Consider the following 57,671-nt stretch of genomic DNA (forward strand, 5'->3'; position numbering starts at 1 on the left):
GACTTCTTCGGCATGTCCCCCCGCGAAGCCCTCGCCGCCGACCCCCAGCAACGCCTCCTCCTCGAAACCAGCTGGGAAGCCCTCGAACACGCCGGCCTCCAACCCGCCACCCTCCGCGGCACCCGCACCGGCGTCTACACCGGCCTGATGTATCAGGGCTATGCGGCAGGCGTCCTGCTGGACGTGCCCGAGGAGGTCGAGGGCTACGTCGCCAGCGGCAGCCCAGGGAGTATCGCCTCGGGGCGGATCGCCTACACCTTCGGCTTCGAGGGGCCGGCGGTCGGCATCGACACCGCCTGCTCCTCCTCCCTGGTGGCTCTCCACCTCGCCGCCGCCGCGCTCCGGCGGGGTGAGTGCGACCTGGCTCTGGCCGGTGGGGCGACGGTGATGTCCATCCCGTTGACCTTCAGCGAGTTCTCCCGGCAGCGGGGGCTCGCTCCCGACGGGCGCTGCAAGCCGTTCGCGGCGGCCGGGGACGGCACCGCGTGGGCGGAGGGCGTGGGCCTGCTCCTCGTGGAGCGCCTGTCCGACGCGCTGCGCAACGGCCACCGCGTCCTCGCCGTCGTCCGTGGCTCCGCGGTCAACCAGGACGGCGCCTCCAACGGCCTCACCGCCCCCAACGGCCCCTCGCAGGAACGCGTCATCCGCCAAGCCCTGGCCAACGCCCAGCTCACCCCCGCCGACATCGACGCCGTCGAAGCCCACGGCACCGGCACCCGCCTCGGCGACCCCATCGAAGCCCAAGCCCTCCTCGCCACCTACGGCCAGGACCGCCCGCACGGCCGGCCCCTCTACATCGGGTCGATGAAGTCCAACATCGGCCACACTCAGTCGGCTGCGGGCGCGGCCAGCCTCATCAAGATGATCGAGGCCATGCGGCACGGGGTGTTGCCCAAGACCCTGCACATCGACGCGCCGTCCCCGCACGTCGACTGGGCCTCCGGCCAGGTCGAACTCCTCACCGAGACCCGCCCCTGGCCCGAAACCGGCGCTCCCCGCCGTGCCGGCGTGTCATCGTTCGGCCTCGGCGGCACCAACGCCCACATCATCCTCGAACAGGCCCCCGTCCAGGAACCCACCCCGCCACCTGCTCTATTGGGGTCGTCTGGCTCATCTGGCTCATCTTCTGGGTCGTCTGTGTCTTCTGGGTCGTCGGCGTCGTCGACTGGGTTGTCCGGTTCGTCCGCCCCAACTGGTCCGGTCGCTTGGTTCCTGTCCGCCAAGTCCCCACAGGCCGTCCACGACCAGGCAGCTCGACTGGCCGACCACATCGCGAAATATCCGGATCTGAGCCCTGCCGACGTCGCGCACACCCTGGCCCGCCGCACCGCCCACGAATACCGAGCAGCCGTCACCGGCCAAACCCTCAACGAACTCGCCGCCGCCCTCGCCTCAATCACCGTGATTCAGGCACCACCCCGCCAGCCGATCACCTTCATGTTCTCCGGCCAAGGCAGCCAACGCCCCGGCATGGGCCGCCACCTCTACGCCACCCAGCCCGTCTTCGCCCAAGCTCTCGACGAGGTCCTCGCCGCCTTCGACCTGCCCCTCAAGCCGATCCTGTTCGCCGACGACAGCGACCTACTCGGCCAGACCCGCTACACCCAACCCGCCCTATTCGCCTACCAAACCGCCCTCTACCGCCTCGTCGAGAGCCACGGCCTGAAGCCGGACCGGGTGATCGGGCACTCCCTGGGCGAGCTCACCGCCGCCCACATCGCCGGCGTCCTCACACTCCACGACGCCGCCACCCTCATCACCGCCCGAGCCCACCTCATGGCCCAAGCACCACCCGGCGCCATGATCAGCATCCACGCCACCGAAGCAGAAGTCGCCGAAACCCTGCGAGGCCGCAGCGACGTCACCATCGCCGCCACCAACACCCCCACCCTCACCGTCATCTCCGGCAACGCACAGACCGTCGAAGAGATCGCCGCCCACTGGGCCCAGCAGGGACGACGGGCCAAGCGGCTACCGGGCAACCACGCCTTCCACTCACCCCTGATGGACCCGATCCTCGACGACTTCCACGCCATCGCCTCCACGATCAGCTACCACCCGCCGAAGATCGCCACCGGCCGGGACGCTTACGACGCCGACTACTGGACCCAGCAGATCAGACAACCCGTCCACTTCCACCAAGCCCTAGAACCGGGCAGCGCCTACATCGAGATCGGGCCCGACACCACCCTCACCACCCTGACCCGCCACACCCTCCCCGAAGCCACAGCCATCCCCACACACCAGTTCCCCGAAGCCCTAGCCCAAGCCCACACCCACAACCTCCCCACCACCTGGCCCACAGGAAGACAAGTCGACCTCCCCACCTACCCCTTCCAACACCGACGGTTCTGGCTGAACGCCCACACCCGAAACCATCACCCCAGCACAACCACCCACCCCCTGCTCGGCACCCCCACCCAGGTAGCCGACCGCGAAGAAACCATCTTCACCACCCGCCTGTCCGCAACCACCCACCCCTGGCTGACCGACCACACCATCGCCGGCGCCACCCTCATCCCAGCCACCGCCCTACTGGACCTGGCCCTGGCCGCAGGAGACCACACCGGCCACCCCCACCTGGAGGAACTGACCCTCACCCACCCCCTGACCCTCCCGACACAAGGCCACCTCCACCTCCAAACCCACACCTCCCCAGCCACACCAACCCGCCAGAAGATCGACATCTACTCAAGAACCACCCCGACCCACCCGTGGCAACACCACGCCACCGGCCACCTCACCACCGAGGCACCCCCACCCCCAGAGCACGACAAGACCCCGTGGCCACCCCCGAACGCCACACCACACCCGCTGGACCACCCGTACGAGCACCTGACCCAGCACGGCTACACCTACGGCCCCACCTTCCAAGGCCTGAAAGCCGTCTACACCACCCCCACCCACCTCTACGCCGAAATCACCCTCCCCGACCACGCCAAGCCGGACGCGCCCGCCCACCTGATCCACCCGGCACTCCTGGACGCCGCCCTCCACCCGCTCCTCCCCGGCGTAGTCGAGACCAGCGCCACCGCCCACCTGCCGTTCACCTGGAACGACGTCACCCTCCACACCACCGGAGCCACCACCCTCCACGTCCGCCTGGGCCGCGCCGAGCGGGAGTCCGGGCCGGAGGTCGAGATGGTGCTGACCGACCCCACCGGCAACCTGGTCGCCACCGTGGGCGCACTCGTACTGCGCCCGATGCCGGCCGCCGGACTGCTGAACGGCGAAGCCGTACCGACCGACGGCCTCTTCGACGTGACCTGGACCCGAGTCGAGGCAGAGCCGGCAGACGCCCCGGACTGGACCTACCTCCACGACCTCGAAGCCGATCGGCCCGCCCCACCGGTGATCGTGGTGCCGATCGAGCACGATGGCGACGCAGCCGTGCCCGAAGCGGTCCACGCCACGCTGGCCGAGACGCTGACCGCGCTGCAGTCCTGCCTGACCCGTCCCGAACTGGCCCAGAGCCGGCTGCTCGTCCTGACCCGGCGAGCCATCGCCGCCGGTCCCGGCGATCAGGTGGAGCTGGCGCAGTCGGGTGTGTGGGGCCTGGTCAGAGCGGCCCAGAGCGAGAACCCCGACCGCATCACCCTCATCGACCACGACGAGTCGGCCGACACGCGAACCCTCGCCGCCCTCCTGACCCTCGACGAGCCCCAGCTAGCCGTCCGGGACGGCCTGCCGTACGCACCCAGAATCACCCGGGCCGCCCCCCGGCCGGCGCCCGAGAAGGATCCCGGCCAGACGGTCACCCAGACCCCGGACTGGTCACGCGGCACGACGCTGATCACCGGCGGCACCGGAGCCCTCGGCGCGACGCTGGCCAGGCACCTCGTGACCAAGCACGGAGCCCGCCACCTGCTCCTCGTCAGCCGCCGCGGCCCCGAGGCCCCCGGCGCGGCCGAACTGCGGCAGGAGCTCACGGACCTGGGTGCCGACGTGACGATCGCGGCCTGCGACGCCGCCGACGCCGACGCCCTGTCGCGCACGCTCGCCGGCATCCCCGCCGAGCACCCCCTGACCGCCGTGATCCATTCCGCGGGAACCGTGCACGACAGCACGCTCGTCCAGCTCACCCCCGAGCACCTGCACGCGGTCGTCCGGGCGAAGGCCGACGCCGCCTGGAACCTGCACCAGCAGGCCCTCGGCCACGACCTGCACACCTTCGCCCTGTTCTCCTCTCTCTCCGGGCTCATCGGCACCGCCGGACAAGCCAACTACGCCGCCGCCAACACCTTCCTCGACGCCCTCGCCCACCACCGCCACACCCAAGGACTCCCCGCCACCAGCATCGCCTGGGGCCTGTGGCAGCAGGCGAGCACCATGACCGAGCACCTCAGCGCCGCCGACCTCGGCCGGCTGGCGAAGACGGGCCTGCACCCGCTCACCACCGCGCACGCGCTGAGCCTCTTCGACCAGGCCACGGCGAGCGGCCACCCGCTCCACGCCGCCGCGAACCTCGACGCCTCGCAGCGGGTCGCGTACGTGCCGCCCCTGCTGAGGTCGCTGCTGCGCCCCCTGCGGAAGACCGCCGCGCACGGCGCAGCCGCCGCGGACCTGGCCGCGCTCGACCCGAAGCAGCGGGGCGAGGCGCTCGTCACCCTCATCCGCGGCCAGACCGCCGCGGTCCTGGGTCACACCAGCGCCGACGCGGTCCAGGACGACCAGCCCTTCCAGCAGCTCGGCCTCGACTCCCTCACCGCGATCGAACTGCGCAACCAGGTCAACTCGGCGACCGGCCTGCGGCTGCCGGTGACGGTCGTCTTCGACCACCCCACGCCGGTCGCGCTCGCGGCGCACATCGCGGCGCAGTTCGCCGAGACCGCGGCCCCGGCCGCGCCGGTCGCGCGCACCGCTTCCGCTCCCGGCGCGGGCGAGGACCCGATCGTGATCATCGGCATGGCCTGCCGCTTCCCCGGCGGCGTACGCTCCCCCGAAGACCTGTGGCGGCTGGTCGCCGGCGAGGTGGACGCGATCAGCGAGTTCCCCGCCAACCGCGGCTGGGACCTCGACGCCGTCTACCACCCCGACCCCGAGCACCCCCAGACCTCCTACACCCGGCACGGCGGCTTCCTGCACGACGCCGACCAGTTCGACGCCGAGTTCTTCGGCATGTCGCCGCGCGAGGCCCTGGCCGCCGACCCGCAGCAACGCCTGCTGCTGGAGGCGACCTGGGAGACCCTGGAGCAGGCCGGCCTCGACCCCGCCTCGCTGCGCGGGAGCCGTACCGGCGTCTTCACCGGGCTCATGTATCAGGGACACGCCGCCAGCGTCTGGCAGGACATCCCGGAGGACGTCGAGGGTTACATCGCCGGTGGCAGCTCCGGCAGCATCGCCTCCGGCCGCATCGCCTACACCTTCGGTTTCGAGGGGCCCACGCTGACCCTGGACACGGCGTGCTCGTCCTCGCTCGTCGCCCTGCACCTGGCCGCCGCCGCGTTGCGCAACGGCGAGTGCGACCTGGCGCTGGCGGGCGGGGCGACGGTGATGTCCATCCCCATGCCGTTCAGCGAGTTCTCCCGCCAGCGCGGCCTGGCCCCCGACGGCCGGTGCAAGCCGTTCGCCGCCGGGGCCGACGGCACGTCCTGGTCGGAGGGCGTCGGCCTGCTCCTGGTCGAGCGCCTGTCCGACGCCCGTCGCAACGGCCACCGCGTCCTCGCCGTCGTCCGTGGCTCCGCGGTCAACCAGGACGGCGCCTCCAACGGCCTCACCGCCCCCAACGGCCCCTCCCAGGAACGCGTCATCCGCCAGGCCCTCGCCAACTCCGGCCTCACCCCGGCCGACATCGACGCCGTCGAAGCCCACGGCACCGGCACCCGCCTCGGCGACCCCATCGAGGCGCAGGCCCTCATCACCACGTACGGCTCCGCCCGTCCCCCGGACCGGCCGCTGTGGCTGGGCTCCCTGAAGTCGAACATCGGCCACACCCAGGCCGCCGCCGGCGCGGCCAGCCTCATCAAGATGATCCAGGCCATGCGGTACGGCACGCTGCCCCGCACCCTGCACGTCGACGCCCCCTCCCCCTTCGTCGACTGGGCCGACAGCGGCGTCGCCCTCCTCACCGAATCCCGCCCCTGGCCCACCACCGCCCGCCCCCGCCGCGCCGCGATCTCCTCCTTCGGCATCAGCGGCACCAACGCCCACGTCATCCTCGAACAGCCGCCGACCGCCTTCGAGCCCGCCACCTCCGAGCCGACCCCTTCCAAGCCAGCGACCTCCGAGCCCGCGACCTCCGAGTCCACGACCTTCGAGTCCGCAACCTCCGAGTCCGCGGCCTCCTCCGCGCCCGCAGCCTCCGCCCCCGCCACTTCTGAGCCCGCTTCCTTTGAGCCCTCCGGCCCGACCACGGCTGGTTCGGCCCAGGCTGGCTCGGTCCCGGCCGGTTCGGTGGCTTGGTTCTTGTCCGGCAAGACGCCACAGGCCGTCCACGACCAGGCAGCTCGACTGGCCGACCACATCGCGAAATATCCGGATCTGAGCCCGGTTGACGTCGCCCACACATTGGCCCGGCGGACCGCCCACGAATACCGAGCCGCCGTCACCGGCGAAACCCCCGACGAACTGGCCGCCGCGCTCGCCTCGGTCACCGTGGTTCAGGCACCGGCCCGCCAGCCGGTCACCTTCATGTTCTCCGGCCAGGGCAGCCAGCAGCCCGGGATGGGCCGCCACCTGTACGCCACCCAGCCCGTCTTCGCCCAGGCTCTCGATGAGGTCCTCGCGGCGTTCGACCTGCCGCTCAAGTCGATCCTGTTCGCCGACGACGATGATCTGCTCGGTCAGACCCGCTACACCCAGCCCGCCCTGTTCGCCTACCAAACCGCCCTCTACCGGCTAGTCGAGAGCCACGGGCTGAAGCCGGACCGGGTGATCGGGCACTCCCTGGGCGAGCTCACTGCGGCCCACATCGCCGGCGTCCTCACACTCCACGACGCCGCCACCCTCATCACCGCCCGAGCCCACCTCATGGCCCAAGCCCCACCCGGCGCCATGATCAGCATCCACGCCACCGAAGCAGAAGTCACCGACACCCTGCAAGGGCGGACCAACGTCTCGATCGCCGCCACCAACACGCCCACCCTCACCGTCATCTCCGGCAACGCGCAGACCGTCGAAGAGATCGCTGCCCACTGGGCCGAGCGCGGACGGCGGACCAAGCGGCTACCGGGCAACCACGCCTTCCACTCACCCCTGATGGACCCGATCCTCGGCGAGTTCCGGGCCGTGGCGGCGACCGTCACCTATCACGCGCCCAAGATCGACACGGGCCGAGAGTCCTACGACGCGGACTACTGGACGCAGCAGATCAGACAGCCCGTCCACTTCCACCAAGCCCTCGAAGCCGGGACCGCTTACGTCGAGATCGGGCCGGACACCACGCTCACCACCCTGACGCGCCACACCTTGCCCGAAGCCACAGCCATCCCCACCCACAACCTCCCCGAAGCCCTAGCCCAAGCCCACACCCACAACCTCCCCACCCAGTGGCCGACAGGAAGACAGATCGACCTCCCCACCTACCCCTTCCAGCACAAACGGTTCTGGCTAACCCCCACCTCAAGGCACACGCCCACCAACACCCACCCCCTCCTAGGCCCCCCAACCACCCTGGCCGACACCGACGAAAAGGTCTTCACCAGCCGCCTGACCCTCCCCTGGCTATCCAGCCACCCCACCTTCCCAGCGGCAGCGGTCGTCGAGGCAGTCCTCGCCATAGGCCACCCCACGATCGACGAGCTGACCTTCCACACCACCCCGGTCCTCCCTTCCACCCCCGACCTACATCTCCAGCTCCGCCTCCGTCCCGCCGAAGACGGACGACGGCCGGTGACCGTACACCTCAGAAGTGAGGCAGCCGAAAAGTGGACCCTGCTGGCCACCGGCCACCTGTCCACCGACGATCAGCCGCCCGCCCCCGCCAAGGGTGACCCGATCGAAGCGGCCCTGTCCGCGGACCAACGCCAGGAGGCGGCGGCCTACGGCCTGCACCCTGAGCTCCTCGACCAGGTCGTGTCCCACGTGGACGGCACCCCGGTGACCTGGCGCGGCATCCGGCTGCACGCCCAGGGCGCCCACCAGGTGACCGCGAGGCTGGCCGAGGTCGGCGAGCACACGTACGCGCTCACCCTCCTGGACCCCGCCGGCGACCTGGTCGCGACCGTCGACTCGATCACCTTCGGGCACCTCCCCGAGGAACGGCTCCCCGGAGCCCGGAGCGAGGTGTACCGCTTGGAGTGGACCCCGATCGAACTCCCCGACGCGAACGACTCCGCCGATTCCGCCGGCTGGGCAACGCTCGGCCCAGCGAGTGACGACCTGCCGGGGGTCCCGAGCTACGAGACCCTGGCCGCCGCAGCCGAGCCGAGCGACCCGCCCGGCCACCTGCTGCTGTCCTGGCCCTCCGGCCCGAACGATGACGACGTGCTCACCGCCACCGGCGAGGCCGGGGCGCGGGCGCTGGAGCTGGTCCAGGCCTTCCTCGGCGACCCCCGGCTCGACAAGACCCGCCTGGTGGTGCACTTCAGCGGGCGGAGCCTGGCCGATCACGCGGTGCGCGGCCTGTTCCGCACCGCCCAGGCGGAGTCCTTCGGCCGGGTGCTGCTCGTGGAAACGCCCGCAGGCACGCCGGACCTCGCCGCGCCCGCTACCGCCATCGCATCGGGCGATCCGGACTTCGGGGCTCGCCCGGCCACCCTCGCGTCCAGCGCGCCGGACCTCACAACCCTCCCCGCCGCCCTCGCGTCAGGCGAGTCGGAGCTGCGCCTGGTGGACGGCGGCTGGCAGGCCCCCCGGCTGACCCGCGAGACCCAATCCGCCGGCCCATCCACGTTCCCCGGAACCGGCACGGTCCTAATCACCGACGGCACCGGGCCCGAGGGGGCAGAGCTCGCCCGCCACCTGGTGACCCGGCACGGCGTCCAGCACCTCCTGCTCCTCACCAGGCACGACCCGGACGGCCAGCCGCTGCGCGCGGAACTCACCAGCCTGGGTGCGGCGACGGTGACCCTCGCCGCGTGCGACCCCGCCGACGCCGAGGACCTCGCCCGAACCCTGCAGGCCATCCCGGCCGAGCACCCGCTGACCGCCGTCATCCACACCGCGAGTAGCCGCGACGACCTGACCGCCGGGGCCCACCCTGCGAAGGCCCGCGACAACGTGACCGCCTTGGCTCCCACCGCGAGTGGCCGCGACGGCGGCGCTCAGGAATCCGAGCACGGTCGTCCGGCCCACGCCCGGAGCACGCTCACCCATCTCACCCCCGCCCAACTCCGCACCACCCTCCAGGCGAAAGCAGCCGCGGCATGGAACCTGCACCAGCAGACCCGTGACCTGGCCGCGTTCGTCCTGTACTCCTCCATCGCCGGGACCGTCGGCGGGCCAGGCCAGGCCGCCCGGGCGGCGGCCGACGCCTTCTTCGACGCGCTCGCCCGGCACCGGCACGCCGAGGGTCTGCCTGCGACGGGCATCGCCTGGGGGATGGCCCGCGAGCAGGACCGGCGCGGGGGCATGAGCATCGAGCGCGCACTGACCTCGGAGCAACGCCTGGCCGCCTTCGACGCCGCCCTCACCGCCGGAACCTGGGCTCCACTCGAGGGCGGCGATCGACCGCCGGCAACCGAAGGAGCGCGGGTCGCCGCGGACACGGGCGGGAACCGACTGAAGGCCAGCGCCACAGAACTGCTGCGCGCCACCGAGGACACAGACAGGAGGCGGACGGCCCCCGCAGGAGACCCGGTGCGGGTGGCCGTGGAGGTCGACCTGGCCGCGTTGCGGGCCCTGGGGGCGGTCCCGTCGGTGTTGCGTGGGCTGCTCGCCGGGAGCCGGCATCGCAAGCAGGCCCGGTCCACGGCCCCGCTTACCGAGCGGCTCGCGGGGCTGGCTCCGGCCGAGCGCCGGACCGTCGTCCTGGGGCTCGTACGGACGCAGGTCGCCGCAGCTCTGGGCTACGCACAGCCCGCATCCGTCGACCTGGGTCAGCCCTTCCAAAACCTGGGGCTCGACTCGCTCAGCGCGGTCGACCTGCGGAACCGGCTCCAGGCCGAGACCGGCCTGCAGGTGGAGGCCACCGTGGCGTTCGACCATCCCACCCCGCTGGCCGTGGCGGAGCTACTGCTGTCCAGGCTCTCCCCGGAGGAGGGCGGCGGGGTGGATGCGCTGCTGGCCGAGATGGACCGCCTCGACGCGCTGCTCGCCGCCGTCCCGGACGACCACAAGGACCGCGGGACGCTCTACCGGCGGCTGAGAGCCATCACCACCAAACTCCACCGCCCCGCCGTACCCCAGGAAGAGGCGGCGGACAGCCGCCTGGAGTCGGCCTCGGCCGAGGAGATCTTCGCCTTCATCGACACAGAGCTCGGCCGTACGACAGGAGAGGTGCGCTGATGTCCGAAGAGCAGAAGCTGCTCGACTACCTCAAATGGGTCACCGCCGATCTCAAGGAGACGCGCCGGCGGCTCGCCGACCTGGAGGCGGCCGAACAGGAGCCGATCGCGATCGTCGGCATGGCCTGCCGCTTCCCCGGCGGGGTGTCCTCACCGGAGGAGCTGTGGCGGCTGGTCGACGAGGGAGTCGACGCGATCGCCGAGTTCCCCGCCGACCGCGGCTGGGACATCGACGAGCTGTACGACCCCGAGCCCGGCAAACCCGGCAAGTGCTCCACCCGGGAGGGCGGGTTCCTGCGGGACGCGGCGTTGTTCGATCCCGCCTTCTTCGGCATCTCGCCGCGCGAGGCGCTCGCCATGGACCCGCAGCACCGGGTGTTGCTGGAGGCGTCCTGGGAGCTGTTCGAGCAGGCCTGCATCGACGTCACGACGTTGAAAGGCAGCAGGACCGGCGTCTTCGTCGGCATCGTCGAGGAGAGTTACCTCGGGCTCAACGCGCCGGAGGAGCTCGAGGGCTACCTGATGACCAGCAAGCTCAGCAGCGTCGCCTCGGGCCGCATCGCCTACACCTACGGCTTCGAGGGTCCGGCGGTCTCGCTGGACACGGCGTGCTCGTCCTCGCTGGTCGCCCTGCACCTGGCTGTCCAGTCGCTGCGTTCGGGCGAGTCGGACCTGGCCGTCGCGGGCGGCTCCACGGTGAGCGCCGACCCGGGCGGGCTCATCGACTTCTCCCGCCAGCGCGGCCTGGCCGCCGACGGGCGGTGCAAGTCCTTCGCGGCGGCGGCCGACGGGACGTCCTGGTCGGAGGGGGTCGGACTGCTCCTGGTCGAGCGGCTGTCCGACGCCCGCCGCAACGGTCACCGCGTGCTGGCCGTGGTCCGTGGGTCGGCGGTCAACCAGGACGGTGCGTCCAACGGCCTCACCGCGCCCAACGGGCCCTCCCAGGAGCGGGTCATCCGCCAGGCGCTGGCCAACTCCGGGCTCAGCCCGGCGGACATCGACGTCGTCGAGGCCCACGGCACCGGGACCCGGCTCGGGGACCCCATCGAGGCGCAGGCCCTCCTCGCGACGTACGGCAGGCATCGTCCGCACGGGCGGCCGTTGTGGCTTGGCTCCCTCAAGTCGAACATCGGCCACAGCGTCGCGGCCGCGGGGGCGGGCGGGGTGATCAAGATGATCCAGGCCATGCGGTACGGCACGCTGCCCCGGACCCTGCATGTCGACCAGCCGACTCCTTTTGTGGACTGGTCTTCCGGTCAGGTCGAGCTGCTCACCGAGGCGCGCCCCTGGCCCGACACCGGTGCTCCTCGGCGTGCGGCGGTGTCGTCGTTCGGCGTCAGTGGCACGAACGCCCACGTCATCCTCGAACAACCCCCAGCCATCTCGGAACCCGCCGCCTCCGAGCCCTCTGCCGCGGCACCGTCTGGCCCGGTGGCCTGGTTTCTCTCCGGCAAGACCCCACAGGCGGTCCATGACCAGGCGGCGCGTTTGGCCGACCACATCGCGAGATATCCGGATCTGAGTCCTGCTGACGTCGCCCACACCCTCGCCCGCCGCACCGCCCACGAATACCGAGCCGCCGTCACCGGCGAAACCCTCGACGAACTCGCCGCCGCCCTCGCCTCAATCACCGTCGTCCAGGCCCCACCCCGCCAGCCGATCACCTTCATGTTCAGCGGCCAAGGCAGCCAACGCCCCGGCATGGGCCGCCACCTCTACGCCACCCAGCCCGCCTTCGCCCAAGCCCTCGACGAGGTACTCGCCGCCTTCGACCTGCCGCTCAAGCCGATCCTGTTCGCCGACGACGGTGACCTGCTCGGTCAGACCCGCTACACCCAGCCCGCCCTGTTCGCCTACCAAACCGCCCTCTACCGGCTCGTCGAGAGCCACGGCCTGAAGCCGGACCGGGTGATCGGCCACTCTCTCGGGGAGCTCACCGCCGCCCATGTCGCCGGCGTCCTCACCCTGCAAGACGCCGCCACCCTCATCACCGCCCGAGCCCACCTCATGGCACAAGCCCCACCCGGCGCCATGATCAGCATCCACGCCACCGAAGCAGAAGTCGCCGAAACCCTGCGAGGCCGCAGCGACGTCACCATCGCCGCCACCAACACGCCCACCCTTACCGTCGTCTCCGGCAACGCACACGCCGTCGAGGAGATCGCTGCCTCGTGGGCCGAGCGCGGCCGGCGAACCCGACGGCTACCGGGCAACCACGCCTTCCACTCACCCCACATGGACCCGATCCTCGACGAATTCCGAGCGGTGGCAGCGACCATCACCTACCACCCGCCCAAGATCGCCACCGGCCGGGAATCCTACGACGCCGAGTACTGGACCCAGCAGATCAGACAACCGGTCCACTTCCACCAAGCACTAGAAGCCGGAAGCGCCTACGTCGAGATCGGGCCCGACACGACACTGACCACCCTGACCCGCCACACCCTCCCCGAAGCCACAGCCATACCAACGAGTGAGTTCCCCGAAGCCCTGGCCAAAGCCCACACCCACAACCTCCCCACTCATTGGCCCACAGGCAGACAGATCGACCTCCCCACCTACCCCTTCCAACACCAGCGCTACTGGCTAACCCCCGCCTCCACCACCAGCTCCCACCACCCCCTCCTAGGCACCCCCACCCACGTAGCAGGCACCGACGAGACGGTCTTCACCAGCCGGATCTCCCCCCACACCACCCAGTGGCTGACCAACCGCACCCTCCCCACCGCCGCCCTGGCCGAGCTGCTGATCCGAGCCGCCGACGAGCTCGGCTGCACCACGGTGGACGCCTTCCATCAGCGAACCCCGATAGCCCTCCCACCCAAGGGCGCCCTCCAGATCCAAGTGAAAGCAGGCCCAAAGGACGAAGCAGGCTCCCGAAAGGTCCGCATCTGCGCCCGCCCCGACGACGCGGACGCCCCCTGGACCGAGCACGCCCACGCGACGCTCACCTTCACCGGCCCCGCAGCCCCGTTCGACCTGACCGCCTGGCCACCGCGAGACGCCCACCCCCTCCCGCTGACGGAGAGCAGCGGCGTGACGGCGGCGTGGCAGCGCGGTGACACAGTCTTCGCCGAGGTCGTCCTCCCGGAACAGGCCAGATCGGGCGGCTCCCGCTTCGGGCTGCACCCGGTCCTCCTCGACACGGCCTTCCAAGCGGCCCTGCTGGCGAGTCCAGACACGCAGAAGGAGCCCGTCGGATGGGACGGCCTGCAGTTGCACGCCTCAGGCGCCACGAGCCTGCGCGCCGAGCTGACCCGCCAGGGCGACACCCTCGCCGTACGGCTCGCCGACCAGGTGGGCCAGCCGGTGGCCACCATCCGCGAGGTCCGCCTGGGCCACCTGGCCACCCCCACAGACAGCCACCACCACGACGAACTGTTCCACCTGGGCTGGACGCCGATCACCCTGACGCCTCCGGCGTACCCGCTGCGGTGGGGTGTGCTCGGCCCCCGCGAGGGCGTCGCGGAGACGCTGGCCGCCGAGGCCCTGCCCACGCTCCGCGGCGCGGGCGACGGCTCCCTGGACGCCGTCCTCTACCCCATCCGGCCGACGAGCGACCAGGACCCGGCGGCAACCGCCGACGACGCCACCCGGGCGGCGCTCGCCCTGGTGCAGGAGTTGCTCGCGGACGACTCCCTGGCCGAGACCCCGCTCGTCGTCGTGACCAGCAGCGAGCTCCTGGCCGACCCGGCCGCCGCCGCCGTCTGGGGCCTGCTGCGGTCCGCCCAGTCGGAGGCCCCGGGCCGCATCGTCCTGGCCGACCTGGACGACGACCCGGCCTCGGCCGCCGCGCTGCCGGCCGTACTGCTGTCGGGTGAACCCCAGGTGGCCGTCCGGGAGGGCCGGGTGCTGCTGCCCCGGGCCCGCCGGGCGGCGCCCGCGCCCACGAGGAGCCGGTTCGGCCCGGAGGAGACCGTGCTGATCACCGGCGGCACCGGCTCGCTGGCCGCCGCGCTGGCCCGTCACCTGGTGACCCGGCACGGCGTCCGGCACCTGCTGCTGGTCAGCCGCCGAGGTCCGGAGGCGCCGGGCGCGGCGGAGCTGCACGAGGAGCTCAGCCTGCTGGGCGCCACGGTGACGATCGCCGCCTGCGACACCACCGACGCCGAAGCCCTGGAGCGCACCCTGGAGGCGATCCCGGCCGGCCATCCGCTGGGCACGGTGGTGCACACCGCCGGGCTCGTCGACGACGCCACCATCCCGACCATGAGCCCGGCCCAGCTCCGCACCGTCCTGGCGCCGAAGACCCATGCGGCGTGGAACCTGCATCGGCAGACCCTGGCCCATCACCCGCACACCTTCGTCCTGTACTCCTCCATCGCGGGCGTGATCGGCGGCCCGGGCCAGGGCAACTACGCCGCGGCCAACTCCTTCCTCGACGCCCTGGCCCGCATGCGCCGGGCCGAGGGCCTGCCGGCGACCAGCATCTGCTGGGGCCTGTGGGAGCAGGCGACCGGCATCACCGGCCACCTGGCCGAGGCCGACCGGCGCCGGATCGCCAGAACCGGCCTGAGCCCGCTCACCCAGGAGCAGGGCCTGGCGCTGTTCGACGCGGCGCTGAGCAGCGAGGAGCCGGTGCTCGTGGCCACCCCGCTGAAGCTCTCCACGCTGCGGGAGAACCCGGCGCAGGTGCCGTTCGTCCTGCGCGAGCTGGTGCGCGTCCCGGCCCGCCGTACCGCCCAGAACAGCGACTCCGGCCTGGCCTCGCTGGCCGGGCGGCTGGCGGAGCTGGGCGAGGCCGAGCAGCACCGGCTGATCCTGGAGGTGGTGGCCGGTGAGGTGGCCGCCGTCCTGGGGCTCGACGGCCCGCGCTCGGTCGGCGCCGGCCAGCAGTTCACCGACCTCGGCTTCGACTCGCTGACCTCGGTCGAGCTGCGCAACCGGATCAGCGCCGCGATCGGCCGCCGGCTGCCCGCCACGCTCGTCTTCGACCGGCCGACGCCGGGCGAGCTGGCCGCCTACCTGCGCGCCGAGCTGCTGGCCGCCGGGACGCAGGCCCGCCAGGAGGTGGACTTCGCCGCCGAGATCCGGCTGGCCGACGACGTACGGCCGGCCCGCGAGGTGGTCCGGGTGGCGGGCGATCCGGGCGAGGTGCTGCTGACCGGGGCGACCGGGTTCCTGGGCGCGTTCCTGCTGCGCGACCTGCTGCGTTCGACGCGGGCGACCGTACACTGCCTGGTCAGGGCGAGCGACGAGGCGAGCGCGCGGGAGCGGCTGCGCGCCAACCTGGAGTGGTACCGGGTCTGGGACGAGGTGGATCCCGACCGGATCCGGCTGGTCGTCGGCGATCTGGCCGCGCCCCGGCTGGGGCTGTCCGAGGCGGACTTCGACGACCTGGCCAAGACCGTCGACGCGGTCTACCACGCGGGCGCCTCGGTCAACTGGCTGCACCCCTACGACCGGCTCAGGGACGCCAACGTGGGCGGGACCGAGGAGGTGCTCCGGCTGGCCGCGCGCCACCGGACCGTCCCGGTCCACTACGTGTCCAGCACCGGCGTGTTCGCCCGCGCGGCCGAGGACGGCCGCCCGCTGCGGGTGGACGACCCGACCGGGCCCGGGCAGGCGCTGCCGACCGGGTACGTGCAGAGCAAGTGGGTGGCCGAGCAGGTCATCGGCCTGGCCAGGGAGCGCGGGCTGCCGGTTTCGGTGTTCCGGGTGGACGTCATCTGCGGCGACCAGGTCCGGGGCGCCTGCCAGACGCGCGACTTCGTCTGGCTCAGCCTGAAGGGCCTGCTGCAGGCCGGGACCTTCCCCGAGGGCCTCGGCGGCCGGCTGCACCTGGTGCCGGTGGACTACGTCAGCGCGGCGATCGTCCACCTGGCGGGCCGGGCCGGCAGCGCCGGCGGCACCTTCCACCTGTACAACCGGGAGGGGGCCGGGTTCGGCGACTTCGTCGCCCACCTGCGCGCGCTCGGCCATCCGCTGCGCGAGCGCGACTGGGCCGGCTGGCGGGCGCGGGTGGACGCCGACCGGCGCAACGCGATGACCCCGCTGCTGGACGCCTTCGAGCTGATGGCCGCCGGCTCCGGCGACTTCTACCCCGAGATCGACACCACCGAGACCGATGAGGCGCTGCGCGGGACGGGGATCGAGTGTCCCCCCATCACCCGCGAGCTGTTCGCCACGTACGTGAACTTCTTCCGCGAAGTGGGCTATTTCCCGGCCCCGCCCACCGACGAGCACCCGAGGCCGATCAAGGAGGCGATGACCGCGTGACCGTCATACACGAGCGTTCCCAGGAGCCGTCCATCGAGGAGCGGCTGGCCGAGCTGCAGCTCATCCGCGAGGGAGTCCGGCAGGGCCCGGACCCGGCGGCGACCGAGCGCCAGCACGCCAAGGGCAAGCTGACCGCGCGTGAGCGCATCGACCTGCTCCTCGACGCCGGATCCTTCCAGGAGATCGAGCCGCTGCGCCGGCACCGCGCCGCCGGGTTCGGCATGGACGAGCGCCGGCCGCACACCGACGGGGTGATCTGCGGCTGGGGCACCGTCTACGGGCGCACGGTCTTCGTCTACGCCCACGACTTCCGCATCTTCGGCGGGGCGCTCGGCGAGGCCCACGCGCAGAAGATCCACAAGGTGATGGACCTGGCCCTCGAAGCCGGCGCGCCGCTGGTCTCGCTGAACGACGGGGCCGGCGCCCGCATCCAGGAGGGCGTCACCGCGCTGGCCGGCTACGGCGGCATCTTCCGCCGCAACACCGCGGCCTCGGGGGTGATCCCGCAGATCAGCGTCATGCTCGGCCCGTGCGCGGGCGGCGCGGCCTACTCGCCGGCGCTCACCGACTTCGTCTTCATGGTGCGGGACATCGCGCAGATGTTCATCACCGGGCCCGACGTCGTCCAGGCGGTCACCGGTGAGGAGATCACCCATCTCGGGCTCGGCGGCGGGGACGTGCACGCGCGCGTGTCCGGCGTGGCGACCGACGTCTACGACGACGAGGAGACCTGCCTGGAGGACGTGCGGTACCTGCTGTCGCTGCTGCCGGCCAACAACCGCGAGCTGCCGCCTGCCGTACCGGTGGCCGATCCGCCGGACCGGCCCTGCCACGCGCTGCTGGACCTGGTGCCGACCGACCCCAGCCGGCCGTACGACATGCGGCAGGTGATCACCGAGCTGGCCGACGACGGCGAGCTGTTCGAGATCCAGCCGGAGTGGGCGACGAACATCGTCTGCGCGCTGGTCCGGCTCGGCGGGCACGTGGCGGGGGTGGTGGCGAACCAGCCGCTGTCCATGGCGGGCGTGCTCGACATCCACGCCAGCGAGAAGGCGGCCAGGTTCGTGCAGTTCTGCGACGCCTTCAACATCCCGCTCGTCACGCTGGTGGACGTGCCCGGCTTCCTGCCCGGGGTGAGCCAGGAGCACAACGGGATCATCCGGCACGGCGCGAAGCTGCTCTACGCCTACTGCAACGCCACCGTCCCGCGCGTCTCCCTCGTGCTCCGCAAGGCGTACGGCGGGGCCTACATCGTGATGGACTCGCGCTCGATCGGCGCGGACCTGTCGTTCGCCTGGCCGGCCAACGAGATCGCGGTCATGGGCGCCGAGGCCGCGGCCAACGTGATCTTCCGCAAGCAGATCTCGGCCGCCGCCGACCCGGCCGCCACCCGCGAGCGCCTGGTGAAGGAGTACCGGGCGGAGCTGATGCATCCGTACTACGCCGCCGAGCGCGGGCTGGTCGACGACATCATCGACCCGGCCGAGACGCGGGCCGTGCTGATCCGCTCGCTGGCCATGCTGCGCACCAAGCACGCCGGCCTGCCCAGCCGCAAGCACGGGAACCAGCCGCAATGAGCGCGCCCGTGCTGCGGGTCCTGCGGGGCCGTCCGGGCGACGCCGACCTGGCCGCGCTCGCGGCGGTCCTGATCCTGGCCCGCCCCGGCGGCGAGTCCGGCCCGCCGGCCGCCCGGGCGGCGAGCTGGCTCCGGTCCGGCGCCGGCTACCTCGCCCCCGGCGCGTGGACCGCCGGATCACCGACCACGCTGGAAGGAGACCGCCGATGACCGGCTTCGTGGAGACCGCGCGCAGCTTCGCCGCCGAGGAGTTGCTGGGCCGGAGCGCCGCCCTCGACACCTTCGACGAGCCGCCGCACGAGCTGTTCGAGCGCTTCCGCCGGACCGGGCTGGCGAACTGGTGGCTCCCCGAGGAGCACGGCGGCCTCGGTCTGGGCCTGGCCGACGGGGTGCGGATCGTCAACGAGCTGGCCTACGGCGACGCCGGCGTGGCCTTCACCCTGTTCATCTCGGTGCTCGGCACCTCGATGGTCTCCCTGTACGGCTCGCCCGAGCTGCGCGAGCGCCACCTGACGCCGATGGCCAAGGAGGGGACCTTCTGCGCCACCCTCGGCAGCGAGCGGGAGGCGGGCAGCGAGCTGACCAAGATCCGCACCACGGTGGCGCGGGACGGCGAGGAACTCGTGGTGAGCGGGGAGAAGTACTTCTCCACCAACTCCGGTTTCGCCGGGTTCCTGGTCGTGGTCGCCCGCTCGGCCGACGAGCCCGACACCTACTCGGCGGTGCTCGTGCCCGCCGGTACGCCGGGGCTGCGCATCGTCAAGCGCTGGGACCTCAACGGCCTGCGTTCCTCGGCCACCTACCAGGTCAGCCTCGACGGCTGCCGCGTCCCGGCGGGCAACCGGCTGGACGGGTCGGGGCTGCGGCTGCTGGAGATCGGGCTGAACGCCAGCCGCATCCTCATCGCCACCACCGCGGTGGGCCTCGCGCGCCGGGTGCGCGACCTGTGCCTGGAGTACGCGGCGGCCAAGCCGTTCAAGGGGGCGACGCTGGCCAGGAGCTCGGTCTTCGGCGCCAAGCTCGGGCAGATGGAGATGTGGATCGACGTGATGAAGAGCCACTGCCTGAGCGCGGCCCGCGAGTACGACGAGCTGATGGCCCGGCCGGACGCCGCCGCCGCCTTCGGCCGGCTGGGCACGCTGAAGTCGGCGCTGACCGCGAAGATGTTCTGCGGCCAGGCCGGGTGGGCGGTGGCCGGCGCCGGATCGGAGATGTTCGGCGGGCTCGGCTACACGCACGACCACCCGATCGGGAAGCTGTTGCGCGACATGCGGTACGTGTCGATCGTGGAGGGCGGCGACGACGTGCTGCGCGAGCTGCTGTACGGCCGCTACGTGCAGAGCGCCGCCCGCCGCTCCTAGGGACTAGAGGTAGGCGGGGCCCTCCGCCGGGCGGCGGAAGCGCCACCAGGTCCAGGCCTGTACGGCGAGCACGAGCGGCAGCACCACCAGGCCGAAGGCGCTGAGGACGGCCAGCGAGGCCTCGTCCGCGGCGCCTTCGGCCACGGTCATCCCGGTCCCGCCCGCGCCCGGCAGCACGTACGGGTGGTTCGCCGCGCCGAGCAGCACGACGGGCAGCGCCGCCGCGACCCCGGTGGCGGCGAACGCCCACCCCGCCCGGCCCCGTCGCGCCGCCCACCAGGCCGCCCCGAGCACCGCCACCATCGCCGCCGCCAGCGCGACGGCCGCACCGGGCTGCGTGGGGCGAGCCGTACCCACGCCCAGGAGCGCGGCGCCCGCCACGGCCACCGCCGCGACGGCGAGCACCGGCCCCGGCCGGGCCGGCGCCCGACCCGGAACCCGGAGCCGGGCGAACATGAGCCCGTGGGCGGCGAACACCGCGGTGAGGGCCAGCCCGCAGGCGAGGACGAACGGACCGGCCACCATCGCCCAGCCGAGGTCGAAGCCGCCGTCGGCCCGCAGCGGCAGCCCGGTCAGCAGCAGGCCGAAGATCATCCCGAAGGCGGTCGCCGGGATCACCCCGCCCGCCACGACGCAGACCGTCCAGAACCGCCGGCCCGCGCCCCCGGCCGCCCGGCCGCGGAGCTGGACGCCCGCCTTGCCCAGGGCCAGCGCGGCCACCAGCGGGACGAACAGTGGCGCGAATCCGGGCAGCAGGCTGCCCTCCAGCCGGGGGAAGGCCCCGATCAGCACGGCGAGCGCGCCGACCAGCCAGACCTCGTTGCCGAAGTAGAACGGCCCGAGGCCGCCGAGCAGCCGCGCCCGTCCGTTCCCGGCCGCGGCCAGCATCTGCACGCCGTAGTCGGCGCCGCCCAGCACGAAGTAGCCCGCCAGCAGGAAGCCGAGCAGCGCGAGCCAGAGGTCGGCCAGGTTCACAACGTCTCCAAGGTCAGCTTGTCGCGCTCGGGTTCGTGCCTGGGTTCGGCCGCGACGGCGCCCAGGTGCGCCTCGGCGGGCTCGCGGCGGGCGAATCTGAGGATCAGGACCCAGTCGGCGACGGCCAGGACGGCCAGGACGCCGATGAAGGTCACCGTCGAGGCGAGCATCGTCCCCCAGGTGACCGGCGAGAGCCCGTCCTCGACCTTCAGGTGGCCGTAGACCAGCCACGGCTGGCGGCCGACCTCGCGCATCACCCAGCCGGCGAGCGCGGCCACGAAGGGCAGCGGCGCCGCGGCGACGAGCGCCGCCGCCAGGGCGCGCTCGCTCCTGGGCCGGTAGAGGAGCAGCGCGGCGGCCAGCACGTTGCAGGCGAGGTAGACCTCCAGCCGGTGCGGTCCTGGCGCGCCGAAGACCAGGCCGCCGGCGAACTCGCCCATGGAGTTGCCGGCCGCGAGCGCCGCGACGACCGCGACGGCGCGGTGGCGCACGAGCAGGTCGCGGAAGACCAGCAGAAACGCACAGAGGCTGAACAGGCCGAGCACGTAGCCGAGGTAGAGCATGGTCTCCTCGCCGAGCTCCGCCCAGTACGGGGGCACGTAGTCGCCGGGCCCGTAGCGGGCGGCCAGTCGCGCCTGCAGCTCGCCGGTGGGCACGTGCGTGAAGAGCAGCACCTTCATCGGCTGCTTGTCGATCATGAGCGGGAACTGCAGGTTGCCGACGACGGCGGTGGGGATGATGGCGACCGCGGCGACGGCGGTGCCGAGCCGGAGCGAGAAACGGAAGCCGGCCGGCTCGGTGGTGGCGCGGCGCAGGCGGTAGGCGCTGACGCCGGCCATGAACAGGCCGCCGGCCAGGAGCGCGGCCGAGCTGACGTGGATCAGCGCGAGGATCGCGTTGGGGCTGCCCAGCAACGCCCCGGCGTCGGCCAGCCGGGCGACGCCGTCGCGCACCTCCAGCCCGGCGGGCATCTGCATGAAGGCGTTGACGACCAGGATCCAGTACGCCGAGGCGTAGGCGGTGAGCGTGACCAGCCAGATGAGGGCGGCGTGCAGGCCCGGCCGCAGCCGCCCCCACCCGAAGATCCACAGGCCGAGGAAGGTCGACTCGGCGAAGAAGGCGACCAGCGCCTCCAGGGCCAGCGGCGCGCCGATCACGTTGCCGGCGAACTTGGTGAACCCGCTCCACGACAGGCCGAGCTGGAACTCCATCACCAGCCCGGTCACCAGCCCGACGGCGTAGTTGATCACGTAGAGCTGGCCCCAGAAGCGGGTCATCCGTAATCGCCGCGCGCGCGTCTCCGGGTCCCGGGACCGTACGGCCAGCGTGTGCAGGACCGCCACCAGCGGCGCCAGCCCCAAACTGAAGATCACGAAGAGCCAGTGCAGGCCGGTGGTGACGGTGAACTGCAGCCGGGCCAGGTCGAGAATGTCCATGCCGTCCTGCCTTCGCGGTCGGACCCGGCTCAGCCGGTGGGGGCCAGCCCGTGCCGGGCGGTGCCGGGGCCGGGCACGTCGATGTCGGAGGCGCCGTCGAGCATCGCCAGGTGCAGCTCGGTGAGCGGAGCCGACGGCTCGATGCCGAGCTCGCGGATGAGCGTGTGCCGCAGCCGCTGGTAGGCCGAGAGCGCCTCGCCGCGCCGGCCGGAGCGGTAGAGCGCGATCATGAACAGCCGGCTGAGGTTCTCGTTGGCCGGGTGCTGGCGGACCAGCACGGTGAGCTCGCTCAGCACCTCCTGGTGGCGGCCCAGGTGCAGGTCGGCCTGGATACGCCGCTCCAGCGCGCACCGCCTGGCCTCCTCCAGCCGCTGGATCTCCAGGTGCAGGATCGGCCCGGGGCTGATGTCGGCCAGCGCCGGTCCCCGCCACAGTTTCAACGCCGCCCGCAGCTTGCGCGAGGCGACCGCGTAGTCGCCCGAGTCCATGGCGCGGTAGCCGGCGAAGGTCTGCCGCGCGAACTCCCGGACGTCGACGGAGCCTCCACCGGTGTCCAGCAAGTACCCACCCGGGCGGGTGACCAGCACGTCCTTGGCCGAGCGGCGAGGAGTCTCGCCCGACTGCAGCAGAGCGGCCCGGACGTGGTTGCGGATGTGCGCGATGTAGGTCTGGAGCGTGGTCTGGAAGCTCTGCGGCGGCGCGTCACCCCACAGTTCCTTCACCAGCGTCCCAACCGGCAGCACGGCGTCCGCGTGGGTGGCGAACATGGCCAGCACCTGGCGGGGCTTGGCGGCCGTGGGCATGAACGACATTCCCGCTTCGCACATGGAGAGCGTGCCGAGCACAGCGATCTTCACTGACGTCCCCGTTTCCCTGGGAGATGTGCACTTCTCACTCTGAACGCAGCGCGACGCCCGCCGCCGGGCGTTCCTGCGCCGCGGGCCCGGCCGGGCCTCCGGCGGGCTTCTTGATGAACAGCGCGGCCAGCGCGCCGAGCAGGACGACCGCCGCGCCCAGCCAGAGCGCGTCGCGCAGCGAGGCCACGAACGCCTCGGCCTGTCCCTCGCCGCGGTGGGCGGCGTACTCGCTGGTGAAGACCATCGTCAGGACGGCCACGCCGAGCGCGCCGCCGAACTCGCGGATGGTGTTGTTGACGCCGGTCGCCTTGCCGTGGTCGCGGTCGGGCACCGAGCCGACCACCACCGCCGGGTTGGCGGCGAAGACCATGCCCATGCCGAAGCCGGCGATGGCGAGCGCGGGGATCATCGAGGTGTAGGAGGCGTCCACCGCGGCGACATAGGCCAGCCACGCCAGGGCGAGCGCCTGCAGGCCGGCGCCGATCGCCTGCAGCAGGCCGCCGCCGACGCGCTTGACCAGCAGGCTGGTCAGCGGGACGGTCACCATCGGGATGGCGGTCCAGGGCAGGGTGCGGATCCCGGCCTCCAGCGGGCTGTAGCCGAGCGGCCCCTGGAGGTACTGCATCAGGAAGAAGACCGCGCCGAAGACGCCGAAGTACATGGTCAGCGAGACGAAGTTGCTGAGCATGAAGGGCCGCACCCGGTACAGGCGGGCCGGGACGAACGGCTCGCTCGCCTTGCGCTCCCACCAGAAGAACAGCACGAAGAACAGCAGCGCGACGGCCGAGGCGGCGAGCATCGCCGGGTCGGTCCAGCCCAGTTCGGCGACGTTGACGATGGTCCAGACGGAGACGACCACCGCTCCGGTGATCAGCAGCGTGCCGGGCAGGTCGATGGTGCGGTCGCCGCCCCTGCTCTCGCGCACGGTCAGCAGCGCGAGCGGGATGGTGAGCAGGCCGACCGGGACGTTGATCCAGAACACCCAGTGCCAGTCGATGCCCTCGGTGACCAGCCCGCCGATCAGCGGCCCTGCGGCGATGCCGAGCCCGTTGATGCCGCCCCAGACGCCGACCGCCAGGTCGCGCTTGGCGGGCGGGACGGCGGCCACGGCGAGGGTGAGCGAGATGGGCAGGACCGCGGCGGCTCCCAGGCCCTGCAGCACGCGGGCGGCGATGAGGAACTCGATGGAGTCGGACATGGCGCAGGCCGCGGAGGCGGCGGTGAACAGCACCACGCCGAGCAGGAAGACCCGGCGGCGGCCGAAGCGGTCGCCGAGGGCGGCGCCGGCCAGCAGCAGGCCGGCGAAGGCCAGCACGTAGGCGTTGACGACCCACTGGAGCTGGGCCTGCGTCGGCTGGAAGGCCTCCACGATCTGGGCGAGCGCGTTGGTCACCACGAGGTGGTCGAGCGCGACCATGAACATGGGCAGCGCCGTGGCCATGATGGCGGGGAAGCCGCCGTATCCGGTTTTCGACATACGCCGGTCGTCCTTTCAGGCGGAGGTGTCTCGCTGCATCCAGGACGGCAGCGGAGGCGCAGGCGGCCAAAGGTGCGGCCATGCGAGCTTCAGGCTCTAACTCTTGCTACACCTTCAAACTAAGATGAGACACCGTCCCTGTCAATGGCTCCCAGGGACCCCGGAGGAATCAGCGCGACGTGAGCAGCCGGACCAGTTCGGCCGGCCAGGCGCCGAGGTAGAAGTGGCCGCCGGGCAGGACCCGAAGGTCGAAGGGCCCGCCGGTGACCGAGCGCCAGGCGCCGGCTTCGGCGAGCGTGGTGACCGGGTCGGCGTCGCCCACGACGGCGGTGACCGGGCAGGCCAGGCGCGGGCCGGGGCGGTGGACGTAGATCTCGATCGCGCGGTAGTCGCCACGCAGCGGCGGGAGCACCATGGCACGGACGTCGGGGTCGGCCAGGAGCCGGGGGTCGGTGCCGTTCAGCGCGGCGGTCTCGGCGACGAGTTCGTCGTCGCTCAGCAGCCGCATCCGGTCGGCGCGCCGGCAGGCGGGCCCGCGCCGCCCCGAGACGATCAGGCGGGCCACGGGGACGCCCGAGGATTCCAGCAGGCGGGCCACCTCGTAGGCGAGCGTGGCGCCCATGCTGTGCCCGAACAGGGTCAGCGGCGGCTCACCGCTTCCCTTGAGCCGGGTGAAGATCTCGGCCGCCAGCTCGTGCAGGTCGTGGCGGCACGGTTCGGTCCTGCGGTCCTGCCGGCCGGGGTACTGCACGGCCAGCACCTCGGCCGCGGGGGCGAGCAGGCCGGCCAGCGGGAAGAAGTAGCTGGCCGAGCCGCCCGCGTGCGGGAAGCAGAGCAGTCGCGGGGCGCCGCCGCCCGCGGGACGGAGGCGGCGGATCCATAAGTCGGCGTCGTCGATCGCGGGCATGCGGAAGCTCCCTTCGGCCCGCCGTACGTGCTTACTCCGCGGCGGGGACCGGCTCGTAGTGGAGGTCGAGCAGTTCGCACAGGTCGCGCAGGCACTCCTCGAAGAAGGCCTCCAGGTCGGCGTAGAACTCGAGCTGGTTGAGCACCTCCATGCACAGCAGCCCGTACAGCCGGATCCAGCAGGACAGGAAGATGTAGGCCGCCTCCGGCGGGAGCTGGCCCTGCATCGCGGTGGAGTAGTCGCGCAGTTGCCCGCGCAGCGAGCCGGACAGCTCGCTCAGGTCGGGGGTCGGGAACGGCCGCGTGCGCCACACCTCGACGATCTGGTCGAAGAACACCCGCTCGAAGGCCTGCTTGGCCTGGTAGCGGACCGAGTCGGCGGACAGGGCCTTGGCCCCGGCCGGCGGGCTGGTGAACATCCACTCGAACTCGGCGCGGTGCGCGATCGCCCACCCGCGCATCGCGCGGCAGGTGGTGAGCAGGCGGCCGGCGAGGTCCTCGGCGGGCCTGCTGTCGCGGGCGGCCTCCATGACGCCGGTCAGCTCGGCGAAGAAGTCGGCGGTCACCGCCTCGACGAGGTCCTCGTGGCTCGGGTAGTAGCGGTAGAGCGCGGGGCCGCTCATGCCCATCTCGCGCGCCACGGCGTTGACCGTGACGCCGGAGGAGCCGCCGGAGACCAGCAGTCTGCGAGCAATCGTGCGGATTTCCTGCAACGTGCCCTGGCGGACCCGGTCGCGGCGAGTGCTCGCGTGAACGGCCATCACTGGCAAACCCCCTTCAGCCTTCATTGACACGATAGACAATGTATGGTTAATTATCATCACTAGCAAGTGTTAGAGCCACAAGCAAATGTGAGAGATTCTTTCGCGACCGGCTCGGAGGACGCTGACGATGAACGACCGGACCGCACCACGCCAGGGCTCCTCGCGCAGCCCGTTCGCCAACGTGTTCGCCAAGTTCTATGCCGCCGGCACCGTGACCGAGGTCGCGATGGCCACGCCCACCATGCGATGGATCCGCATCGTCGCCGACGAGCCCATCGTGCCTCCCTACTCGCCCGGCCAGCACGTGCGCATCCAGATCAACGACCCGTTGTCGCTGTACGGCCTGTTGCGCCCGGTCGAAACGCTGCGAGCGTATTCGATCTGGGACTTCTCCGCCGCTGACCGCGCGCTGGAGCTGTGCGCCCATCTGTACGACCCCGCGGGCGAGGGCATCGGGCTCACCTGGGCACGCGAGACCAAGCCCGGCGACCCGGTGACCTTCTGGGGCCCGCAGGGCGATTTCGTGCTCCAGCCTGCCGCGCCGTACCACCTGTTCGTCGGCGAGGAGACCGCGACCTGCGCCTTCGGGCCCATGATCAGGGCGCTCGGCCCGGACGCGACGGTCTACGGGGTGCTGGAGAGCGAGAGCCCGGCCGACGACCTGCCGCTGCCGGGCCCCCACTCGCTGCACCGCGTGCACCGGCGCGGCGCCTCGCCGGTCTCGTCGCAGACGTTGCTGCGCGGGGTGAGCGAGCTCGACCTGCCCGCCCACCCCGGGATCGCCTACCTGGCCGGCGAGGCCAGGACCATCCAGCTCATCCGCACGCACCTGGTCCGCGAGCGCGGCTGGCCCCGCACGTCGATCAAGATGAAGCCGTTCTGGACGCCGGGCAAGCGCGGCCTGCACTGAACGGCCCGGTCACGGGTACGGCAGGCCGCGCAGCAGCGTGCCGCGCAGCCAGCTCGGCGAGTCGGCCGCCTCGTCGCGCGGGGTGAGGTCGTGCGTGGTGAAGCGGAGGAACTCCTCTCGCTGCGCGGTCGCCGTCTGCGGCGGCGGGTCCATCGTGATGGTGGTGAAGCGCCGTTTGCCGCCGCCCCAGCCCGGCCGCCGGGTGAGCAGGTCCGGCCGGGCGGTGAGGATGACCAGCAGCGCGGCCGGTTTCATCCGGTCGGCCAGGTCGTGCACGAAGTCGAGCACCGCGTCGTCGGCGTGGTGCACGTCCTCGACGATCACCACCAGCGGGCTCTTCCTGGCGATCTCGCCGATGCACTGCAGGATCGCGGCGACGGTGTCGCCGATGCCCGGCGCGGCGCGGGGGCCGCTCTGCCCGGCCAGCGGGGTCAGCAGCGACATCAGGCGGCTGCGCGGGTCGCCCCGGTGGGCGAGCTGCCCGAAGGCCTTGACCACCGCGCCGCCCGCCGCCCTGGCCAGGTCGCCCAGCACGATGCCGCCGACCGATTCCAGCAGGGTCATCATGTTGTCCTTGCCGAACAGCGGCGCGTGCCCGACCAGGAACTGCGTCTTCTCCGGCTGGCCCATCACCCGCCGCTCGAACTCGACGATCAGCCGGCTCTTGCCGATCCCGGGCTCGCCGAGCAGGGTCACCACGTGCGGCGTCCCGCGGTGCCTGACCTGCTCCAGCAGGCCGTGCAGCACGCTCAGCTCCAGCTCGTGCGAGCTGAGCGGCACCACCGGGGCGACCGGCTCCGGGTCGACGTTCTTGACCCGCCAGCAGCGCGGGGACTCCCCCGCCGCGCAGTAGCCGAAGGCGGCGGCGGTCGCCCGGCGGGTGTCGTCGCAGACCCAGATCTCCCCGGCCGGGACCGCCGCCAGCAGCGTCTGGCAGGCGTCGAGCACCGGGCCGTCCGCGGAGAGCAGGCCGCCGGGACCGTGCCCGGCCGGCTCGCCCGTGCTGACCGCCGCCCGGACCGTCACCCGTGCGGCGGGGTGACGAGCCGGGTCGAAGTGGTCCCGGATCTCGACCGCGGCCCGGACCGCGTGCCCGGCGACCGCTTCCTGGTCGCCGCTCGCGTAGCCGGATCCGTCGTGACCTTGGTGGGCGCCGGTGGTGCCGAACAGGGCGAGCGTCACCTGGCCCATGGTGACGACCGTCGTCCCGCCGTGCGCGGCGACGATGTCCTTGATCTTCTCGATGCCGCGCGGACCGTCCGCCTCGGCCGTCTCGGGCTGGGCCCGGACCAGCAGCACGCTCACCAGCCGCCGGCCGGGTTCCTGTCGCGCGGGCTCCTGTCGCGCGGGCTCCGGACGGGCGCGCTCCGGACGGGCCTGGGCGGGGACGACCGGGGTGGGCAGGACCATCGGCTCCGGCGGCTCGCCCGGCTCGGGCAGGTCGAGCACCGCGTCCTGGGCCAGGATCGCCTGCTGCAGGATCTGCAGCTCCCGGCCCGGTTCGAGGCCCAGGTCGGCGACCAGCGCGGCCCGCACCCGGCCGTAGACGTTCAGCGCGTCGGCCTGCCGTCCGCACCGGTAGAGGGCGAGCATGAGCTGCCCGCACAGCCGCTCGCGTAAGGGCTCGGCCTGGACCATCGCCTCCAGCAGGCCCAGCACCGACTGATGACGCCCGCAGGCGAGCTCGGCCTCGAAATAGTCTTCCGTGGCGTCCAGCCGGGCGTTCTGCGCCGAGGTGATCTCCGGCCAGTCGACGCCGGCCTCCACCAGGTCGGCCAGGGCCGACCCCTGCCACAAGGTGAGCGCCTCCCGCAGCCGGGTGGCCGCCGCGTCCGGTGACCCGGTGGCCAGCTCGGCCCGGCCTTCGGCCACCCACCGGCTGAAGCGGTACAGGTCGACGTCGTCGGTGTCCACGCTGAGCATGTAGCCCGGTGGCTGCGTCACCAGGGACACGCCGGGCACCGCGTTGAGCGTGCCCCGCAGGCTCCACACCGCGTTCTGCAAGATCTTGCGAGCCGTGGTCGGCGGGTCGATCGGCCACAGCGCTTCCATCAGATGACTGGTCGGGACCACCCGGTTGGCGTGGAACAGCAGGAAACCCAGGGTCGCGCGCTGTTTGATACCTCCCAGGACGATCCGCCGATCACCGTCCATGGCCTCCAGTGGACCCAGCATTCGAAATCGCATCGCTCTCCCCTAAGACGAAAGGCCACGAGCCCGGTCCCCCGAGTGGATGTCGGCTGTTCGGGACCGGGCACCGTGGTCGGCCCCGTTCTTTCGTCGACGTCAGCGAGGCTGTCGCCTCACCGGTCGCGCGCGCGTTGCTGTGCTTTGCCCTATATTTCCGCATCGCGCTGACGTGGGGCTGACCCAGGGCTGACCCGGCCCTGACTTCGCCTGCCGTACGGCATGCCGAGGGTGGAACGGGCAGCGGGGAGAAGGCGGGGACGAGGAGAGGGCGGGGACGGAGCGGGCGGGCAGGCCGACGGTCCGGCCGTCGGCGGACGGCCGGACCGGGGGGCGCCCGGGTCTCAGACCTGCCAGGCGGGCGCCGCCTCGTCGGCGAACGCGGTGAAGTCCCGCGCTTCGCGGCCCAGGATGCGGCGGACGTCGCCGGTCACGGTGGCGTTCCGGCCGTCCAGCAACTGGGCGAAGATGCCCGCGAGCAGGTCGGCGACGTCTCTCGGCTCGCCGTGCTCGACCAGCAGGTCGGCGTACTGCTCCGGCGTCACCGGCTGGTAGGCGACCTCCCGCCCGGCGACCTTGGAGATCTCCGCGGTGACCTCGGCGAAGGTCATCAGACGCGGGCCGCTGAGCTCGTAGACCTGGCCGACGTGGGCGTCGCCGGTCAGCGCCGCGACCGCGCAGTCGGCCACGTCGGCGGCGTCGACGAACGGCTCGGCGACCTGTCCGCCGGGGAAGGCGACGGTGCCGCCGAGCACCGGCTCCAGGAGCATGCCCTCGCTGAAGTTCTGGTAGAACCAGTCGGCGCGCAGGATGGTCCATTCGAGGCCGGAGTCCTGGACGATCTGCTCGCTGGTGCGGGCCTCCTCCTCCCCGCGCCCGGACAGCAGCACCAGCCGGCGCACGCCCTGGCCGGCCGCGATCGCGCTCAGCCCGGCGATCGACTCGGCGGCCCAGGGGAAGGCCAGGTCGGGGTAGAAGGCGATGTAGGCCGAGCGCACGCCCTCCAGCGCGGGCGCCCAGGTGGCCGGCTCGGTCCAGTCGAAGACCGGCGCGGCCGAGCGCGAGCCGTTGCGCACCGGGACGCCCAGCGCCTGGAGCCTGGACAGCACCCGGCTGCCGGTCTTGCCCGTGCCGCCGATCACCAGCGTCGTGTTGTCAGTCATCAGTCCTCTTCTCAGGCGGTGGGGACGTTGCTTGCCGAGTGCTCCTCCACGCGGGCGACCGCGTCGAGCAGCCCCTGGTCGAACAGGGCGGCGGGCGGGTCGACCAGGCCGAAGACGCGCAGGCACGCGACGGCGATGTCGCCGTCGCGCATCCCGGCCGCCTGCAGCCGCCCGACGTGCTCGTGGATGAAGCGCACGTCGTCGCCGCGCTCGCCCTCGACGCCGGGGAAGACGAGGTCGGTGGTGAGCACGATGTCCCAGACGTCGTTGAGCACCGACACGGCCAGGTCGGTGAAGAAGGTCAGCGGCTCGGGCCGCTCGCGCCCGGCCAGGTGCGCCCGCAGGGTCAGCGCCTCCAGGGCGGCCACCGTCATGCCCTGGCCGTAGCGGGGGTTGAAGCTGCACACCGCGTCGCCGAGCACGAGGAAGCGGTCGGGGAAGGCGGTCAGGCGCTCGTAGCGGCGGCGCAGGTTGGCCGGGAAGCGGTAGCGCACGACGTCGGAGACGGGCTGGGAGACCGCCACGATCTCGGCGATGTCGGGGGTGGCCAGCGACTTGACGAAGGCGTGGAAGCCCTCCGGGTCCACCGGCGGGTGGTCGCCCAGGATGCCGTAGGTGGTGACGATGGTCAGCCCGCCGTCGACGAGTTGCGTGCTGCCGCCGCGCGGGACCTCGGCGGAGGCCAGCGTGTTGATCGACACGTCGTCCTCGAACGCGCCGGGCGGGGTGCGGTAGTAGCGGGTGGCGTAGCCGACGTCGATCCTGTGCTTGTCCTCGGCGACCCGGCCGTAGCCGAGTTCCTCCAGCCAGACCGGGGTGCGGGAGCCGCGGCCGGTGGCGTCCACGACCAGGTCGGCGGTGAGGGTGCGTTCCTGGCCGCCGCGCGCGACGACCACGCCGGTGACCGTACCGCGGTCGGGTGTGGTGGTCAGGCGTTGTACGGCGAGGCCGTCCGCCACGGTGACCCCCGGCAGGGCCTCGACGCGGGCGCGCAGGTGCCGCTCGCGGAAGCCGCGGGTGCAGGCCATGATCGACAGCCCGGAGCGGGTGCGGGCCAGGCGCCGGCCTTCCAGGATCCAGCGCGCGTTGGCCGACATGTCGCCCAGGTGCGCCCCGGCCGCGACCATCTCGGCCGTCATGCCGGGGAAGAGCTCCTCGGCGATGAGCTGCCCGCGCGCCAGCAGCTCGTGCCCCTGGTCACGCTGGGGCACCCCGCGCCGCGCCGCGTGGCCCGCGCTCAGCTCGTCCCGCTCCACGACGGTGACCCGGCCGTAGAACTCGGCGAGGACGCGCGCGGCGAACAGCCCGGCGAAACCCGCGCCCAGCACGACGGCGTGTCCCTCTGCGTAGTCCGCCATCTTCGCGCACTCCCTGATCGATCTGATCGGTCCCGTGGTGAGTCCCGACGATAAATCGGGTGCCGAATCAGGGGGCAACCGGCGGTTAATCACGGTGATTACCGGCCGGTGACCAGGGCGGGGATACGCTCCGAGCGACCCCAGGAAATCAGCCTATTTCCCATATATCCAGCGCATTTTTCCGCGAGGAGGCGGCATGAATTCCCCGGGCGACCAGATCGATCTCGCCGAACCGCACATGCGCGAGAACCTGGCCATGGCCGGGCTCGACGTCGACTACGTCCGAGCCACCGGGAACACGCTCTACTACCTCGGCGAGGACGGCGAGCAGATCCCGGTCACCGACTTCGCCGGCGGCTACGGCGCCCTGCTGCTCGGCCACAACCACAGGCGGATCACCGAGCACGCCATCGCGCTGCTCACCGCGGACACGCCCGTGCTCGCCCAGTTCTCGCGGCACACCGCCGCCATCCGCACCGCCGCCAAGCTGAACGAGATCGTCCAGCGCGAGCTCGGCACCGGCGAGCGGTTCTACGCCGTCTTCGCCAGCACCGGCGCCGAGGCGATCGAGGCCGCGCTCAAGCACGCCGAGCTCGACCGCGCGGCGAGGGTCGCGGCGCTGAGCAGCGGGATCGCCGCCTCGGTCGAGGCCGCGCGCGCCGCGGTCGCCGGCGGCTCGGCGGCGCTCTCCCCCGACGTCGAGCACTTCGACGACCTGGCCCGGCACGTGGCCGAGCACAACGCGCGGGTGAGCGCCCGGCCGCCGAAGTACCTCGCCCTGACCGGCTCCTTCCACGGCAAGCTGGTCGCCAGCGTGCAGCTCACGCACAACGAGGAGGTCCGCTCGGCCTTCGCGCCGCTGGCCGCGCAGGCGGTCTTCGTGCCGTTCAACGAGCCGGGCGCGCTGGCGAAGCTGGTCGAGCAGTCCCGCGAGACGCTGCTCGACCTGGTCGTCCAGGACGGCCGGGTCGAGATCGTGGAACGCGAGTACCCGGTCTTCGGCGCCTTCCTGCTGGAGCCGATCCAGGGCGAGGGCGGCATCCACGAGGTGAGCGCCGAGTTCGCCGCCGAGATCCGCCAGGTCTGCGACGCGATCGGCTGCCCGCTCGTGGTGGACGAGATCCAGAGCGGCATGGGACGCACCGGCTCCTTCCTGGCCTCGGCCGACCTCGGCCTGCACGGCGACTACTACACCCTGGCCAAGAGCCTGGGCGGCGGCCTGGCCAAGGTCTCCGTGCTCCTGGTGCGCGAGTCGCGCTACCGCCAGGAGTTCGAGCTGGTGCACAGCTCCACCTTCGCCAAGGACGGCTTCTCCTCGGCCATCGCGCTGAAGGTCCTGGAACTGCTCGAAGCCGACGACGGCCGGATCTACCGCCAGGCGCGCGAGCGCGGCGAGCGGCTCAAGAGCATGCTCACCGGCCTCGGCGCCGAGTTCCCCACCGTGGTCAAGCAGGTGCGGGGCCGGGGGCTGATGCTGGGACTCGAACTGCACGACCAGTCCGACTCCGAGGCGGCGCTGCTTCGCGACTTCGCCCGCGCGCACATCCTCGGCTACGTCCTGTCCGGCTTCCTGCTGCGCCGCCACCGGCTGCGCACCTTCCCCACCGCCAGCGCGGTCAACACGCTGCGCTTCGCCCCGTCGGCCGAGGTGAGCGACGCCGAGATCGCCCAGCTCGAAACCGGCCTGCGCGAGTTGTGCACGATCCTGCGCGACCAGGACGAGCAGGCCCTGTTCAGCTGAGAGGCGTCGATCATGGCCGTGGCCAGGAGCACTCCCCCGCCCGACGAGGTGGACCCGCGCATCGCCCAGGCCCAGCGGGCCTACCACCGGTTCAGCCTGGCGATCTACGACCGGCTCGTGCTCGGGCTCGGCTGCTCGCTGTTCTGGCGTTGCCCGGCGAGCGAGATGGCCGACCTGTACGACACGTCCGTGGGGCGGCGGCACCTCGACATCGGGCCAGGCACCGGCTACTTCGTCGACCGCTGCCGCTTCCCCGGGCCGCCCGAGCTCACGCTGCTCGACCTCAGCCAGCCGTGCCTGCACGCCTCGGCCCGGCGGCTGGCCCGCTACCGCCCCGACACCTGCCGGGCCGATCTGACCCGCCCGCTGCCGCTGCCCCGGCACTGGTTCGACTCGGCGGCGATGAACCTGGTGTTCCACACCATCCCCGGCGGCTGGGACGGCAAGGGTCCCATCCTCGGCCACGTCGCCGCGACGCTCCGGCCCGGCGGGGTGCTGTTCGGCTCGACGGTGCTGGACGCCGGGGTGGCGATGCCCCGGCGCACTCGCTGGTTCCTGCGCGAGCAGCAGCGCGGCCACTTCCACAACCAGGGCGACGACCCGGCGGGGCTGGACCGGCAGCTCGCCAGGTACTTCGCCGAGCACCGGCTGTGGATCCGCGGCAACGTGGCGCTCTTCCGTGCCGTCACCGCGCCCGGCTGACTCCATGCTGTCACCCCACCCGGCCGACTCCGTGCTCCCGCCGCGCCAGGCGGGCTCCGTGCTCCCGCCGTGTCCGGCCGACTCCGTGCTCCCGCCGCGCACGGTCGAGGTTTGGCGGGCACCCGCCGGCCCGGCCGGTGGGCTCTCATTGCTCGGCGCCGACGAGCTGGCCCGTCAAGGGCGGTTCCGGCGGGCAGAGGATCGCAACCGGTTCGCCCGGTCGTGGACTTTGGTGCGGCTGGTGCTCGGCGAGCTGCTCGGCCGCGACCCGGCCGCGCTCGCCTTCGACCGGACCTGCCGCCTTTGCGGAGGGCCGCACGGCAAACCTCGGCTGACCGGGCCGGACGGGCCGCGGCTGGACTTCTCCCTCAGCCACTCCGGCGGTGAGGTCATCGCCGCCTTCTGCGCCGGCGCCGAGGTCGGAGTGGACATCGAGCAGGTCGGCCGCCGGCTGGACGTCCGGACCGTGGCACCGACGGTCCTGTCCGAGACCGAGCTTTCGGAGCTGACGCGGCTGGGGTGGGGGGCAGGCGACTTCCTCACCTGGTGGACCCGCAAGGAAGCAGTGTTGAAGGCGACTGGCCACGGCCTGGCCGTGGAGCTCGCGGCCGTGGAGGTGAGCGGGCCGTACGAGGAGCCTCGGGTGCGGGGGCTGCCGCCCGAACTGGGTGATCCGGCCGACTACACCCTGCGCGCCCTCGACGTCGGACCGACCGCTCGCGCTGCCCTCGCCGTCCGCGGTCCTCTCAGCACGGTGACCGTCCACGACGGGTCGGCGCTGCTCATCCCCGGGTGAGCGCACGTTCGTCGAGGGCGCGCAGGCGGTGAGGTGCGCATCGACGACACCACCCTGTACCAAGGCGGACGGCAAGGCACTGGGACAGAAGTGCCCAAGCTGTGGCGGACTAGAGCAGCCGGCACGACTCCCGGAGATACCAGATCGAGTTGCCCCACCCTGGAGGGAAAGCGCCGGGAAGTGGGTCGCCACCGAGCTGTTGGCGCAGGTGCGAGACCTGGTGGCGCTGGCCGCCCATCCGCCGAGGTGCTGGTCCGCAACCAGATTGCGGACCTGATCAAGCGAAATGTGGCCGAGACCGCTGCGCTGCCCGCCGTCGAGGTGGTGTACCACCGCCTCCGGACGCGGCAGTACCTGACCCAACATGTGACGATCGCGCAGCGGCTGGAGGAGTTCCGCACGCGCAAGATCGAGGAGTCCACCCAGCGCTCCCTCAAGGGCCACATCCGGGCAACGCTGCGGCATGCGCTGAACATGGCCATCCGCCAGGACCGGCTGATCGACTTCAACCCGGCGGGCCGTGCTGGAGATGCCGGCCAACTCCACCAGTGAGGCCTCCGATCCCCGCACGTGGCTCGCCTCGATGAGCCTGAACGAGTGGCGCGAGAGGTTCGCCACCTCGGCGTCAGAGACGCTCGATCTCCTGGACCGCGCGCGCATCCGCAGCCGAAGCCTGCTCCGGATGCTGCTGGAGACCTCGCACGCCGAGATCGAGGTCGACCTGGCGCCCCATGGACAGATCGACGACGTCACGCGCCTGGAGATGCTGACACTGCCAGATCATCCGGCCCCTGCTCCCCTAGCGACCGTGCAATCCGCCGATCACGCAGACATGGCTATGGTCCTCGACAACGGGTTTGGAACTGGCCCTGACACTCGACGGTGCCACCCTTCAGATCTCAGCACTCGTCGAAGGCCGCTGATTCGGGGCCGGGCCATCCCCTCAGATCAGGCGTCCGTGTGTTCGCCCTCGTGGGAGAGGGCGAAGGTCTTCACCGGGCTCACCTGGCTTCCTGGGACCAGCAGGTGGGCGCGCAGCTGCAGCAGGCCCTCGATGCGGCCATCGACGGCTGCGACCGCGCGCAGCGGGCCGGTGCAGTGCCCAGGGTCCCAGCCGGTGACGATTTTCGGCGGCCTCAGCGAGGTCGTTGCCGAGCACGTAGCCGGCGGCCACCTCCTGGTGCCACCCGCGGCCCGGCTCGCCGAACGGCGGGCCACCCTGGTCAGCGCCCGGGTGACGCATCAGCGGCCGTGATAGTGCGGTAGATCGAGCGGTGGCACCGGGAAGCCGCCTGCGGTCGGCTCTTCGCCGAGCTCCTTGAACTCAGCGTCCACCTGTGCCTTCCTGGCTTCCCTTCGCCGCTGGCCGACGGTGTCGAACCGCATCCAGATGGCCAGCACGCCAACGGCGATGACGACCCCGAGCGCGATGGAGACGGTTCCCGGGCTCTGCGTGATCGTGCGGACGGCGGCGACGAGGAGGATCCAGCCCAGGCTGACCGGGATGAGGATCTTCCAGCCCAAGGACATGAGCTGGTCGTAGCGCACGCGGGGCAGCGAGGCGCGGACCCAGATGATGAAGCAGAACGTCAGCACGAACTTGATGAAGAACCAGAGCATCGGCCACCAGCCCTCGTTCGCGCCCGCCCACAGCGAGATCGGGAACGGCGCCCGCCAGCCCCCCATGAACAGGGTGACCGCGATGCCGGAGGCAGTGAACGTGTGCAGGTACTCGCCCATCATGATCAGAGCGAACTTCAGCGACGAGGAGTACTCCGTCTGGAACCCGCCGACCAGCTCACCCTCACCCTCGGGCAGGTCGAACGGAATCCGCGCCGCCTCGCCGAACATGCAGACCACATACACCAGGAACGACGGCAGCAGCATGATGCCGTACCACAGCGACGTCTGCGCGTTCACGATCTCCGAGGTCGACAGCGTCCCGGCGAAGAGGAAGACGGCCACGAACGACAGGCCCATCGCGATCTCGTAGGAGACCACCTGCGCCACCGAACGCAAACCACCGAGCAGTGCGTACGGCGAGCGCGACGACCACCCGGCCAGCACCAGCCCGTACACCGAGATGGCCCCCATCGCCAGCGTGAACAACACCGCCACCGGCAGATCGACCAGTTGCAACGGAGTCTGGTGCCCGAACATCCACACCTTCGGCCCGAACGGCACGATCGAGAACGCCACGAACGCCGGAACCACCATGATGACCGGAGCCAGCAGGTACAGCATCTTGTCCACGGTGTTGGGGAAGAGATCCTCCTTCAACCCCATCTTGATCGCGTCCGCCACCGACTGCAGGATCCCGAAGGGTCCCGCCCGGTTGGGTCCGATGCGGTTCTGCATCCTGGCGATGAGCTTGCGCTCGAACCAGACGCCGAACACGACCCCCAGCGACAGGAAGAGAAACAGGAACACCGCCTTGACGATGGTGATCCCCAGCGGATCCCTGCCGAAGTCGGCGAGCGTGACTCCCATGACGTGCTGCCCCTTCCCGCTCCCGGGCACGGCGTTCGGCCGGGAGCGGAAGGTCACGCTATTCGGCGAGCCGCCCGGTGTCTTGAACGAATGCGAACAGCTGTGCGGGCGTCAGCCCCGACATCGCCCTGATCTCCCGGCTGAGATGCGGCTGGTCGGCGAAACCGCAGCTCAGGGCCGCGTCCAGGGTGGCTGACGGGCGGCGCCAACTGTCCACGGTCCGCTGGAAGCGGGCGATCCGGGCGACGGTCTTGGGTGACAAACCCACCACTCTGCGGAATCCGAGCTCGACGTACCGCCTGCTGACACCGAGCTCGGCGGCGAGGCCCGCGATCGTGCGCGGACAGTCCGGGGCCTGCAGCCGCCACCAGGCGCGCATGATCAGGTGGTCGCGTCCCGGGCCGGGGCACAGCCACGCCGTCAAGCGCTCCCACAGCAGGGCGAAGCGCTCATCCCAGCTCGCTGACTCGCCCAGCCGCCCCGCCAGCTCCTCCGCCCGGACGCCCAGGAGGTCAGCGAGCGCCACGGTCGCCCCGGCCACCTCCCGGACCGGCGCGCCCGTCAACGCGGACATCCCGGCGGGAGTGAGCCCGACCGCCATTCCGTGACGCCACGGCGTGCGAACCGCGAACGCCGCGGTGGCGCGCGGGCCAGTGACGATCGGGCTCATCCCCGTGAAGTCGACGATCAAGGTGGCCGCGTTGAGCGGCAGCATCCGCGCGTCTTCCGCCATCCACGTCCGGAACCCCGCCGCCCCCAGCGCGTACGGGCGCAGGTGCGGCGGCGACCGCCGCACGATCATCTCGTACGGCTCAGCCTGCCCCAGCGCGGGCACCGAGTGGATCATGCCGCGGCCGGCAGGAACATGGCGCGTGCCTGACCAACCATAGATAGCGCGTCAAACACGTTCTGAATCCTCCATGTGCCTAACATGCCTGACACTCCAACAGCACCGAGGCAACCCGCTCAGGGTCGGCCGGGACCTTCTCGCGTTTCCCCTGCTACTTGCCGCGCAGGTAGGCGTGCACGTCTCCGGCTTCCTTGATCGAGTCCTTGATCGGGTCCTTGCTGGAGCCGGCGTTGGGCAGGCCGTCGAGCGCAGCGAGTCGCCGCGCGACGGCGTCGGCGCTGCGTCCGTCGTCGGTGAGCCACTGTTCGAGCTGCTTGGCCAGGAGGAGGGCGTCGTGCGTCGGCGCGTTCGGCCGCATCGCTCGCGCCTTGCTGTAGGCGAGGCTGCGCGGTTCGTGCGAGGCGAGGGTGGTCCCGCCGTACGGCAGGCCGGCGGCCATGGTGACCTCGGGGGCCTCGACGGCGACTCGCCATGATTCACCTGGCCGGGACTTGTTCCACGCCCATCCCAAGCTGAAACCGGACCGCCATCGCCAGTAAATCCGGCAAGCCATGGGGTCCACTGCAGGCCCATACTCGGCGGACTCGTCAATGAGTACCAGATGGCCAGCTGACGCTACCAAGAATCGGCAGGTCAGACATCGAATCTTATTTTTGAGCCCCACAGCACTTGCTCATCATACGTCTCTGCTCTCCCCTAGCATGCCTGGTGTCAACGAAGATCATTCATGTATGGCGTGACGACTGGCTCGCGTGCGGCCAAGGTGTCCGAATGCCCCGCAGCGCTACGCCTCGGACCTGACCGACGCCCCATGGGTCCTCATCGAGCCCCTGCTTCCGAACCCAACAGCGGCGGGCGGCCGGAGAAACACTCGCGCCGGGAGATCGTCAACGCCATCCTGTACGTAGTCCGGTCCGGCTGCCCGTGGCGGTACCGGCCCCACCGATCTTCTCCCCTGGCAGACCGTGTACGGGCACTTCCAGCAGCGGGAGCAGGTCGGTGTGACCGAGGCCTTGCCGCGCTACCTGCGTATCAGACCCGAGCCGGCGGCGGCCATCATCGACTCCCAAAGCATCCAGGACTCTGGCACCGTCGGGCGTGACAGCCCCGGTTACGCGAGCCGGCAGGGCCGCGACGGCGCCAAGACCTCGCTGCTGTCGGCGTATCTGACGGCGGTCGCGCGGGAAGCCGTCGATGATGAAGCCGTAGTTCCAGTCATGCTGCTCCAGCCGGTCACGGACGACCTTCTCCACGTGGCCGTCACCGATCAGCTCGCCGGCAGCCATGGTACGGCAGGCCAGCGCGCCCAGTGCGTGTGGTCCTGCAGGTGCCAGCGGAAGATGGTCGCCGACGTTGAAGGGGACGAGGCCGGGAGCGCGCTCTGGGCTCCCTCTCCGCCGCCCCTGAACACCGATGACGAAGTGCTTCCGCATGCTCGATGAAAGCGTCCGGTCACCTGCGCTTCGCGCGGCGCGCCATTCGCTCCATGAGGTTGGCGGTGGCCTTCCTGATCCGCGCGTCGGTCAGCAACGCCGGGGTCCAGCCAAGGGTGCCCGCGTTGAACACCCAGGCTCCGCTGGGCGCCCGATACAGGCTCGTGCGCTGGACGGTGCCGCCTTGCGTCGTGGCGACCGGTGACTCCGACAGGAACCAGCCGCGCGCCGCCGGGCGCGGCATGCGGGGAGCCAGGCCGTCGGCCTCGCCGACGACGAGGCCCTTGAGCGCGTCGCCGTCGCGCACACCCGTGCCCTTCCAGAACCAGTGCCGCGACTCGCGGACGATCAACGGCGCCTGGCCGGTGACGATGCCCAGATACTGGGTGCCCAGCAGACGCTGCTCGGCATGCTCGCCCTTGCCGCCCAGCACCCGCCAGGTGCTGGTGCCGAGCCCTCCCCCGGGATCGGGATCGGTCTTGAAGCACGTGAGATCGGGGCGGTCGCCGCCGCCCAGCCGTACCCGCCAGTAGACGTTGTTGGCGGCCATGAACGCCACGCTGACTCCGGACGTGATCGCGCGTTCCACGGCGTGCCGCATGGGGCTCGACCAGTACTCGTCGTGCCCGCTGAAGACGAGCGCCCGGTGACGGGCCGGCCGTACCCGGCCCGCGTGCAGATCGAGGCTGGTGGCGTACGACAGGTCGAGGCCCATGGACTCGGCCCACCGGATGAAGGCCAGATCCAGGTGGAATCCCGACGGCAGCCCGTGCCAGGCGTACGGCCGCTCGAAGGAGACGGTCCTGGCCCTGGCCGGGTAGTGCAGGACGTACTTCTTTCCCGGGATCGGCTTGCCCTGGTACACCACGCCGTCCGGAGCCGGGCGGTCGAGCGCTGCGGTGTCGGTGGCCCGCACGTAGCCGTAGTAGAGGCTGGCCCCGAGCACGCCGTTGGCCGGGAACAGGTTGTACGCCTGGTAGGTGGTGAAGGGCAGCACGACCAGGTACGCGCTTCTGGCCCGGTCGTCGCGCACCACGAAGGGCGTGTGCCCGCGGCGCCCGTGCGCGTCCACGAAGGACGCGACGTAGAGCCCGGAGGTCCACGACCGGGGGACGGTGAACCGCCAGGACGGTTTCCACCCACATCGGATGACATTGTGCGGGCCTTTGCGCGGAATCGGCTGTGCACTCCCCTGCAGCACGGGACTGCGCATCATGAACCGCGCGCCGGCCCCCGCGTAATGGCCGATCCGGTACACCTCGACCCGGAACGGCAGCGCCCGGGAACCGGTCGAGACGTGGAAGGCGATGGACTCGCCCACATCGACGCTGGGAGAGGAGGGATACCCCTGGATGTCCCGGAGATCGTCGAAGGAGCGAAGGCCGTCGTCCCAACCGGGACTTCCGGGCCGCCGGTTCTCCCGCCGGACCGGCGACGGCTTGTTCGGGCCGGGAGCAAGGGGCGGAAAGGCCAGGCCGCCGATCGCCGCGAGCCCGCCGTGCAGCGCGGTTCGGCGGCTGAGACCGTGTATCTCCACTTCCTCATGATCACAGGGAAGTAGGGATTCAGCCGGTCATCGGGGTCGTGGCGGCGGCAAAGCTCGCCTCAAGACTCCACAAGGGCACAGCCGGGTCGCCTCACGTCGTGGTAACGGCTCGGGCCTCGGTCTTCTAGTCGGACCGTCGCGCCCCGGCTGGTGATCGCCAGTACACGCACGACCTGACGCCCTCGTGGCCGTCCGCCCGTTCCGCGGACTTCGCACGCCCGCCAGCTCGTCGAACGTGCTCAGGAGTCAATGCCTTCCCCGCGACGTCGAGTCGTCCTGCGACCGTGGTGGTGGCTTCCAGGTGCAGGTCGAGGCCGTCGTGGAGCCACATTGCGGGGAAGGAGCAAGTCGCCGCACCCCCAGCCAGAGTCGCCCAGGGCGGTGGCGAGCAGCCCCCGTCCCCCGAACCTGATCGTCACGTTCCCCGTACCGGGTAAGCCGGGGTCGCGCAGATGCAGCCAGCGCTCCTGACCAGCCGCCACGGTGAGCGGAAACGTCCCGCTGGTGAGCACGGCGTCCTCGCAGGAGGTACGGAGTTCGCCCGCGGACTGCGCGGCTACCTCCCATCATCGAGGAACTGACCGCGCAGCAGGTCGACGTCCCTGACCTGCTCCTTCAGGCGCGGTACACATCGATGACCAGCTCGTCGCCGCGGCGGAGGTCGCCGAGCCAGAGCACAGGGGTCAGCGGAGTGAGGGCCCCCAGGGCGGTTCCGTTGCGCGTGACGTCCAGCCTGGCCTGGCAGCCGGTGACCCGAAGTGCGGCGGCCCCGGGTGGTCAACGGCGCGCCGGTAGCTGACGGCCTGAGAGAAGCGGGCCGACATCCAGCCGCCGAGTCCGCCACACGGCGGCGGGGCCGAACCGATGGCGGGTGCGCGTCCGAGCCGATCAGCCATCCTCCGGACAGGGCGGTGGTGTCAGTGACGACCAGGACGCCGGCGATGCCGCGCAGCGAGCCGAGCCGGAGCGAGGCCAGGTGGCCGGCGTCGAAGTTGGAGTGACCCCAGACGCGGGCCGTGATGGCTAGCTCCGCATTCCGGACGCCCCGGTGACGAGACCCAGAGATCACCGCCGCCGTTCGCGACCCAGCCGAGCGGGTTCGACCCGACCCGGACATCGATCACGTCAGCCGCCGAACGCAGCACCAGGCCGCGCACGCCGCGCAGGTCCGCCGTGCTGCGATAGCGTGTACCGCTTGATAACTCGTCACATGGTGCTTGATCTGCGGCTTCGGCCTCCAGAGGCTCTACGGGCAAGATCGCAGCTCGTATCGGTTCGTCTGCTGTATCTGACCTTGATCCGTGTGTTCGGCTGGCTGGTGGTGCTGGGCCGTGGCCAGGCCTCCAAGGATGTCGAGATCATGGTGCTCCGACACGAGGTTGCCGTGCTGAAGCGGCAGGTCGTCCAGCCGAGGGCGGACTGGGCCGATCGGACGCTCCTTGGCGGCCCTGGCTCGCTTCTTGCCGACAGTGCTGCGAGCTCATCGGCTGGTCACCCTCTTGGCTTGGCATCGACGTTTGGCCAAACGCTCCTGGACCCACCCACACCGTGCCGGGTGTCCTGGAACAAGCAAAGAGATCCGGGACCTGATTCTCCGCCTGGCGCGGGGGTACCCCAGATGGGGGTATCGGCGGGTCCACGGTGATTTGGTTCGGCTCGGCGTGCAGGTCAGCGAGGCGCCCGTACGACGGATTCTGCGTACACGCCGACAACCGCCGGCGCCACGAAACCTCTTGGCGGACGTTTCTAAGGCTGAAGGCGAAAGGGCTGCTCGCCCGCGACTTCTTCCACGTCGACACGGTCTTCTTGAAACGCCTGTATGCGCTGTTCGTGATGGAGGTAGGAACACGACGCGCGCACATCCTGGTGCCACCGCCCAGCCGACCTGCGCCTGGACCCCCCAGCAGGCCCGCAACCTGCTCATGGACCTCGGGCTCAGAGCCACCTCGTTCCGGTGCCTCATTCGTGACCGGGACGCCAAGTTCACCGCTGCCTTCGGCGAGATCTTCACCAGCCAGGACGTCACAATGATGAAGACGCCGCCGCGGACGCCTCGGGCCAGCTGTTACGCCGAGCGGGGTGCGCAGCACCGTACGAGCCGAAGGCACTGACCGGATGCTGATCTACGACGAACGCCACCTGCCATCAATCCTGGAGGAGTACGCCGAGCACTAGAACGCCCATCGACCGCACCACTCCCGCGAACAACCCCTATCCGATCAAGACGAGCACGTTGTTGTCCCGCTGGAAGGCCGGATTCAGCGCCACAGGACGCTCAGCGGAGCGATCAACAAGTACCACCGAGCAGCCTGACCAACTCGAAGAAACACCAGCTCAAGCCACCTGTACGGCTTTCGAAGCGGTACAGGATCCGGCGATCGCCTGGATCGACCACCAGCTCGCGCCCCGGGCTCACCCGGAACCTGCACATCACCATCTCGCTCGACCGCGCGCCCCTGCACTGACAGCGCGTCGGCACGGCTCGGCTCGGCTCGAACGCGCCCACGCCGTCATGACCCGGCCACACAGCCCCTCTCGGTGACCCAGTCATTGTTTTCTGGGTGGCAAATCTTGGAGATGCCGCCTGTTATCCATTGCCCGAACCCGAGAAGGAACAGCAGTGGAAAAAGCCAGATTATGAAGTCCCGGGGAGCGGGACGCCGGAGGTCAAGGCTCGCCGAGGCCGGGCGGTCAGCGCGTATGGACAGTGCGCAAGAACGAGGTTCCGCACTGTTTCCGGCCTGCGGACCTGGAGGGAAACTGATGATGGCGAAACAAAGTCTTTCCGAGATTCTGGCCGGTCTGAGCGCCGAGGACATCAGCGTGGACGAGGAAGGCCGGGTCACGATCGGTGACCCGGAAACCGCCAGAAGCCTGCGGGACGCGGTCGGCTCGTCCCAGGTGACGGCAGCGGCCCCGAATCAGACCAGTTGCAGTTCGAACGACTCCAACTGTAGTCCCAACCTCTCGCAATGCGGCGGCCTGGCATAACCCCTTCATTCATTCGCCGAGCGCATCCGCGCGGCAGCGGCGCGAACGAGAACACCTGAACTTCGTCTCACCCACGGACTTGGAGGAAGCCGAAATGGCGAAAAAGAGTCTTTCCGAGGCCCTGGCCGATCTGAGCGCCGATGACATCAGCGTGGACGCCGAAGGCCGCGTCACGATCGGCGACCCGGAAACCGCCAGAAAACTACGTGACGCCATCGGCCCGGCCGCCGCCACGGCGGATGCCACGAATGCGAGCGCCTGCAGTTCGAACGGCTCCGGGTGCCGGCCCAACATCTCGCGTTGCAACCCGGCCTGAACCATAGACCCCCGTGCCGAGCACGCCAGCTGGCACGTACGGGGGACGCGCGAGAGCAATTCTGCGCTCCACCTGGAGGAAGCCGATAATGGCGAAGCAAGGTCTTTCCGAGGCTCTGGCCGGTCTGAGCGCCGATGACATCAGCGTGGACGCCGATGGCCGCGTCACGATCGGCGACCCGGAAACCGCCAGAAAACTACGTGACGCCATCGGCGCGGCCGTGGTCACAGCGGACGGCACGAATGCGAGTCGCTGCACCTCCAACGCGTCGAGCTGCAATCCCAACGTCTCACGCTGCAACCCGGCCTGAATCTTCGGCCACTCTAAGAGGACGGACACCAGTGGACGCACAGGACGCGACCGCATCCGGATATTCGGACAATCTCATCGCAGAGCTCGGGGCCTCGGTCCGCAATGACGCTCTTCATCTGATCCTGCTGCCCACCGAGAAGTGCAACTTCCGGTGCACCTACTGTTACGAGGACTTCTCCATCGGCCGCATGAGCGCTTCGACGATCCAGGGGGTCAACCGCCTGATCGACCGGCGTCTGGACGGGCTGCGGTTCCTCAATATCTCGTGGTTCGGCGGGGAGCCTCTGCTGGCCCGTTCGGTGGTCGAAGAAATATCCGCCCACATTCACGATGCGCTGGCGGGACGGCCCGACGTGGAGTACATGGGCGACATGACCACGAACGGTTATCTACTCGACGCGCCGGCCGTGGCCCGGCTGAGTTCCCTGGGCATCCGCCGCTACCAGATCTCGCTCGACGGGCCGCAGCCCATTCACGATCAAACTCGCGTGCAGGCCGGTGGCGCGGGTTCGTTTCACCAGGTGTGGGGCAACCTGCTGGCGATCCGGGACGGCCGGGAACCGGTCGATGTCCTGCTGCGGGTTCACCTCACTCCGGACAACCTGCCCCTGATGCCGGGATTTTTGGCGGAGATTCGAGACACGTTCCTGACGGATGCGCGATTTTCGGTGATACTCAAGCCGGTGGAGCGGCTCGGAGGAACCAACGACGACGCCATGGACATCATCGAGGAGGAGGCCAGGGAGAAGATATTGGCCGAACTGCGGCCGGTGGTTCTCACCGGTGGTGACGCCCGTCGCCTGCAACCTGTTCCAGACGTTTGTTACGCCTCTCGGCCCAATTCTCTGATGATCCGCGCCAATGGCCTCGTCGGGAAATGCACGGTGGCGCTGACCGACCCGGCCAACGCCATCGGGAAACTACTCCCGGACGGCACCCTGGAGATCGACAACGTTCTTCTGCGCCCCTGGTTGCGCGGGTGGGAGTCCCAGGACTGGGCGGCTCTGAGCTGCCCGGCCAATGGGATTCCCCGCGACCGGACCACGCTCCTGCAGCTGAGTCCCACCCGACTCGGACTCGCCGCGAGGACGTGACATGAGCGCCGTCGCCGCCAGGCCGGGCCAATCACTCGCCGGAGATTTCCTGATAGACCACGACCGCCCACCACGGCGTGCCCTGGACAGGTGGGCGACCGAGCTGTCCGGCGAGTTGGCCGCTCCCGGTGCCGCGTCACCACTCTCCACCGAAGGAAGGGGAGCGAAGGCCGCCCGCATGAACCTGGCTGCCCTCGTCGTCGCGTACGCGGGTGACCTGGAGACCGCCGAACGTCTGTGCCGGCTCCAACTCGAATGGCTGGCGCGGCTCGCGTCCGAATCCGGCGATGCCTCTCTTCTCGGCGACGCCCTACAGCCATGGATCAATTTGGGGCGATTGCGCGTTCTGCGGGGTGATGTGGACGGCGCTCGGCCCCACTTCCTCCTTGCCGAGCACCTGCGCGATCTCCGCCCCGTACGACTGGGACCGTGCAACCTTCCCGCCGACGCCTGGCCGCTCGTCGTGGCGGCCGACCCCTCCATTCCTGAGGTGCTGTGGAATGTATACGCGATCGACCAGCTGAAGGCGTACCTGCGAGCCGGAGATCCGGGGGGTGCACCGGGCTTCGTCTCGCGTCTGCGCCGCCTCGCCCCGCCGGATGTCCACCGGTTCATCGACGAAGGCGAGATCCTCGCTCTCTTGCGCGGCGGGTACGCCGAGAGGGCCCTGGAGAAGACGGCCGATGCCGATCCTGCGACGACGGCCGACGAGATGGCGTTTCTGCTCCATCGGGTGGCCGCCCTAGTGGCCCTGGGACAGGACGGGCCCGCGAGGCAGCTCGCCGTGGGGCTCACAGCGATCGTGACGCGGGAGGAACCGCTGTACGCGACGCCTCCCACGTTCCTCCGGCAGCTCAAACGGCTCGCGCTGCTCTTGGAGGCGCTGGACGCGGAAGGCTATGCCCTCGCTGTTCACGCGCGAGGGCTGGACGTGTGCGACAGCTACGAGGACGAGCCCTTGCACCTGGAGTTCATCGAGGGTGCGCTGCGCCTGGCACCCGGTCATCGCGCCTCGGCCGGCTGGCGCTCGGCACGCGCCCGGCTGCTCGGGCGGTCCCTGTACTTCGAGGTACGCCGGAGGTACGGCCTGGCCGCGAACCCCGGCCACGTCTCCATAAGAGAACTGGTCGCCGCCGTCGAATCCGCAGTGCAGGGCCGTCCGGCTCCTGCCACAGGACGGCACGACGCGGGAGGACCAGCCTGAGACGTCCGGCTCTGCACGTGCACGTCCCCAGCGGAGAGGGCGAATAGCGAGGAACACGCCCCCTTGAGGCGGTACGCACCGTCGTGCGCGATGAGTCGCGCGAGCAACACTGACGCCACTCAGTAGGTCGCGCGGACACCACGTCAGGTGGCGAGTTGCGCAAGCAGCAAGACCAGCCGGTGAGCCTCAGCGAAGTCGGGTGCGGAAAACGCGACCCTACGGCTGCCTTCAACGTGTGTGAAACACCAGGCACGAGTGTCACCAAATCAACCGTGACCGGCCGGTGGAGATCTACCTCGACATCAAGCGGCCCAGCAAAGGTCACAGACGAAACCAGTGCCCGCCGGCAACGCCCACCCGATCAAGACGAGGTGACCGTCATGCCGATGGAAGGTCGGAGTCAGCGCCGAAAGGTGCTCAGCGGGGCGTTGAAAGAGTACTACTGAGCCGCCTAGCTCACTTGGAGAAACACCAGCTCAGAACGAGTGCACGAGTTTCGACGCGGTGCACGCGGCACCCCCATCACCACTCTAAATAGCCGGGCGACCGCACACCCCTGGCCGCGGGCCGGCGCGCCATACGGCAGGGCCGCTCGCCGCCGTACTCGTGGCACTCCTCCTGAAACAGCGGGTCGGCCGGAGACGGTCCTCGGCAGTTAGCTGGTTCGCCGTGACAGCGTCGCCGCAACGCTCTCCGCGAAGCGGATATACAGGGTGCCATCCACTTGGGCCTCTACGGTCAGCGTGGTTGCGGTCGGACAGTCGCCATCTCCGGGTGGAATCTCTCTTACGACGATCTCGTTGGGCGTGGCCCGCACAACCGCGAGATCGAAGGAGCACTTCCTAGGCGAGAGCGTCAACGTGCCCCACAAGCGACCCACCCCCACGGCTCTCTTGTAGATGCGTACTTCGATCAAGGAATCCAGCAGTGCGGACACCTCCAGCGGAAGGGGGTCAGCGCCGAGCGAGGGGCTCAACTCAACCTCACCTGTCCAGGTACCGATGAAGTGATGGGGAAGCTGAGTCGTCGCGGCAACGACCTGCGATGGGGCCGCGGTGGGTCTGCTGGGGTGCTCAACGTTGGCTGGGCCTTGGCGCACCTCGCCTTTGGCCCGCTCTCGCTCATCACCGCAGAACGAGACCAAGCCGATGAGAACGCTTGCAACCGCGCAGATGACCCCTGTCGCCTTCGCCCAGGGCCTCTCCCAAAACGGCGGAGTTCCGCTGCCGGAGTCCGAAGGCACCTAGTTGTGATACCCCGGATGAAGGTCGTTTAATTCCGTGAGCATGGGAGCCATGGCCAGGTACTCGAGCGGGCCAGCTGCTCAAGACCGCGGGCAGGATGCCGTTGGGGTCGAGCACACCGGGCAACTGCCGTAGCGGCCGGAAGCCCGCCGCTTTCGGCATCCCCGAGCGCTCACCGTGCCCGAGCATGCCTACGAAGGGCGGAAGGCGATGCCGGAAGACGCTCTGGAGTGGAACGACTCGTCACCGAGACCCGGACCGCGAAAGACGGGGCCCATCCGCAAAGGGAGATCTATGAGATTGAACGGCGGGCTCGCCGCCCTCTTTCCCTCTGCTTCTCCCCGTCCGAACGGTGACGTCTTCGTGCTGCCCGGCCTCATGGCTTACGGCATCCGGATCATGCCCGGCATGCTGCTGCTCGGCACCCTGTTTCGCACTGACGCGCGGTGAGCGCGACCCGGTGCTGCGCATCCTGACGCTCCTCCTCGGCTTCGGGTGAGCAGGGCATCATGACACCGCTTGGCTTCTAACGCTCGGGCGCTCTTTGATGGGGTGATCGTCGGGTCGATCACTACGGCCGGTCACGGGTGGGAGTTGTGCTGCCGAAGGCCGGGGCGGGGTGGCGGGTCGGGGGTGTGCTTGGGAGGCGGTATGGGTGATCGTGCTGGCCGCCCCCAGCGTCGCGCCGGGGGCATCGTCCGAAGGGACATCCGATGGACACCCATACCCCCTACACCCGGCCTTGCCTGACCCGAGCCGTTCCTTCATCCCGCCTGCCGGTCGGCCGCCCGCGGAGCAGTCCCCGATCTGACGCCGGGCCTGGTGATTGATGAGATCCCAGGGCTTGTTCAGGTAGTCCTGGCGAACGTTGCGGTATTGCAGATCGTAGGCGTACCGGCGGGCCGGTCGTCACCCGCGGCGACGACCCGCCTGCCTCCTCGGCGTCACCGCGGTCCACGAGGGGCGGCGTGTATAAGGGGCGGGCGCTATCTATTTCTTGAATGCACAAATGGCGAAAATCCGATATGAGCTCGGATTGGCAGCGGTGGCGAAACCTGCTCCCCAGCCGACGGGCGACGCACTGGGGCCGGAATCGAGGATACGGGAGCCGAAGCCGAAGCTGAGGGTCTGCACCCCGCCGCCGAGCACTACCTTTCCGCGCGGACACGGGACCACATGGCCCGTGAAGGAACTCGGTGGAGCAGTGAATTCCTCGGAGACAACTTCGTAGCCGGAGATTCCGGGGTCTCCCTTGTCGCCCTTGGGTCCGCGAGGCCCTGGCTTGCAATGACGGCAGTGCCTCTTCACCCGCTTGCAGCGCTTCCCATGGCAGCTGGCGACCTCGGCCGATGCGGCCGTTTCGGCGCTCTGGGAGGTTGCGGCGCTCGCCGGGACTTGAAGGGCGACTGCGCCGGCGAAGGCGGTCGCGAGTCCGATCCCGAGGGCGAACGCGCGAAGTCCGGCCGTATTCTTCATGCGAATTCCTTTCGTCGTGATGCCGAGCCGGAGATACCCTTGACGTCGGTCGGCTTACATCTGGCCGCTTTAAGGAAAGAGCAAAAGATCTTGGCGTCGTATTTCACACTATTTGGCGGCTGAATGTGCTTTTATTGCACCATCAGCACATACGTTGCTGCCTGCCGTACCCTCAAAAGCGTAGAAAACGGATCGCCTTCTGTGGGACACCGGGCGAGCGGCGCGTTGTGACGACCTGAAGCGTCAGCGCAGAACACGGGGAGGTTTACTTGTTCATCGCCGGAAATCTGATTGCGGGCCGGCGGGACGCGGAGGTCTACAGGTTCTGCAACGACGGCAGGAACACAACCCTCTGAGCCGGCCCCGACGTCCAGGCTGTCACCGGGCGAGCGCCCGAGGACAAGGCGGTCCTCGACGTGGCGCCGGGGGTGATCCGTGGTGGATCTGACCGCGCTGACCGGCGGCGCCATCGTCGTCTCGAGCCCGCCGGGACGCCGCGGCTCCGAGGCTGACGAGGCCGGCGACGTCGGCGAGGAAGCGGCGTTGGGCGACCTCATCCCGCTGGGCGTGCTCCCGGTCGAACTGCCGCCCAGGGCACCTCTCCCCGGCGCGCACTGCCGCTGCAGGCGAGCGGCTGCTGGCGAGCCTCGCCGAGCCCCGCAGCAGGCCTACATCCAGGACGTGTCTCGGTGGCTGTGGTGGGTGCAGCCCATGGTCTGCTCATCGCCGACGTCGACTTGCTGGAGGCCGACCTGTACGCCGCGGCGATGCGGCGCGCCGACTGAGCCAGTGCCACCCGAGCGCGCCGGTTGTCGGCGGTGCGCAGCTGGTACGGCTACCTGGTGCGCGCCGAGGCGGCGCAGCGCAACCCGTTCGACGGGATGGAGCTGCCCAAGGTCCGCTCGAAGGTCGCCCGGCATCTGACCGGCGGCCAGTTGCAGGCGATGCTCAGCCACGCGCCGGCGTTCGACGACGCCTGCACCGCGATCCGGCGCGGCACCCCGACCGGCGCATGACCGCAGCTCGGGCGAACGCCGACCAGCGCACGACCGCTGACGAGGATGAGCATCTGGCCCGGAGCAGCTGAAAACCAGCAAAGGCCATGCTCGTACGCCAGGAGGTGCTCAACGGCTCACTGCACAACCATGACCGGACAGGGGGCACAGCGCATGAGCGTTTCCGCAGCGCGGCCGAGTTCCGGAGGCCATCCGCCGCATCCGATCAGCACAAGGTCGGCATCATGCTCGGCAGCGGCATGGAGCAGCTCCGTCGCCGCCCGCACGCTCTGAAGTCCGCAGCCGGGCGACCCCCGCGGCCGTCACCCCGGCGCCCGCCAGCAGCAGCGCCCCGCCCGCGGCAACCACGCTCGGCGCGTGGGCGATCCAGTACGAGCCAACCAGGGTGGCGGTGACCTCGACGGGGTCCTGTCGGCCGTCATGGTCGACGAACGAAAGCCGGGTGCGCGGGGTGGGTGCAGGGACCCAGGGCGCACCGCCAGAACGGTGGGCGCGTAGCGCGTCCAGCCGGGCCCGGCGCTCATCCTCTGTGGCCGCCTTGATCTGGGCGCGGGTCATGCCGAAGCAGTGCCGTACGGTGCCGCCCTTGGCCGTACGCGTCTCGTGGCAGGAGACCCGGGTGAAGGTCTGCGTCTCCAGACCCGGCGCCCCGGTTCCGACGGCGGTCACCCCTCCTCCGGCGAGCAGCAGCAGCGCCCCTGCCCCGAGCCACAAGATCCCCGCGACCATCCCGGACCTTCCGGCCCCCTGCGCCCCCTCCATCAGGGTCACTCTGCGTCTCCCTTCAACGTGCCGTCCCCATCGTCGGGCTCGGGGCGACGTCGGGTACAAAGGCAGCCATGGAGAACGTCGTCGAGCACCGCTACGGCCCGGAGGACATGCGGCTGGTGCGAGCGTCCTTCCATACGCATCACTTCGTTCCTCATGCGCACAGCGAGTACGCCATCGCGGCGATCGAGCGTGGGGTGGAGGCCGTCCGCTACCGCGGCGCAACCGAGCACGCACCCGCGGGAAGCCTGCTGCTTCTCGACGCCGACACCATCCACGCCGGCCGTCCCGGCATCGCCGAGGGCTGGGACTACCGGGTCTTCTACCTGCCACCGGCACTGCTGTCGGAACTCGCCGGGCACCGGCCCACCTTTCCCGTACCGACTCCACACGACCCTAACCTGGCCGCTCGCCTGATCCGGCTGCACCGCCGCCCGGACCAGAACAGCCTGGCCGCGCAGGAAGAATTCGAAGCGCTGGCCACCGAGATCCTCACCCGCTACGCACGCCGCGCGATCACGGCGACGCCACCGATGACCGTCAGGAAGGTACAGCGGTACCTGGCCGCAGACCTTCAGCACACCCCGACCCTGGACGAGCTCGCGAATGTGGCGGGTCTCCCCCGGTTCCAGCTGCTGCGCGCCTTCCGCCGCGAAACCGGCGTCACTCCGCACGGCTACCTGCTCCAGCTACGACTGCGCTGCGCCCAGCAGCTCCTGACCGCCGGCTACGCCGTCACCCGCGCCGCCGCCGACAGCGGCTTTTACGACCAGGCGCATCTGCACCGCCACTTCCGCCGCACGTTCGCGGCCACCCCGGGGCGGTTCGCGCGCAACGACGTACAAGACCGGTACGGCTCGCCCCCCTAACGTCTCCGGCGTGAACGAGTACACCAGCCCCGAGTTCTCCAGCAGCGCTCTGCTCACCATCGACCTGCAACGCGACTTCGTCGCCGACATCGCCGGCACCAGCGAGGTGCTGCCCACGGTTCGGCGCTTGACGCACGCGTTTCGCCAGGCGGGGCGGCCCATCGTGCATATCGTGCGCTTGTACCTGCCCGACGGCAGCAACGCGGACCTGTGCCGACGAACCCTGCGAGACAAGGTCAATCCGCACTCGCCAGGCTCCCAGCTCGCCGACGGACTGGCGCCCGAAGGGAAGCTCGATCCTGAGCTGCTTCTGGCGGGACACGCGCAGGAGATCGGCCCGGACGAGCACATCCTGTACAAGCCCCGCTGGAGCGCCTTCTTCCGCACCCGACTGCTGGAACACCTCGCCGAACGGGCGGTGAGCACGGTGGTCGTCGCCGGCTGCAACTACCCGAACTGCCCGCGTTCCACGCTCGTCGACGCCACCGAACGTGATCTACGCACCGTCGCGGTGCGCGACGCGCTGTCCGGCTGGACCGCCGACGCGGATCGCGAGCTGCCCGGCATGGGCATCGCCTGCCTGGACACGAACGAGATCATCCCGGCGCTCCGGTCGCACGCGGCTTCCTCGATCGACGGGCTTGCTGCCGACCACCGGGACAGGTGCGCTTCATAGCGAGGGGGAACGAGGTCAGCCCGCGGCTGCCCCCGCGCCACCTTGTTGGATGAGGTGCTGGGCGAGGTGTCTCTGACTTCATCCCGCATCCCGCCTTCGCGGTCGTCCCGTCCCGGGTGGGGGCAGGATCTGGCGAAGCGGCGCACCCGGCTTGAGATGCCCTGGCGGCCATCTGACCGGGCAAACCGCTGAAAGAGCGCATCGAAGTCGGGCGAGACAACGGATGCTGCTGAAGCATGCCGCCACCCCGGGGATCAAGCCAACCCCCTGGTGGGGCCCGCGCCGATGAGGTTGTTAGCGCCGCCCGGCGGGGCCGCGTCGAGGACGACGGTGGTGCTTGCCCGGTAGGGGCCGGCCGCCGCCGCTGATGACGTACGGCGCACCGGACGTTCTGTTGTCGTGGACCGTGATCACTGGGCTGGCGGCGACGTGGCGGGTGCAGCGCGGTCTGCTGTGGCAGGAACCCTAGGTGCAAGCGCCACCGATCACCGCAAACTGGGTCCACCGCAGCCTCGGCCAACTGAGCAAGTAGGCGGGCGAGGGCGTCGCCATCTCGGCGGGTGATGCGGCACGGGCGCATCGTCAAGCAGGGAACGGTCGCCTCCGTGTTCGCCCGGCCCGCCCGCGACTAACACCAGGACGCTGCTCGCCTCCACGCTCGAGGGCGCGCCGCTCCGCCACCCTTTCGGAGCCGGCCATGAGTGACCAGGTGCTCGCCGTCCAGGACGTCTGCGTCGACTACCCCCAGCGGGGCTTCGGCAAGCCGCCCTTCCGCGCCCTCACCGGCGCGAGCCTGGACATCGCCCCCGGCGAGTGCTTCGGCCTGGTCGGAGAGTCCGGCTCGGGCAAGATCACCCTGGGACGCGCCATCCTCGGGCTGGTCAGGCCGACGTCGGGACGCATCCTCTTCCACGGCCGGGAGATCGGCCACCTGAGCAAGAGCGCCCGGCGCGCGCTGAGCTCGCAGATCCAGGTGGTGTTCCAGGATCCCTACACCTCGCTCAACCCCGCGATGACGGTCGAGAGCACCCTCGGAGAGCCGCTGCTCGCGGCCGGCCGCAAACCGGCGGAGGTACGCGGCCGCATCACCCGGCTCCTCGACGACGTCGGCCTGCCCACCGGCTCCGGCGGCCGGCTGCCGCGTGAGTTCAGCGGCGGCCAGCGGCAGCGGGTCGCCCGCGCCCTGGCCCTGGATCCGGCCCTGATCGTGTGCGACGAACCGGTCAGCGCGCTCGACCTGTCCACCCAGGCGACGATCCTCGACCTCCTCGTCCGGGTCCAGGAGACGAGCGGCGTGGCCTACCTGTTCGTCACCCACGACCTGTCCGTGGTACGCCACGTGAGTCACCGGGTCGCGGTCATGCGCAAGGGAGCGATCATCGGTGCGCCGGATCACGGACAACCCCAGCCATCCCTACACGCGGCAGCTTCTGCTGTCCGCTCCGGTGCCGGATCCGGTACGGCAGGCCCAGCGCCGGTCGGAGCGCGCCAGGCTCCTCAGCGAGGCGCCGTGACGACGACACCCGGCTGCTGCTCCCCCGCCCGCGACACCCCGCCCGTGCCGGTGCCCGCTCCACACCTGCGGCGTTCCGGCGTCCGCCACGAGCTGGTGACTTCAGTTCCCGATGGGCAGCGACGACCAGGAGGGCTCCCCCAGCGACGGCGAAGGCCAGGTGCGTGCGGTACGGCTGAGCGCCTTCCAGATCGACCGGTACGCGGTCAGCAACCGGCAGTTCGCCGAGTTCGTGGCGGACACCGGTTACCTCACCCAGGCCGAGACCTTCGGCTGGTCCTACGTCTTCGCTCCTTTGCTGCGCCCGGAGCTGCGCCGAGGCGTGCCCCGGCCGTCCTCCGCGCCGTGGTGGTGCGGCGTGACAGGCGCCTCCTGGCGGTCACCGGAAGGGCCGGGCAGCGACGTGCGAGACCGCGACGACCACCCCGCCGTCCACGTCTCCTGGCATGACGCCGTCGCCTACTGCACCTGGGCAGGCGGGCGGCTGCCCACCGAGGCGGAGTGGGAGTATGCGGCGCGTGGCGGGCTGGAACGAGCACGCTACCCGTGGGGCGAGCAGCTGACCCTCGGCGGCGAGCACCGGTGCACCATCTGGCAGGGCCGGTTCCCCATCTGGAACACCGGTGAAGACGGATTCTTGAGCACCGCACCCGTGCACGCTTTCCCGCCCAGCGGGTACGGGCTGCACAACATGGCCGGCAACGTGTGGGAATGGTGCAGCGACTGGTGGACCGCCGAGCATGACATCACCTTCGTGCCAACCGACCCCGCAGGTCCGGCCGGCGGTGACGCACGGGTCACCCGCGGCGGGTCCTACCTGTGCCACCGCAGCTACTGCAACCGCTACCGCGTCGCGCACCCGAAACACGCCGGATTCCTCCAGCGGCAACACCGGCTTCCGCTTCGCGCGCACGCCACCGGCGCACGGCCGCTGACAAGGTGGGCGGTGAGCCGCGGTAGCACCTGACGGCTGGCCCACCTCGGCCGCCGGGCCAGAGCCCTCGAGTCAGGCCCTCGACCGTGCGCAGCGCGCTGCACCCCAGTCGTATGCCATCGCCCCGCCTCTGCAGGTACTTCAGTGCGCCTTCCGCGGCTGCTACAGGCATCCCAGTGAGACCGTCTCTCTGGCCTGATGGGGCAAGCTGGCCGTCCGTTACGAGGCCAGCTTGCTCAGTGGGTGTCCTCGGCGACCGGCTATGCCCCGGTCGCCGGGTCGTCCGTCAGCCGTCGCAGGGGGCGGTCCACGGGGAGACCCAGACGGCGGAGATGACCTCGACGGGGCCGCCGCCCGGGACGACGATGTTCTTCTTCTCGCCCTGGTGGATGCACTGGACCCCGCGGTGGACCTCGCCGCCGGCCCTGTAGTCGTAGGTGAGCTTGATGTGGTCCCAGCCGCCCGGCGATCCGTTGTTGAAGATCGAACGGACGCCGCTGTGGCGGCCGAGGTTGCCCTCGGACTCCCTGGCGGGCGATCCTCCGCCGTTGGTGTTGTAGTAGGTGCAGACGTTCTTGTAACCGCAGTCACTCCATGCGGACGCCTTGGCCGCGGCCGGCAGGGAGGTGGAGAGGAGGGCGACGGCCGCTGCGGCGACGGCGACTGAGGTGGAGACCAGCATTCGCTTCATACGACCGCACGCTAGGCCGGGGCGCTTTGGATCCGCTTTTCAAAGCCTTTCGGCCAAGCCGCTTGGCGTCGCCGTACACCGAACGTCCGGTCGTGGCGGTCACCAGCCGGCTGGAGTTCGCGATGAAGGGGCCGGACACTCGGCTCCGCTCCGTGCGCGGAGTGGAGGACGTTTCTCGGGCGGAGTTTCAGGGCCAAGGGGCGGGTGTGCGACCCGCCCCACTACCCCGTTCACTGCTGGATGTGGCGCAGCTCGCGGGCCGCCCGGACGGCAGGCCGCTGCGGCGCGCACCCTCGATGCCGCCCTCCCGCCCCACACCGCCTCGCCCGGGGCCGGCTCGGCCAGCACACGTGATCCTGGCGAACCTATGCTGCCGCACGAAATCACCCGACGAAACGCCATGAACCTGTCGCGCCGCAGCGCCGGATCCCTGATCAGCGTGCGGTGGCAAGCCACCGGCTGACCGCGGCCATCGCCGTCCCCTCACTGTCCGCGTCGATGCGAGCGGCGAGGTCGGCGATCGTGACCTGGCGTAGGGCGTCCGCCCAGGCCTCCTCGGCCGCGGCCATGGCGCGGGCGATCGCGCACGGTCGCTCGCATCGCTCGGCCGGAAGGGCGAGGGGGCCTCGCTGCCGGATCTCGGTGCACCGGTAGGCGGGCTCCTCACCGTCGATGGCCCGCACCACCTCCAGCGCCGAGATCTGGGCGGCGGGCCGGGTCAGCTCATACCCGCCTACCTGTCCGGCCGTGGAGTGCACGATGCCGGCGCGCGAGAGCGCCTGCAGGTGCTTGGCCAGGTACGCGGGAGGGGTGCCGTGCAGTTCGGCGAGCCGGGCCGCAGGAACGGGCTCGCGGCTCTGGCTGAGGGTGACGCAGCTGTGCAGCGCCCACTCCACCCCGTTAGACAGCTTCATGGCCGCCAGCGTACCCAACTCGGACATCTTTTGTCCGAGCTGTGATAGAACTCGGATAGAAACTGTCCGAGATCATTGGAGTGTCATGAGGTTGATCGAGTCGCCACCCGGTAAGCAGGTGCTCGGGCTGGCAGGACTGGCGATGTTCGTGGCGGCGGCCAACCTGCGGCCGGCGATCGCCGCGGTCTCGCCCTTGGTGGACCGCATCCGCGCCGACCTGGACATGACAGCCACCGGGGTGGCTCTGCTGACGACCGTTCCCACGCTGGCCATGGGGTTGTGCGCACCTCTGGCCGCCATGGCGGGCCGCCGGTTCGGGCTCCATCGCGGGGTACTGCTCGGCCTGGTCGTCATCACCGTGGCCACCGCCGCCCGCCTTGTCGGTGGATCCACCTGGCTGCAACTGAGCTGCGCGGCGGTGGTCGGGGCCGGCATCGCCATCGCGCAGACGCTGCTGCCCGCTGTCGTCAAGAGCCGCTTCGCCGACCGGGCGGGCCTGGCCACCGGCGTCTACACGGCAG

Annotated in this window: 42 protein-coding genes and 2 pseudogenes (1 of these 44 running past the window's edge); 25 read left to right on the plus strand and 19 right to left on the minus strand. The window is 70.7% G+C overall.

Annotated elements, in window-relative coordinates:
• The first annotated feature begins 12 nt into the window (after positions 1-12).
• The 5 genes from ACIBG7_RS42500 to ACIBG7_RS42520 are packed head-to-tail and all read left to right on the plus strand — an operon-like array spanning position 13 to position 19,541.
• A complete protein-coding gene (locus ACIBG7_RS42500; RefSeq protein WP_397339971.1) occupies positions 13-10,386 on the plus strand; it encodes an SDR family NAD(P)-dependent oxidoreductase in 10,374 nt (3,457 codons plus the stop codon).
• A complete protein-coding gene (locus ACIBG7_RS42505; RefSeq protein ID WP_397339972.1) occupies positions 10,386-16,604 on the plus strand; it encodes a type I polyketide synthase in 6,219 nt (2,072 codons plus the stop codon). The genes ACIBG7_RS42500 and ACIBG7_RS42505 overlap by 1 nt, the downstream gene beginning before the upstream one ends.
• A gap of 32 nt (positions 16,605-16,636) precedes the next feature.
• A complete protein-coding gene (locus ACIBG7_RS42510) occupies positions 16,637-18,181 on the plus strand; it encodes an acyl-CoA carboxylase subunit beta (RefSeq protein WP_397340041.1) in 1,545 nt (514 codons plus the stop codon).
• Complete coding sequence (locus ACIBG7_RS42515; protein WP_357936000.1) at positions 18,178-18,390, plus strand: acyl-CoA carboxylase epsilon subunit; 213 nt, start codon at positions 18,178-18,180, stop codon at positions 18,388-18,390. The genes ACIBG7_RS42510 and ACIBG7_RS42515 overlap by 4 nt, the downstream gene beginning before the upstream one ends.
• Positions 18,387-19,541 (plus strand): acyl-CoA dehydrogenase family protein, encoded by a 1,155-nt coding sequence (locus ACIBG7_RS42520; protein ID WP_357936002.1) that lies wholly within the window; start codon positions 18,387-18,389, stop codon positions 19,539-19,541. The genes ACIBG7_RS42515 and ACIBG7_RS42520 overlap by 4 nt, the downstream gene beginning before the upstream one ends.
• 3 nt (positions 19,542-19,544) lie before the next feature.
• On the opposite strand, the gene ACIBG7_RS42525 is transcribed toward ACIBG7_RS42520, so the two are convergent.
• The 6 genes from ACIBG7_RS42525 to ACIBG7_RS42550 form a co-directional block, all read right to left on the minus strand.
• Positions 19,545-20,516, minus strand: coding sequence for a cytochrome d ubiquinol oxidase subunit II (locus ACIBG7_RS42525; protein ID WP_397339973.1), 972 nt, complete (start codon positions 20,514-20,516; stop codon positions 19,545-19,547).
• Positions 20,513-21,952 (minus strand): cytochrome ubiquinol oxidase subunit I, encoded by a 1,440-nt coding sequence (locus tag ACIBG7_RS42530; RefSeq protein WP_397339974.1) that lies wholly within the window; start codon positions 21,950-21,952, stop codon positions 20,513-20,515. Before ACIBG7_RS42530 ends, ACIBG7_RS42525 begins: the two co-directional genes overlap by 4 nt.
• A 29-nt stretch (positions 21,953-21,981) precedes the next feature.
• A complete protein-coding gene (locus ACIBG7_RS42535; protein ID WP_357936010.1) occupies positions 21,982-22,809 on the minus strand; it encodes an AfsR/SARP family transcriptional regulator in 828 nt (275 codons plus the stop codon).
• Between the two features lie 34 nt (positions 22,810-22,843).
• Positions 22,844-24,286 carry an MFS transporter gene (locus ACIBG7_RS42540; RefSeq protein ID WP_357936012.1) on the minus strand — a complete coding sequence of 481 codons (1,443 nt, stop codon included), beginning with the start codon at positions 24,284-24,286 and terminating at the stop codon, positions 22,844-22,846.
• 169 nt (positions 24,287-24,455) lie between these two features.
• Positions 24,456-25,193 (minus strand): thioesterase II family protein, encoded by a 738-nt coding sequence (locus ACIBG7_RS42545; protein WP_397339975.1) that lies wholly within the window; start codon positions 25,191-25,193, stop codon positions 24,456-24,458.
• A gap of 31 nt (positions 25,194-25,224) precedes the next feature.
• On the minus strand, positions 25,225-25,953 hold the full coding sequence (locus tag ACIBG7_RS42550; RefSeq protein WP_397339976.1) for a TetR/AcrR family transcriptional regulator: 729 nt from the start codon (positions 25,951-25,953) through the stop codon (positions 25,225-25,227).
• Between the two features lie 130 nt (positions 25,954-26,083).
• On the opposite strand from ACIBG7_RS42550, the gene ACIBG7_RS42555 reads away from it, so the two are divergent.
• Entirely contained in the window at positions 26,084-26,866 is a 783-nt protein-coding gene (locus ACIBG7_RS42555) for a siderophore-interacting protein (RefSeq protein WP_357936020.1), read from the plus strand.
• Between the two features lie 9 nt (positions 26,867-26,875).
• On the opposite strand, the gene ACIBG7_RS42560 is transcribed toward ACIBG7_RS42555, so the two are convergent.
• From ACIBG7_RS42560 to ACIBG7_RS42570, 3 genes are all read right to left on the minus strand, one after another.
• A complete protein-coding gene (locus ACIBG7_RS42560; protein WP_397339977.1) occupies positions 26,876-29,020 on the minus strand; it encodes a BTAD domain-containing putative transcriptional regulator in 2,145 nt (714 codons plus the stop codon).
• A gap of 377 nt (positions 29,021-29,397) precedes the next feature.
• Positions 29,398-30,216, minus strand: coding sequence for an NAD(P)H-binding protein (locus tag ACIBG7_RS42565; RefSeq protein WP_357936025.1), 819 nt, complete (start codon positions 30,214-30,216; stop codon positions 29,398-29,400).
• A gap of 11 nt (positions 30,217-30,227) precedes the next feature.
• The gene (locus ACIBG7_RS42570) at positions 30,228-31,574 is read right to left on the minus strand and encodes an FAD-dependent oxidoreductase (RefSeq protein ID WP_397339978.1); all 1,347 of its coding nucleotides are present in this window, start codon (positions 31,572-31,574) and stop codon (positions 30,228-30,230) included.
• A gap of 196 nt (positions 31,575-31,770) precedes the next feature.
• Between ACIBG7_RS42570 and ACIBG7_RS42575 the strand changes: the two genes are divergently transcribed.
• From ACIBG7_RS42575 to ACIBG7_RS42590, 4 genes are all read left to right on the plus strand, one after another.
• Positions 31,771-33,315 (plus strand): aspartate aminotransferase family protein, encoded by a 1,545-nt coding sequence (locus ACIBG7_RS42575; protein ID WP_397339979.1) that lies wholly within the window; start codon positions 31,771-31,773, stop codon positions 33,313-33,315.
• Between the two features lie 12 nt (positions 33,316-33,327).
• Positions 33,328-34,017, plus strand: coding sequence for a class I SAM-dependent methyltransferase (locus ACIBG7_RS42580; RefSeq protein WP_357936032.1), 690 nt, complete (start codon positions 33,328-33,330; stop codon positions 34,015-34,017).
• A gap of 4 nt (positions 34,018-34,021) precedes the next feature.
• Complete coding sequence (locus tag ACIBG7_RS42585) at positions 34,022-34,813, plus strand: 4'-phosphopantetheinyl transferase family protein (protein ID WP_397339980.1); 792 nt, start codon at positions 34,022-34,024, stop codon at positions 34,811-34,813.
• Between the two features lie 246 nt (positions 34,814-35,059).
• Positions 35,060-35,365 (plus strand): hypothetical protein, encoded by a 306-nt coding sequence (locus ACIBG7_RS42590; RefSeq protein ID WP_397339981.1) that lies wholly within the window; start codon positions 35,060-35,062, stop codon positions 35,363-35,365.
• A gap of 73 nt (positions 35,366-35,438) precedes the next feature.
• Here the strand turns inward: ACIBG7_RS42590 and ACIBG7_RS42595 are convergent, their stop codons facing one another.
• Entirely contained in the window at positions 35,439-35,597 is a 159-nt protein-coding gene (locus ACIBG7_RS42595) for a hypothetical protein (RefSeq protein ID WP_397339982.1), read from the minus strand.
• Between the two features lie 333 nt (positions 35,598-35,930).
• Here ACIBG7_RS42595 and ACIBG7_RS42600 point away from each other — a divergent pair, with 333 nt between their 5' ends.
• On the plus strand, positions 35,931-36,068 hold the full coding sequence (locus tag ACIBG7_RS42600; protein ID WP_397339983.1) for a hypothetical protein: 138 nt from the start codon (positions 35,931-35,933) through the stop codon (positions 36,066-36,068).
• On the opposite strand, the gene nuoH is transcribed toward ACIBG7_RS42600, so the two are convergent.
• The 3 genes from nuoH to ACIBG7_RS42615 all read right to left on the minus strand — a co-directional run bounded on the left by nuoH (position 36,056) and on the right by ACIBG7_RS42615 (position 38,664).
• Complete coding sequence (nuoH, locus tag ACIBG7_RS42605; RefSeq protein WP_397339984.1) at positions 36,056-37,303, minus strand: NADH-quinone oxidoreductase subunit NuoH; 1,248 nt, start codon at positions 37,301-37,303, stop codon at positions 36,056-36,058. The genes ACIBG7_RS42600 and nuoH overlap by 13 nt on opposite strands.
• 58 nt (positions 37,304-37,361) lie before the next feature.
• Positions 37,362-38,138, minus strand: a complete 777-nt coding sequence (locus ACIBG7_RS42610; protein ID WP_357936049.1) for a helix-turn-helix transcriptional regulator — start codon at positions 38,136-38,138, stop codon at positions 37,362-37,364.
• 166 nt (positions 38,139-38,304) lie between these two features.
• Positions 38,305-38,664 (minus strand): hypothetical protein, encoded by a 360-nt coding sequence (locus tag ACIBG7_RS42615; RefSeq protein ID WP_397339985.1) that lies wholly within the window; start codon positions 38,662-38,664, stop codon positions 38,305-38,307.
• Between the two features lie 300 nt (positions 38,665-38,964).
• Here ACIBG7_RS42615 and ACIBG7_RS42620 point away from each other — a divergent pair, with 300 nt between their 5' ends.
• Positions 38,965-39,255 (plus strand): transposase, encoded by a 291-nt coding sequence (locus ACIBG7_RS42620; protein ID WP_397340042.1) that lies wholly within the window; start codon positions 38,965-38,967, stop codon positions 39,253-39,255.
• A gap of 115 nt (positions 39,256-39,370) precedes the next feature.
• Here ACIBG7_RS42620 and ACIBG7_RS42625 read toward each other — a convergent pair.
• Both ACIBG7_RS42625 and ACIBG7_RS42630 read right to left on the minus strand, forming a co-directional pair.
• Positions 39,371-39,586, minus strand: a pseudogene (locus ACIBG7_RS42625) (nucleoside monophosphate kinase); the annotation flags it as partial.
• 19 nt (positions 39,587-39,605) lie between these two features.
• A complete protein-coding gene (locus tag ACIBG7_RS42630) occupies positions 39,606-41,123 on the minus strand; it encodes a N,N-dimethylformamidase beta subunit family domain-containing protein (protein WP_397339986.1) in 1,518 nt (505 codons plus the stop codon).
• Positions 41,124-43,895: 2,772 nt separating this feature from the next.
• Between ACIBG7_RS42630 and ACIBG7_RS42635 the strand changes: the two genes are divergently transcribed.
• From ACIBG7_RS42635 to ACIBG7_RS42665, 7 genes are all read left to right on the plus strand, one after another.
• Positions 43,896-44,123: a hypothetical protein gene (locus ACIBG7_RS42635; RefSeq protein WP_397339987.1), complete on the plus strand. Its 228-nt coding sequence runs from the start codon at positions 43,896-43,898 to the stop codon at positions 44,121-44,123.
• 94 nt (positions 44,124-44,217) lie between these two features.
• Positions 44,218-44,439, plus strand: a complete 222-nt coding sequence (locus ACIBG7_RS42640) for a hypothetical protein (protein WP_397339988.1) — start codon at positions 44,218-44,220, stop codon at positions 44,437-44,439.
• Between the two features lie 88 nt (positions 44,440-44,527).
• On the plus strand, positions 44,528-44,749 hold the full coding sequence (locus tag ACIBG7_RS42645) for a hypothetical protein (protein ID WP_397339989.1): 222 nt from the start codon (positions 44,528-44,530) through the stop codon (positions 44,747-44,749).
• A 31-nt stretch (positions 44,750-44,780) separates the two neighbouring features.
• Complete coding sequence (locus ACIBG7_RS42650) at positions 44,781-45,845, plus strand: radical SAM protein (RefSeq protein ID WP_397339990.1); 1,065 nt, start codon at positions 44,781-44,783, stop codon at positions 45,843-45,845.
• Position 45,846: 1 nt separating this feature from the next.
• Positions 45,847-47,049 carry a hypothetical protein gene (locus ACIBG7_RS42655; RefSeq protein WP_397339991.1) on the plus strand — a complete coding sequence of 401 codons (1,203 nt, stop codon included), beginning with the start codon at positions 45,847-45,849 and terminating at the stop codon, positions 47,047-47,049.
• 1,538 nt (positions 47,050-48,587) lie between these two features.
• The gene (locus tag ACIBG7_RS42660) at positions 48,588-48,743 is read left to right on the plus strand and encodes a hypothetical protein (RefSeq protein ID WP_397339992.1); all 156 of its coding nucleotides are present in this window, start codon (positions 48,588-48,590) and stop codon (positions 48,741-48,743) included.
• Positions 48,744-50,587: 1,844 nt separating this feature from the next.
• Entirely contained in the window at positions 50,588-50,785 is a 198-nt protein-coding gene (locus ACIBG7_RS42665; protein ID WP_397339993.1) for a hypothetical protein, read from the plus strand.
• Positions 50,786-50,901: 116 nt separating this feature from the next.
• Here the strand turns inward: ACIBG7_RS42665 and ACIBG7_RS42670 are convergent, their stop codons facing one another.
• Together ACIBG7_RS42670 and ACIBG7_RS42675 are read right to left on the minus strand one after the other, a co-directional pair.
• A complete protein-coding gene (locus ACIBG7_RS42670; RefSeq protein WP_397339994.1) occupies positions 50,902-51,051 on the minus strand; it encodes a universal stress protein in 150 nt (49 codons plus the stop codon).
• Positions 51,008-51,556, minus strand: coding sequence for a hypothetical protein (locus ACIBG7_RS42675; protein ID WP_397339995.1), 549 nt, complete (start codon positions 51,554-51,556; stop codon positions 51,008-51,010). The genes ACIBG7_RS42670 and ACIBG7_RS42675 overlap by 44 nt, the downstream gene beginning before the upstream one ends.
• A 68-nt stretch (positions 51,557-51,624) precedes the next feature.
• Here ACIBG7_RS42675 and ACIBG7_RS42680 point away from each other — a divergent pair, with 68 nt between their 5' ends.
• From ACIBG7_RS42680 to ACIBG7_RS42700, 5 genes and pseudogenes are all read left to right on the plus strand, one after another.
• The gene (locus ACIBG7_RS42680; RefSeq protein WP_357935322.1) at positions 51,625-52,422 is read left to right on the plus strand and encodes an AraC family transcriptional regulator; all 798 of its coding nucleotides are present in this window, start codon (positions 51,625-51,627) and stop codon (positions 52,420-52,422) included.
• A 10-nt stretch (positions 52,423-52,432) separates the two neighbouring features.
• Positions 52,433-53,098: a cysteine hydrolase family protein gene (locus tag ACIBG7_RS42685; protein ID WP_397339996.1), complete on the plus strand. Its 666-nt coding sequence runs from the start codon at positions 52,433-52,435 to the stop codon at positions 53,096-53,098.
• Positions 53,099-53,795: 697 nt separating this feature from the next.
• Positions 53,796-54,263: pseudogene (locus tag ACIBG7_RS42690) on the plus strand (ATP-binding cassette domain-containing protein); the annotation flags it as partial.
• 217 nt (positions 54,264-54,480) lie between these two features.
• Positions 54,481-54,612, plus strand: coding sequence for a hypothetical protein (locus ACIBG7_RS42695; protein WP_397339997.1), 132 nt, complete (start codon positions 54,481-54,483; stop codon positions 54,610-54,612).
• A 111-nt stretch (positions 54,613-54,723) separates the two neighbouring features.
• Positions 54,724-55,578 (plus strand): formylglycine-generating enzyme family protein, encoded by an 855-nt coding sequence (locus tag ACIBG7_RS42700; RefSeq protein ID WP_397339998.1) that lies wholly within the window; start codon positions 54,724-54,726, stop codon positions 55,576-55,578.
• A gap of 253 nt (positions 55,579-55,831) precedes the next feature.
• Here the strand turns inward: ACIBG7_RS42700 and ACIBG7_RS42705 are convergent, their stop codons facing one another.
• Together ACIBG7_RS42705 and ACIBG7_RS42710 are read right to left on the minus strand one after the other, a co-directional pair.
• Positions 55,832-56,236 (minus strand): peptidase inhibitor family I36 protein, encoded by a 405-nt coding sequence (locus tag ACIBG7_RS42705; protein WP_357935314.1) that lies wholly within the window; start codon positions 56,234-56,236, stop codon positions 55,832-55,834.
• Between the two features lie 434 nt (positions 56,237-56,670).
• The gene (locus ACIBG7_RS42710; protein WP_397339999.1) at positions 56,671-57,150 is read right to left on the minus strand and encodes an RrF2 family transcriptional regulator; all 480 of its coding nucleotides are present in this window, start codon (positions 57,148-57,150) and stop codon (positions 56,671-56,673) included.
• An 85-nt stretch (positions 57,151-57,235) separates the two neighbouring features.
• On the opposite strand from ACIBG7_RS42710, the gene ACIBG7_RS42715 reads away from it, so the two are divergent.
• Positions 57,236-57,671, plus strand: the 5' portion of a protein-coding gene (locus ACIBG7_RS42715) for a CynX/NimT family MFS transporter (protein ID WP_397340000.1). 755 nt of this gene lie beyond the right edge of the window; the window shows 436 of its 1,191 coding nt (coding positions 1-436); its start codon is at positions 57,236-57,238; its stop codon lies off the right edge, out of view.

The organism is Nonomuraea sp. NPDC050328 (assembly GCF_044459405.1).
Taxonomy (GTDB): Bacteria; Actinomycetota; Actinomycetes; order Streptosporangiales; family Streptosporangiaceae; genus Nonomuraea.

Bases quoted from the DNA above. Each gene is read 5' to 3' on its own strand.
- ACIBG7_RS42500 (WP_397339971.1), top strand. From the start codon at position 13: ATGTCCCCCCGCGAAGCCCTCGCCGCCGACCCCCAGCAACGCCTCCTC.
- ACIBG7_RS42505 (WP_397339972.1), top strand. From the start codon at position 10,386: ATGTCCGAAGAGCAGAAGCTGCTCGACTACCTCAAATGGGTCACCGCC.
- ACIBG7_RS42515 (WP_357936000.1), top strand. From the start codon at position 18,178: ATGAGCGCGCCCGTGCTGCGGGTCCTGCGGGGCCGTCCGGGCGACGCC.
- ACIBG7_RS42520 (WP_357936002.1), top strand. From the start codon at position 18,387: ATGACCGGCTTCGTGGAGACCGCGCGCAGCTTCGCCGCCGAGGAGTTG.
- ACIBG7_RS42530 (WP_397339974.1), bottom strand. From the start codon at position 21,952: ATGGACATTCTCGACCTGGCCCGGCTGCAGTTCACCGTCACCACCGGC.
- ACIBG7_RS42540 (WP_357936012.1), bottom strand. From the start codon at position 24,286: ATGTCGAAAACCGGATACGGCGGCTTCCCCGCCATCATGGCCACGGCG.
- ACIBG7_RS42545 (WP_397339975.1), bottom strand. From the start codon at position 25,193: ATGCCCGCGATCGACGACGCCGACTTATGGATCCGCCGCCTCCGTCCC.
- ACIBG7_RS42550 (WP_397339976.1), bottom strand. From the start codon at position 25,953: ATGGCCGTTCACGCGAGCACTCGCCGCGACCGGGTCCGCCAGGGCACG.
- ACIBG7_RS42555 (WP_357936020.1), top strand. From the start codon at position 26,084: ATGAACGACCGGACCGCACCACGCCAGGGCTCCTCGCGCAGCCCGTTC.
- ACIBG7_RS42560 (WP_397339977.1), bottom strand. From the start codon at position 29,020: ATGGACGGTGATCGGCGGATCGTCCTGGGAGGTATCAAACAGCGCGCG.
- ACIBG7_RS42565 (WP_357936025.1), bottom strand. From the start codon at position 30,216: ATGACTGACAACACGACGCTGGTGATCGGCGGCACGGGCAAGACCGGC.
- ACIBG7_RS42570 (WP_397339978.1), bottom strand. From the start codon at position 31,574: ATGGCGGACTACGCAGAGGGACACGCCGTCGTGCTGGGCGCGGGTTTC.
- ACIBG7_RS42575 (WP_397339979.1), top strand. From the start codon at position 31,771: ATGAATTCCCCGGGCGACCAGATCGATCTCGCCGAACCGCACATGCGC.
- ACIBG7_RS42580 (WP_357936032.1), top strand. From the start codon at position 33,328: ATGGCCGTGGCCAGGAGCACTCCCCCGCCCGACGAGGTGGACCCGCGC.
- ACIBG7_RS42585 (WP_397339980.1), top strand. From the start codon at position 34,022: ATGCTGTCACCCCACCCGGCCGACTCCGTGCTCCCGCCGCGCCAGGCG.
- ACIBG7_RS42595 (WP_397339982.1), bottom strand. From the start codon at position 35,597: ATGATCTGGCAGTGTCAGCATCTCCAGGCGCGTGACGTCGTCGATCTG.
- nuoH (WP_397339984.1), bottom strand. From the start codon at position 37,303: ATGGGAGTCACGCTCGCCGACTTCGGCAGGGATCCGCTGGGGATCACC.
- ACIBG7_RS42620 (WP_397340042.1), top strand. From the start codon at position 38,965: ATGGGTCCTCATCGAGCCCCTGCTTCCGAACCCAACAGCGGCGGGCGG.
- ACIBG7_RS42635 (WP_397339987.1), top strand. From the start codon at position 43,896: ATGATGGCGAAACAAAGTCTTTCCGAGATTCTGGCCGGTCTGAGCGCC.
- ACIBG7_RS42640 (WP_397339988.1), top strand. From the start codon at position 44,218: ATGGCGAAAAAGAGTCTTTCCGAGGCCCTGGCCGATCTGAGCGCCGAT.
- ACIBG7_RS42645 (WP_397339989.1), top strand. From the start codon at position 44,528: ATGGCGAAGCAAGGTCTTTCCGAGGCTCTGGCCGGTCTGAGCGCCGAT.
- ACIBG7_RS42655 (WP_397339991.1), top strand. From the start codon at position 45,847: ATGAGCGCCGTCGCCGCCAGGCCGGGCCAATCACTCGCCGGAGATTTC.
- ACIBG7_RS42660 (WP_397339992.1), top strand. From the start codon at position 48,588: ATGAGATTGAACGGCGGGCTCGCCGCCCTCTTTCCCTCTGCTTCTCCC.
- ACIBG7_RS42680 (WP_357935322.1), top strand. From the start codon at position 51,625: ATGGAGAACGTCGTCGAGCACCGCTACGGCCCGGAGGACATGCGGCTG.
- ACIBG7_RS42700 (WP_397339998.1), top strand. From the start codon at position 54,724: ATGGGCAGCGACGACCAGGAGGGCTCCCCCAGCGACGGCGAAGGCCAG.
- ACIBG7_RS42705 (WP_357935314.1), bottom strand. From the start codon at position 56,236: ATGAAGCGAATGCTGGTCTCCACCTCAGTCGCCGTCGCCGCAGCGGCC.
- ACIBG7_RS42710 (WP_397339999.1), bottom strand. From the start codon at position 57,150: ATGAAGCTGTCTAACGGGGTGGAGTGGGCGCTGCACAGCTGCGTCACC.